This is a genomic window from Curtobacterium sp. ER1/6, assembly GCF_001742745.1.
In the GTDB taxonomy this organism is placed as follows: domain Bacteria; phylum Actinomycetota; class Actinomycetes; order Actinomycetales; family Microbacteriaceae; genus Curtobacterium; species Curtobacterium citri.
Map to the genome: position 1 here is coordinate 114,532 of NZ_MJAK01000005.1, position 55,598 is coordinate 170,129.

Here is a 55,598-nt window from a genome sequence, read left to right on the forward strand (position 1 = left end):
CCGGCCGAGCGTCCGCGGGCTCGACGCTGGGAGCGGTCGGTCGGTGGTGCTGCCCTACGGGCCGGACTTCGACGCGGCGATGCTCGAGACGTTCGTGGCGGCCGTCCGCAGGGGAGAGCAGCCCCAGCCCGACGCGGCCGTGGGGCTGCGCACGCTCGCGGTCGTGCTGGCGGCGCAGGAGTCGGCGGCGAGCGGCGAGACGGTGCGGGCGCGGTCCGTCTGACGCGACCCCGTGACGGTCGGGAGGCGCGGTGCCAGCCGGCACCGCGCCTCCCGTCCGTCTCGAACGCGGTCTCAGGACCCGCCGGCCGCCGCCCAGAGCCGGCGTGCGTTCACGAGCCCGCGCTCGACGGCGTCGACGTCGTCCTCGAGCCCCTCGAACTCGATCGACACCGGCCCGTCGAAGCCGCTCGCGACGATCCGTTCCACGATCCGACCCAGCGGCAGGTCCCCGTGCCCGACGACCGTGCCGAGCACCGCGCGACCGGCGAGGGTCGACAACCAGCCGTCCGCGGCGGGCGGCGTCTCGCGCACCAGGAAGTCCTTGAGGTGCACGACGGCCGCGACCGGCAGCGTCCGCTGCACCGCCCGGAGCGGGTCGTCGTCGAGGCACACGAAGTTCCCGACGTCGAGCAGGGTGCGGAAGTTCGGTCGGTCGACCTCGTGCACGAGCCGCAGGATCCGCTCGCTGTCGTTGAACGCGAACCCGTGGTTCTCGACCATGGTCGTGATGCTGAGCGTCTCGGCGTGCTCGGCGACCGCACGGCACACCGGCACGACCCGTGCGAGCACCCGCTCGAACTCGGCGTGGTCCGCGTCCCGCCACGCCCACGGCACCACGTCGTGGCGGAACCGGGTGATCCCGAGCCGGTGCGCGACGTCGAGGTGCTCGTGCACGCGCGTCACCTCGGCGTCGACCGTGGCGGGGTCGGAGAAGTCCGCGCCGATCACGTGGTTCGCGAGCCCGATGCCGCGCGACGCGGCGTGCTCGCGGATGCGGTCGACCAGGTCGGGCTGCCGGGGCAGGTCGTCGCCGAAGCCACCGGCTGCGATCTCCAGGTGCTCGCCGCCGGCGTCGGCGACGCGGTCGACCACGTCGAGGATCGTCAGCGCACCGCGCTGGAGGGATCGGGCGTAGCTGTAGGAGGACACTCCGAGGCGCATGGCGCGACCCTAGCCGCTCCGGTCTCGCCGCCACCAGGGGTGTGGACGGCCCCCGCGCCGCTCGTGCGGGTGGGCGACCACGGCAGCCGACGGAAGAGCGGCATGAGCGGCTGGACCATCGCCCCGATCACGAACGCGGCGACCACCGTGCCGACGCCGACGTCGCCGCCGAGGAGCCAGCCGACCACGACGACGGTGACCTCGATCACGGTCCGCGCGAGCCAGAGCGGCCAGCCGAACCGTTCGTGCACGCCGACCATCAGGCCGTCGCGCGCACCGGTGCCGAGGCCCGCGCCGATGTAGCACGCCGTCGCGACCGCGAGCAGCACCAGTCCCGCCGCGAAGAGCAGGACCCGGGCCACCAGCCCGTCCGGCTCGGGGACGAGCCAGAGCACGAGGTCGGCGGCGGGGCCGATCGCCAGGACGTTGCAGAGCGTGCCGATGCCGGGCCGCTGGCGGAGCGGGATCCAGAGCAGCAGGATCACGACGCTCGACACCACGGTGATGACGCCGAACGACCAGGGCAGCACGTTCTCCAGGCCCTGCGTCAGGACCGTCCACGACCCGACGCCGACCACGGCGCGGACCTGCAGCGCGGTCGACGCACCGTAGAGGAACAGGCCGACGAGCAGTTGGACGGAACGCAGGACGAGGGCGGGGGTGCGGTGCATGCCGATGATGCTCGTCCTCGATTGGCCTGTTGGTCGAGAGCCAATCGCACTACGGTGGACCCGTGTCCCCGGTCTCGCTGAGCGCCCGCGCCGCCGCCCTCCTGCTCACCGACTGGCGTGCCGCCAGCGGTGCCCCGGCGTACGAGGCGCTGTCCGACGCGCTCCGCGTGCTCGTGATCGACGGGCGGGTGCCGCTCGGCGTCCGGCTCCCGGCCGAACGCGGGCTCGCCGACGCCCTCGGGGTGTCGCGGACCACGGTCGCGAACGCGTACGCCCGACTCCGGTCCGACGGCTTCCTCGTGTCGCTCCGGGGCTCCGGCAGCGTCGTGCACCTGCCGCGGGACCTCGTCGGGCGTCCGGATCCCGAGCGGCCCGGCGGCGTGGTCGGGGACGACCTGCTCGACCTCCGCAAGGCCGCGATGCACGCCGCGCCCGAGGTCGCCGAGGCCGTGGAGCGCGCGGTCCGGTACGTGCCCGCGGCGCTCGCCGGGATCGGCTACGACACCGTCGGCGATCCCGGGCTCCGCGCCGCGATCGCCGACCGGTACACCGAGCGCGGGTTGCCGACCGACCCGTCGCAGGTCGTCGTGACGATCGGCGCCCAGCACGCCATCGCGCTCCTCGCCCGTGTGCTCGTCCGCCGCGGCGACACGGTGCTCGTCGAGTCCCCGACCTACCCGCACGCGCACGAGGCGTTCCGCGAGGCCGGCGGTCGACTCGTCGGCGTCCCCGTCGACGCGCGCACCGGCTGGGACGCCACGGCGCTCGAGACGACGCTCCGCCGGACCGCGCCCGCGGTCGCCTACCTGATGCCCGAACTGCACAACCCGACCGGGGCGACCATGTCCGCCGCGACCCGGGAGCGCCTGCTCGCCGTCGCGGCCTCGACCGGGACCGTCGTGGTGGCCGACGAGACGATGGGCGAGCTCCGCATCGACGGCACGCCCGCACCGCCGCTGGCCACGGCGGACCCGGCGGTGGTCATGATCGGCTCGGCGGCCAAGGTGTTCTGGGGCGGGCTGCGGATCGGGTGGATCCGCGCGGACCCGGACCTGCTGCAGCGGCTGCTCCTCGCCCGCCCGACGGGCGACCTCGGCACGCCCGTGCTCGACCAGCTGGTCGCGCGCGAGCTCGTCCCGCGCACCGCGGCCGTCCTGGAGGCGCGGCGCACCGCCCTGCGCACCGGTCGCGACGACGTCGTGGCCGCGCTGCGCGCGCGGCTGCCCGAGTGGGACGTCCCCTCGCCGGACGGCGGCCTGACGACGTGGGTCGGGCTCGGCCGGCCGGTGTCGAGCGCGCTCGTGCTCGCGGCGCGTGCCGAGGGCGTCGTGCTCGCCTCGGGTGGGGTGTTCGGCCCCGACGGTGGGTTCGAGCGCTTCCTGCGGGTGCCGTACACGATGGGGGCGGCCGACCGGGAGCGCATGGTCGACGTGCTCGCGCGGGCGTGGGCCCGCGTCGGGGGCGAGGGCACGGGCGTCCGCGGGTCGCTCGCCGCGGTCGTCTGAGCGGCGGCGGGCAGCCGGTTCTGTTCGCAGGTGGAACTGCGAGGATCGGCTCGTGCACTTCCTCTCGGTCTTCAGCCTCCGCAACCGTGCCCTCATCGCGCTCGTCACGATCGTCGTCGCGGTGTTCGGCGGCATCGCGCTGACGAACCTCAAGCAGGAGCTCATCCCGAGCGTCCAGTTCCCCCAGGTGGCGATCGTGAGCGCCTACCCGGGCGCGACGCCGGAGGTCGTGTCGAACGACGTCTCGACGAAGATCGAGCAGGCGATCCAGGTGGTGCCGGACCTCGAGTCGACGAGCGCGACCTCGTCCACCGGGCAGAGCGTCGTCTCGGCGTCGTTCGACTACGGCTCGAACCTGGCGAGCGCCGAGGACAAGATCCAGACCGCGGTGAACGCGCTCTCGCTGCCGGACACCGTGCAGACGCAGATCGTCACCGGGTCCTTCGACGACCTGCCGGTCCTGCAGCTCGCGGTGACCGGCTCCGGCAACCAGGAGCAGCTGGTCGACCGGTTGAACGCGACCGCGGTGCCGGACCTCGAGAAGCTCGACGGCGTCCGGCAGGCCGACGTGTTCGGCAACCCGGGCCGCCGCGTCGTGATCACGCCGAACGAGGACGAACTGGCGTCGCGGGGGCTGACGACGCAGTCGATCTCGGACGCGCTCGACGACAACGGCACGCTCATCCCGGGCGGCACCATCACGCAGGACGGCCGGACGCTCTCGGTGCAGACGGGTGAGCGCATCGCGTCCCTGGACGACATCCGCGGGCTGCCGCTGACCGCGTCGAGCGGGTCGGGGTCGTCGGGCTCCGGGTCGGGCTCCGGCTCGTCCGGTCCGGCCTCGGGTGCCGGCGGTGCCGCGACCCAGGGCGGCGCCGCGGCCGGCGCACCGGGCAGCACGGGGACCGGCACCGGAGCCGCCGGTTCCGGTGACGGCACGGCCGGCGGAACCGCCGCGGGCCAGTCCGGCGCGGGTCAGACCGGTACCGGGACCACCGCGACCGGCGGGACGGGCGCGACCACGGCCTCCACGCCGACCTCGCTCGGCGACGTCGCGACCGTGCAGATCGAGGAGTCGCCGCGCACGTCGATCAGCCGTGTCGACGGCAAGACCGCGCTGACCATCGCCATCACGAAGACGCAGGAGGCGAACACCGTCGACGTCTCCGAGACGGTGAAGGCCGCCCTGCCCGGCATCGAGGCGAAGGTCGCGGGCTCCCCGCAGTTCACCGTCGTCTTCGACCAGGCCCCCTACATCCAGCAGTCCATCGACTCGCTGGCCGAGGAGGGGCTGCTCGGCCTCGGCTTCGCGGTCGTCGTCATCCTCGTGTTCCTGCTGTCCTGGCGCTCCACGCTGGTCACGGCGATCTCGATCCCGACGTCGGTGCTGCTCGCCGCGATCGGCATGCAGGCGGCCGGCTACACGCTCAACATCATCACGCTCGCCGCGCTGACGATCGCGATCGGCCGCGTGGTCGACGACTCGATCGTGGTCATCGAGAACATCAAGCGGCACCTGCAACCCGGGGTCGACCGCGGACGGGCGGTGCTCGACGCCGTGCGCGAGGTCGCGGGCGCCGTGACCGCGTCCACCCTCACCACCGTGGCGGTGTTCCTGCCCGTGGCCTTCGTCGCCGAGCTCGTCGGCGAGCTCTTCCGGCCGTTCGCGCTCACGGTCACGATGGCGCTGATCGCCTCGCTGCTCGTGTCGCTGACGATCGTGCCGGTCCTGGCGTACTGGTTCCTCCGTGCGCCGCGGACGCACCGGCACGCCGACGCCGGTCCCGCCCGGGAGCCGCAGCCCGCCGCCTCCGCCCCGGCCGCCGCCACCGGTGCCCTGGCCTCGGCCGACGGCCTGCACGACGCGGGCACCTCCGACCGGCTGCGCCGCGGGTACCTGCCCGTGCTCCGCTGGGCGATCGGTCGTCCGGCGCTCGTGCTCGTCCTCGCCCTGCTCGTGCTCGGTGGCACCGCCGCGGCCGTCCCGTTCGTCAAGACGAGCTACCTCGGCGACTCCGGGCAGAACACCTTCACCGTGACGCAGGACCTCGAGCCGGGCACGAGCCTGGACGAGCAGTCGGACGCCGCCCGCAAGGTCGAGGGCGTCCTGCGCGACGTCTCCGGCGTCGAGACCGTCCAGACCACGATCGGGTCGAGCGGCCAGTCCATCCAGGCGGCGTTCGGCGGTGGCGCCTCGGCGTCGGTGCAGTACAACGTCACGACCGACGCGGCTGCCGACCAGACGACGATCCAGTCGGCGGCCCGTGACCGCATCGGGCGGATCGACGGCGTCGGCGAGGTCAGCCTGTCGTCGGGCGGCGGCGGGTTCGGCGGGTCGAGCGACATCGAGGTCGACGTCACCGCGCCGACCCAGGCCGAGCTCGAGACCGCGGCCGGCAAGGTCCTCACGCAGATGCGCGGCGTCGCGGGCACGACCGGGGCGACGAGCAACCTCTCCGCCGCCGAGCCGTACCTGGCCGTGAAGGTCGACCGGAGCAAGGCGGCCGAGCGCGGGCTCACCGAGACGCAGGTCGGCGGGATCGTCGCCGCGTCGGTGTCCCCGCGCGACACCGGCAGCGTCGAGATCGACGACGCCACCCTCGACGTCTACATCGCCGCCCCGGAGCCGCCCACGACGATCGACGCCCTGAAGGCGCTGTCGATCCCGACCGCGAGCGGTGACGTCCCGCTGTCCGACGTCGCCACGATCGAGCAGTCCGACGGACCGACGACGATCACGACGTCCGACGCGGTCCGCACCGCGACCATCACGGTGACGCCGGATTCGACGAACCTCGGCGAGGCCGTGCAGAACGTCACGGCGGCGGTGGACCGGCTCGACCTGCCTCGCGGCGCGTCGGCGACGATCGGCGGTGTGGCGTCGAGCCAGTCGTCGGCGTTCAGCCAGCTGCTGCTCGCGGTGCTCGTGGCCGTGCTCATCGTCTACGTGATCATGGTCGCGACGTTCCGCAGCCTGCGGCAGCCGCTCATGCTGCTCGTCTCGATCCCGTTCGCGGCGACCGGTGCGGTCCTGCTGCAGATCGTCACGGGCATCCCGCTTGGTGTCGCCTCGATCATCGGCCTGCTCATGCTCGTCGGCATCGTCGTGACGAACGCCATCGTGCTCATCGACCTGGTGAACCAGTACCGGCGCCGGGGACTCCGGGTGCGCGAGGCACTGGTCGAGGGCGCGACCCGGCGACTCCGGCCGATCCTCATGACGGCACTGGCGACGATCTTCGCGCTGCTGCCGATGGCGGTCGGGCTCACCGGGAAGTCCGGGTTCATCTCGCAGCCGCTCGCGCTGGTCGTGATCGGTGGGCTGGTGTCCTCGACGCTGTTGACCCTCGTGGTGCTGCCGGCGCTCTACTCGGTGGTCGAGGGGCTCTTCGAGCGACGGGCCGACCGACGGGCGGCGCGGGCCGCGGAGCGTGACGGGGCCGAGCACGACGGGGCCGCCGAGCGCGACGGGGCCGACACCGGGACGGCGGAGGCGTAGCGGGACGCAGGACGGGCCACGTCGGCCGGGCGGCCGGCGGCCGTCCGCTCAGTCGCGGGAGCCGGACTCCTCCGCGTCGACCTCGCGGAACCACGAGACGACGACGCAGGTCAGCGTGACGAGGAACACGATCGCAGCCCCCTGCGCGGCGACGGCCATGCGGCCGGTCGCTGCCGAGTAGCCCCCGAAGGCGACCGCGGCCGTGAACGACAGTCCGAGCAGGAGCTCCGCGTAGGTCCGGACGGAGCTGCGGTGGGGCCACTCGGTCGGGACGCTCAGGGGACGGTCGATGGTGTCGGTCACACAGGAAGTCTGTTCGGAGCGATCAGCTGCCGCACACCCGAATCCGGGTGCCACCCGCACGGGGCACGGCGCTCGCGACTAGCCGAGCCGTGCCCGCAGGAAGGCAACGACCCGCTCGCTCATCGCCCGGTCGAGCTGCGCGATCGAGTGCGCCGTGCCCTCGACCGCCACGAACGTCACGGGCACGTCGTGGGCACGCAGCGTCGCCACGAACTCCTGCGACTCCCACAGCGGGATGAACTCGTCGGTCGAGTGCCCGACGAAGAACGGGGGCGTGTCCGTGGTGACGTGGGACCCGGGCGAGGCCTGCTGTGCCGCCGGACAGTCGGCGTACGCCCGGCAGCCCAGGTAGAGCAGCTGCTTCCGCTGGAACGAGGCCGACACCCCGTCCGGCTCGGTCGACCGTGCCGTCAGGTCCGTCGGACCGCTCAGGTCCACCACCGCGCGCACCCGGTCACCGGCGGCCCAGGCGGCGGACTCGTGGTCCTGGACGGCGAGCAGCGCGGCGAGGTTGCCGCCGGCGCTGCCGCCGAACAGTCCGACGCGGTCGGGGTCGATGTCGTAGGTCTCCAGGGTCGCCGGGCGGAACACCCAGTCGAGCGCCCGGCGGACGTCGTCGTACCCGGCGGGCCACGGGTCGGTCGGGGCCAGGCGGTAGTCGACGTTGACGGTCACGAAGCCCTCGGACGCCAGGTACTGGCAGACCGCTCGGTAGGCCGCGGTCGCCTTGTCGCCGTGCGACCAACTGCCGCCGTGGATCATCATCACGGCCGGGCGGCCCGACGAGGGGCGGGGGTCCGCCCGGGCGGGGTCCGCCGCCGCCGTGCTGGGCGAGCGCGAGGGCGAGGGCGTCGGCGTCGGTGTCGCCGTGGTGTCGGGCGCGCTGTCCGGCGGCAGGCAGACGTCGAGTCGCTGCAGGTCCGCCGAGCCGTACGGCACGTCGGCCACGACGTCGATCCCCGGGTAGCGCAGCGAGAGCGGGTAGATCACCGGCTCGGCCGTCACGGTCTCGTCCCGGTCCGCCGCGGGAGCGCCGCTGCACGACACGAGCGCACCGAGCACCGCCCCCGCGGTGAGGAGTGCGAGCAGTGTCCGGCGGCCTGTCCTCATCGGCGTCCACGCTAACCCGCGGTCCCGTGCGCCGCGTCCGCCGCTGGGCCTTCCGGTGCCAGGACGGGCCCGCGGTGCCAGGATGGAGGAGACCCGCAGGAGGACCCGTGAGCCGTCGCAAGGCCTGGAACACCGACCCCGAACCCCTGCTCCGCGTCGAGGAGGGCTTCCGCCTCGACCGCGTCGACCCCGACGGCACCCCGGGTTTCCCCGGGCGCAAGATCGACGGGCTCGAGTCGCTCGCCACCGGCGCCGACCGCCTGGCGGCCCTGCAGGAGCGACTGCACGCCGCGAGCACGGCGGGGGACGAGCGCCGCGTGCTCCTCGTGCTGCAGGCGATGGACACCGCGGGCAAGGGCGGCATCGTCTCGCACGTCGTCGGCGCGGTCGACCCGAACGGTGTGCACTACGCCGGCTTCGGTGCCCCCACCGCCGAGGAGCGCGAGCACGACTTCCTCTGGCGCGTCGAGCGCGAGCTCCCGCGGGCCGGGCAGCTCGGGGTGTTCGACCGGTCCCACTACGAGGACGTCCTCATCCAGAAGGTGCGGTCGATGGCCCCGCCCGAGGAGATCGAACGCCGCTACGGCGCCATCGTCGAGTTCGAGGACCGGCTCGTCGCCGCGGGCACGACGGTCGTCAAGGTGATGCTGCACATCTCGAAGGACGAGCAGCGCGAGCGGCTGGGTGACCGCCTCGACCGCCCGGACAAGCACTGGAAGTTCAACCCGGGCGACATCGACGAGCGGCTCCTCTGGGACGAGTACCAGGAGGCCTACCAGACGGTCTTCGACCGGACCTCGACGGCGCGTGCACCCTGGTACGTCGTCCCGGCGAACCGCAAGTGGTACGCCCGGCTCGCCGTCCAGCAGCTCCTCCTCCGTGCCCTGGAGGACATGCAGCTCAGCTGGCCCGCGGCAGACTTCGACGTGGCCGAGCAGCGGCAGCGGCTCGCGGAGTCCTGATCCGGGGCACCGACCGGGAGGCCCGCCCCACCCCGTCCCCGCGGCTCACGTCCGCCCCGGGGCTGGCGGGCGCGCGCCGGGTCGCGTAGAATCACTCGGTCGGCCTTCGACGCCGTGACACTGTGATCACGGCCTTTGCTCGGGTGTGTGTTGTTCGAGGGCTGGATTCACGTCGAACCGCGACGGGAAGAACCTCCTCTCCGCCTCATGAGCCTGCGCCGACGTCGCTGCCGGGCACGCGGATGTCTGCACCCCGGAAAGAAGCCATGGCCCCGTACGACAAGGGCGCGCGTCAGCGTGCCGACGACCGAGTCCGCCACGCGAACGGCACCCCCGCCGCTCGCTCCAGCAAGCACCGCGGCTACCGCGCCGCCGACCCGTCGCAGCCGCGGCAGAAGCAGCGCTGGGACGCCGATGCGCGCCGAGGCCGCGAGGCGCAGGGCGAGCGTCCGGCCCGCCCGAACTGGGAGCCGCGCGACGGCGGTCAGCGCCGCGACGACCGCGGTGGTCGCGGGTTCGACCGCAACGAACGCGCCCCGCGCCGGTTCGAGCGTGACGACCGTGCCCCGCGTCGTGACGACGACCGTGGTGGTCGTCGGTTCGACCGTGACGATCGCGCACCGCGTCGTGACGACGACCGTGGTGCTCGTCGGTTCGACCGTGACGATCGCGCTCCGCGTCGTGACGACGACCGTGGTGGCCGTCGCTTCGACCGTGACGAGCGTGCTCCGCGCCGGTTCGACCGTGACGACCGCGCGCCGCGTCGTGACGACGACCGTGGTGGCCGTCGGTTCGACCGTGACGAGCGTGCCCCGCGTCGGTTCGACCGCGACGACCGTGCCCCGCGTCGCGATGACGACCGTGGTGCCCGTCGGTTCGATCGTGACGACCGCGCCCCGCGTCGGTTCGATCGTGACGACCGTGCGCCCCGTCGTGAGGACGACCGTGGTGCCCGTCGCTTCGATCGTGACGACCGCGCGCCCCGTCGTGACGACGATCGTGGTGCCCGTCGGTTCGACCGCGACGATCGCGCCCCGCGTCGCTCCTTCGACCGTGACGACCGCCCCCAGCGCCGCTCGTTCGACGAGGACCGCGCTCCCCGCCGCGACCGCGACGACTCCCGCGGCTCGTACGTCCCCGCCGACGACGTCAAGCTCGAGAAGCTCCAGGCCGAGGCGACCGTCGCGGCCGACGTCGAGGGCGTGAGCTTCACCGACCTCGGGATCGGCGGCAACATCTCGCGCACCCTCGCCGAGATGGGCGCCACGAGCCCGTTCCCGATCCAGGCCGCGACGATCCCCGACGTGCTCGCCGGCAAGGACGTGCTCGGCCGCGGCCGCACCGGCTCCGGCAAGACCATCGCCTTCGGTGCGCCCCTCGTCGAGAAGCTCATGGAGCACGGCGGCGGCACGAAGCGGAAGATGGGCCGCGCCCCGCGTGCGCTCATCCTCGCCCCGACGCGCGAGCTCGCCCTGCAGATCGACCGCACGGTGCAGCCGATCGCCCGCTCGGTCGGCCTCTTCACGACGCAGATCTACGGCGGTGTGCCCTACGGCCGCCAGGAGGGCGCCCTCGAGCGCGGTGTGGACATCATCGTCGGCACGCCCGGTCGCGTGCAGGACCTGATGAACAAGGGGAAGCTCGACCTCAGCGAGGTCGTCGTCTCCGTGCTCGACGAGGCCGACCACATGTGCGACCTCGGGTTCCTCGAGCCCGTGCGGGAGATCCTCTCGGCCACGGCCGAGGTCACCCCGCAGGGCAACCGCGCGCAGAAGCTCCTGTTCAGCGCGACCCTCGACGCGCAGGTCGCCTCGCTGGTGTCCGAGTTCCTGCACGAGCCGAGCGTCCACGAGGTCGCCGGCGAGGACCAGGCATCCTCGACCATCGACCACCGCGTGCTGGTCGTCGAGCAGCGCCAGAAGGACCAGGTCCTCGAGGAGCTCGTGGCCGGTGACGGCAAGACGATCGTCTTCGCGCGCACCCGCGCCTACGCCGAGCGTCTGGCCGACCAGTTCGAGGACGCCGGCATCCGTGCGACCTCGCTCCACGGTGACCTGAACCAGTCGCGGCGCACCCGCAACCTGCAGCTGCTCACGAGCGGCCGGGTGAACGTGCTCGTCGCGACCGACGTCGCCGCGCGCGGCATCCACGTCGACGACGTGTCGCTCGTCGTGCAGGCCGACGCCCCGGACGACTACAAGGCCTACATGCACCGCTCGGGCCGCACGGGTCGTGCCGGCAAGGAGGGCACGGTCGTGACGATCGTCCCGCGCGGTCGCATCCGGAAGATCGAGGGCATCCTCGAGAACGCCGAGATCGAGGCGGACCTCGTGCAGGCGGCGCCCGGTGACGGCATCGTGGCGGAGCTCGCCGCGCGCTAGTCGCGACCAGCGGTCCCGGAACGCCCCCGTCTCGTCGTGCGCGAGACGGGGGCGTTCCGTCGAGACGCCGTGGTGCACACGAGACGCCGCGAGATCCCGCGGCGTCTCGGGAACCGCGCGGCGTCTCGCGACCAGACGACGGACGGGAGGCGCGGTGCCAGCTGGCACCGCGCCTCCCGTCCGTCTGGTGGGACCGGCGTCAGCGGTTGAAGAAGAGCAGGCCCCGCACGTAGCCGGCCTGGCCGGCGTGCTGCGTGCAGTCGTCGAGGATGCTGACCAGCCGGGCCCCGCGCGTCACGGGCGGGTCCCACGCGTCGTCGACCACGGGGTCGAGGTCGTCCGGACCGAGCGTCGCCAGGTAGGCCGCGGTGCGTTCGTGCACGGCGCGGAGGTAGCCGTTCAGCAGGTCCGCCGACGCGCGCACGCGACCGACGTCCTCGCGGGACATCCCGTAGCCGAGCGCCTCGGCCGGGAAGGGCAGGCCGAAGCGTTCCACCCAGCCGTCCGCGGTCCAGACCTGCTCGGTGCCCGCGAGGTCCGCGACCTGTGCGTCCTGCCCACGGGCGGTGTGCCAGGCCAGCCATGCGAGCGTGTTGGCGCCCGCGGCCGGGCGGGCGGCGAGCTGGTCCGTGGAGAGGCCGTCGAGCGCACGCGCGACGGTCTCGGGCACGCGGGCGAACGCTTCGGTGAGGAGTTCCGCTGGGGTCATGCGGCCGACGCTACGCGGGGCGTGCCGACCTCGCTTCCGGTGGTCGGGAGTGGCCCGGGGCTCAGCGCGCGGTGACTGCCCGGTGGTGTCCGTCGAGGGACGCGCCGATGGCCTCGAACGCCGACGCCACGGCCGTCCGGTCCGCGGGGGCGATCGCCGCTCCGAAGACCGCGGCCCAGGTGTCGCCGACCCCACGGGCGACCGCGAGACCGGCCGGTGTGCTCCGAACGAGGATGCTGCGGCGGTCGCCGGGGTTCGGACGGCGCTCGACCAGACCGCGCCGCTCGAGCCGGTCGAGCAGCGAGGTCATCGCGCCCGTGCTCAGCTCGAGCTGGTCGCCCGCCTGCTTCGGTGTCGTCGCGTGCCCGTCGGTGGCACCCAGGTGCACGAGGAACCGCGTGTCGGTGACGTTCAGCCCGCGGGTCGCGCTCTCGTGGGCCAGCAGCCGGGCGTGCCGGACCTGCAGGAGCCGGAAGGCCTCCACCATGCGACCGAGCGCCGGGTCGCCGGGCCAGCCGCCCGCGGGCGGGACGACGGCCGCGGGGTCGACGTCGACGTCGGGGGAGACGGGGGCAGAGGACGTCGACGGCAGGCTGCGGGGCGGGAGGACGGGGGAGGCGTCGGGCACGGGTGGCTCTTCTCGGGTGGGTGATCGCTGCGGCGATCGACGGGACGCGGGCGGGGCCGGGTCACCGGTCCATCGAACAAGTATCTCAATGATTGAGATACCCCCCAACAATGGGGGCACACCGCTCCTTGTCGTTCGTGCAGTCGCCGAGTAGCTTGATCGCCGTACTACGAGGCTCTGAAGCGCGACCAACCACCGCGGGTCCGGAGCCGCCACCGATCAGGAACCCCTCTGGAGGACGACCATGTCCCGTGTCACCCCTCGTGCTGCCCGCCTGGCGGCCTGGATCGCCGTTCCCGCCGCCCTCGTGGCGTCGGGCGTCGTCGTCTCGACGGCTTCGTACTCGGCCTTCTCGGCCACCACGTCCACGCCGACCAGCAACTGGACCGCCGGCACCGTCGCCCTGTCGAACGACGCCACGGCCAACACCGCGCTGTTCGCGGCGACGAACCTCAAGCCGGGGTCGACCGACAGCAGGTGCATCACGGTGACGTCGAGCGGGTCGCTGCCGTCGACCGTGAAGCTGTACGCCACGAGCCCGCAGACCTCGAGCGCGCTCGCCACGAACACCACGATCAAGATCGAGCAGGGGACCGGCGGCGGCTTCGCCTCGTGCGCGGGCTTCACGCCGGCGGCGACCGGCGGCACGCTCTTCAACGACAGTCTGCCGAACCTCGGCACGCAGGCGACCGGCTTCGGCAACGGTCTCGGCGCGTGGACCACCACCGGCGGCACGAACGAGACGCGCGTCTACCGGGTCACCTACTCGGTGGCCGCGGCGACGCCGAACGCCGCGCAGGGCACGACCGCGTCGGTCGGCCTCACGTGGGAGGCCCAGAACAACTAGCGGCGGGCTCGGTACGGTCATGGTCAGCATCGCCGTTCGCGGAGCCGCAGCGCCGCACGACGGGCTGCACGACGCCGTCGACTGGGGTCGGGTGGTCGTCGCGACGGCGGCCCGTGCGGTCCTCGCGGCCCTCGTCGGCCTCGCCGTCTGGTCGGCCGCGCCGGCGCTGCTCGGCTGGCACCCGACCACGGTGATGACCGGCTCGATGGCACCGCGGCTCCTGCCGGGCGACGTCGTCGTCTCGCGCCCGGTCGCCCCGGCCGAGGTCCGGCCCGGGCAGGTGCTGCTCGCCGACGACCCGGACCACCCGGGGCGCCTGCGCATGCACCGGTTCGTCGAGCCCGGCCGCGACGGGACCGTCGTCACGAAGGGCGACGCCAACCCGCAGGCCGACTCGACGCCGATCGAGCGCTCGGCCGTGCACGGGGTTGCCGCCCTCCGCGTCCCGTTCGTCGCGAGTCCGGTCCTCTGGGTCCGCGAGGGGCGGTGGGTCGAGACCGGCGTCCTCACCCTCGTGGTCGTCGCGCTGCTCGCGCTCGCGACCGTCGACGGGGCGCTCCGGCGGCCGGCCGCGCACCGCGCTGCACGTCGTGCCGGGCACGCCGGCCCCGTCGCCGACGCTGCGGTGACCGGCCGGGAGGCACGTGGGGCCCCCGACGTCGGCTCGCCGTCCGTCGCGGGTCCCGACCCGAGCCGTCGGTCGCTCCGTCCCGTCGCGCGCCGGGGCAGCGGGGTCCGTCGTGACCGGTCCCGTCGTGCCGGGGCGGATCGCGGCCGGGCCCACCGTGCCGGGGCGGTCGTGCTCGTCGTGCTCGCCGCGGGCGGGTCCGTCGTGCTGCCCGCCGGCCGGGCGGACGCGGGGCCCTTCGGCCGGGCGACGGCGACCGACCTCCGGCTCACCGCGGCCGTCGTGGCGCCCGCGACGTCGCCGACGTGCACCGACGCGAGCGGCTCCGTCGTCATCGCGTGGCAGTACGCCGGGGACGACCCTCGGTCGTTCACCCTGTCGGACGACACCGGCGCCGTGCTCGCGACGACCGACGGCAGGGCCCGGTCGGCCACCGTCCGGCTGAGCAGCCTGCTCGCCCTCGGGACCACCCGGGCGGTCCGGGTGCAGGCCACCGACGCGAGCTCGTGGACCGCCGCGCCGAGCGCGCCCGTGTCCGTCCGGTACTCGTCCCTCGCGGGGATCGGCCTCGGGGACGGGACCAGCTGCGTCCGCTGACCCCGGTCCTGCACCGCGTCCGGCCGACCGCAGGTCCTCCACAGCCCGGCGGTGCCGGTCCGGGGATGTCCCCGGACGCCGCTACCGTGACGGCATGCGGATCCTGCACACCGGCGACTGGCACCTCGGCCGCACGCTGCTCGGGGCGGACCTGCTCGCGCACCAGGCGACCTTCACCGACTTCCTCGTCGATACCGTCCGCGCCAGGGGTGTCGACCTCGTGGTCATCGCGGGTGACGTCTACGACCGGGCGATCCCACCGGTGGACGCCGTCCGGATGCTCTCCCGCACGCTCGAACGCCTGGCCGCGACGGCGACGGTCGTCCTCACGCCCGGCAACCACGACTCCGCCGCCCGGCTCGGCTTCGGGTCCGGTGTGATGCACGATCGGGTGCGGATCCTCGCTGAGCCGACGGGCATCGGCACCCCGGTGCTGCTCACCGACGACGACGGAGCGGTCGCGGTCTACGGCATCCCGTACCTGCACCCCGACCTCACCCGGCACGCCCTCGCCGCGGTGCCGGACGAGCCGCTCGCCCGGTCGCACCAGGCGGTCCTCGGCGCGGCGACGGAGCGCGTCCGCGCCGACCTCGCAACGCGTCCCGGCACCCGGAGCATCGTCGTCGCCCACGCCTTCGTCGGCGGTGCGGAACCGAGCGACAGCGAGCAGGACATCCGGGTCGGCGGGGTCGACATGGTCGCCGCGTCCGTCTTCGACGGCATCGACCTCGTCGCGCTCGGCCACCTGCACGGTCCGCAGCGCGTCGGGCCCGACGACCGGATCCGGTACGCGGGGTCGCCGCTGGCGTTCTCGTTCGGTGAACGACACCAGCGCAAGAGCGTCACGGTGGTCGACCTGGCGGCGGACGGCTCGGTCACGGTCGAGCTCGTGCCGACGCCGGTCCCACGACGGCTCGTCGACGTGCGCGCCACCATCGCGGAGATCGAGTCCGGAGCGCACCGCGCCGACGCGGACGCCTGGGTCCGGGTCGCGGTGACGGATGCCGTGCACCCCGAGCGCATGTACGCGCGGGTGAAGGACCACCTCCCGCACGCCCTCGCGATCACCCACGACCCCGCCGACCGTCCCGAGCGCCCGGCAGCGCGGCCGGTGACGGCGACGTCCGACCCCGTCGAGGTCGCGGCCGACTTCGTCGCCTTCGCCACCGGGACCGCGCCGGACGACGACGACCGGGCGGTCCTGACCGAGGCGTACGAGGCGGCGGCCCTCGCGATGCACGACGACCGGGGGCGCTGATGTACCTGCACCGACTCGAGCTCCGGGCGATCGGACCGTACCCGGAGCTCGTCACCATCGACTTCGCGGCGCTCGCCGCGTCCGGGGTGTTCCTGCTCGAGGGGCCGACGGGCTCCGGCAAGTCGACGATCATCGACGCCGTGGTGTTCGCCCTGTACGGCGGGCTCGCGGGCGAGGGCTCGACCCACGACCGACTGCACAGCCAGCACGCCGACCCGGGTGTCGAGCCCTTCGTCGAGCTCGTCTTCGAGACCGGTGCGGGGGTGTACCGGGTGCGCCGGACGCCGCAGTACGACCGCCCGAAGCAGCGCGGAGCGGGGACGGTCCGGCAGCAGGCGTCCGCCCAGCTCTTCCGCCTCGCACACCCGGCGGACGCGATCGGCGAGCCCGTGTCCTCGCGCATCCCCGAGATCGGACTCGAGGTCACCCGGGTGGTGGGGCTCGACCGCGCGCAGTTCCTGCAGACCGTCGTCCTGCCGCAGGGCGAGTTCGCCCGCTTCCTCCGGTCGCCCGGTGAGGACCGCCGGAAGCTCCTGCAGTCCCTGTTCGGCACGCAGGTCTACGACCGCACGGCCGACGAGCTCGCGGCACGACGGCGGGCGGTGCAGGCCGAGGTCGAGGCTGCCGACGCCCGGGTCCGTGACGCCCTCGCCCGCTTCGCACAGGCGGCGGGGACGGCTGCCGACGAGCAGTCGGCCGCCGACGACCACGCGGTGGCCGACGACCACGCGGTGGCCGACGAGCACGCGGTGTCCGCGACGCTGCACGCGCTGCAGGCCGCGGCGTCGGAGGCCGTGACCCGGCGCGCCAACGCGGTCGCCGCACTCGACCGGGCGCGCGCGCACGAGCAGGACGTCGCCGCGCGGCTCGCCGCCCGCGACCGACGCGCCGCGCTCCTCGCCCGGCGCCGGGAGCTCGACGAGCGGGCTCCCCGGGTCGCTGCCGCACGCGAGCGTCTGGACCTCGCGGAGCGGGCGGCGCGGGTCACCGCCTCCGCCGACGGGCTCGACGCCGCCCGCGCCCGGGCCGCTGACACCGCCGGAGCCGCGTCCGACCTGCGACGCCGCTCGGGCATCCCGGACACGGCGGACGTGGTCGCCCGTCGCGCCGACGTCGCCACGTGCCTCGGAGCGGTGCGGCACCTCGTGCCGGTCGAGGACACGATCGCCGGGCGCCGACGTGCGCTGGCGGACGCCGCCGCACGGGCCGGACGCCTCGCTGAGCGCATCCGCGAGCTCGACGTCGCGCTCGAGGCCCGCCCCGCCGGACGGACCGCCCTGGTCGAGGACGCGCGGGCCGCAGCGACGGCGGCGTCCGACGCCGAGGCCGCGCGGGCCGAGACGGAACAGGTGCGGCAGCTCCGGGCCGACCTCGACGCCCGGGACGCCTCCGTCGCCGCCGTCGCCGCTGCCGAACCGGTCGTCGCCGACCGGCGTCGGCGTGCGGAAGAGCTCCTCGAGGCGGAGCGGTCCCTGCGCGCCCGTCGCATCGCCGGCCTGGCGGGCGAGCTCGGCGCCGCACTCGTGCCCGGCGACCCGTGCCCGGTGTGCGGCGCGATGGAGCACCCGGCGGTCGCCGTACCGCAGTCCGACCACCCCGACGCCGACAGCGTGGAGGCCGCCGCCGCTGCGACCCGCGCCGCCGAGGCCGCCCTGGCCGAGGCCGCGACGGACCTGGCGGTCGAGCGAGCCGCGCTCGAGCGGCTCCGCGCAGCCGTCGGGGACGCCGACGCCACGACCCTGGCCGAACGGGCAGCGGCGGCAGCGGCGCGGCTCCGCACCGCCCGCGACGCCGCCGTCCGCGTCGCGGAGCTCGAGGGCCGACGCACCGCCTTCGACGACGAGACCCGGGCGCTCGAGCGCGAGCACCACGCCGTGCAGGCCGACCGCGCGGTCCTGGTGGCCACGAGCGCGGCGGACGAGGATCGGCTGGGGCAGGACGCCGCGGCGGTCGCGGATGCGGTCGACCGAGCCGGGGAGCTGCTGGCCGACCCGTGGGCGACCAGCGACCAGGAGCCGGACGCCGGTGCCGATGCCGTCCCGTCGCTGCGCGCGGCGGTGGATGCGCTCGAGGCACTCGTCGCCCGTGCGGACGCCGTGTCCGCCGCGGACGAGCGCGCCGCTGCCGCCGCACGTGCGGTGCTCGAGCGCGAGGTCGAGGTGGCCCGGACGCTCGCCGACCACGACTTCGACTCCCTGGAGACGGCCCGGACCGCGGTGCTGTCGACCGAGCAGGCGTCGGCACTCCGGAGCGAGGTCACCGCCGCCGAGCGGGAGCACGCCGTGGTCGAGGCGGGCCTCGCCGAACCCGGGGTCGTCGCCGCCGCGGAGGACACCGACGAGGACCTCGACGCAGAGGCTGCCCGGGCCGCACACCGCGCCGCCGTCGAGCAGGCCGACGAGGCCACCCGTGCGGCGGTGAGCGCGACCGACCGCGCCGACGCGAGCGCGCGCTGCGCCACCGACCTCGACCGAGCCGTCCGGTCCCGCGACGCCCTCTCGGCGCGCAGCCGTGCGGTCGTCCGTCTGGCCGACGTCGCGAACGGCGCCGCCGGGGTCAACCCGACCGGCATCACGCTCGGCACCTACGTGCTGATGCGCCGCTTCGAGGACGTCGTCGCCGCGGCCAACGACCGCCTCCGTGGCATGCTCGCGGGACGGTTCACCCTCGAGACCTCGGACGAGCGCGAAGCCGGGTCCCGAGCCCGTCGGACCGGGCTCGCCCTCGCCGTCCACGACCACAGCACCGACACCCGTCGTGCACCCGGGAGCCTGTCGGGCGGCGAGACCTTCACGGTCTCCCTCTGCCTCGCGCTCGGGCTCGCCGACGTCGTGCAGGCCGAGGCGGGCGGGGTGTCGCTCGGCACGCTGTTCGTCGACGAGGGCTTCGGGACGCTCGACCCGGAGACGCTCGACGACGTCATCGGGCAGCTCGCACGGCTCACGGCGGGTGGCCGTCAGGTCGGCATCGTCAGCCATGTCGAGGAGCTCAAGCAGCGCATTCCGGAGCGGATCGCGGTCCGGCGCACGCCGGACGGCGGGTCTCGCGTCACGACGACGGTCTGAGCCGGGTCACCGGTACGACGGCGCTCCGGCAGGAGCCGCTACGGCTACGGCGACGGTGTGGCGTCCACCGTGCCGTCGGGCGGCGGCAGGATGTCCGCGGCGATCCACGGGAACACCCAGGTGAAGAGCGCGTAGACGATCACGGCGAGCAGCACGAGCAGCTCGAGGACCTTCAGGGCGGCGGGGCCGGGCAGGATCCGCCAGACGAACGGGAAGATCACTTCGGCGTCTCCGAGAGTTCCTTGGGGGTGCCCTCCGAGACGGGCATCCAGTAGTCGAGCTTGGCGTGCGTGACGTACCGCTCCTTGGCCGACCACATCGGGTGGCACGCGGTGAGGGTGAGCCAGCGGTCCTCGGCGGTCGGCGTGACCCCGGGCTGGTTCGGCACCGGCGCGATCGTCTCGATCTTGTCCGGCGTCACGATCTGGGAGTCGGTGACCTTGTAGACGTACCAGACGTCGAAGTCCTTCGCCTTGTCCGTCACCCGGACGACGATCGGGTCGCCCGGCTTCAGGTCGGCGATCTGGTTGAGCGGCTTGCCGTAGGTCACGCGGTGCCCGGCGACGGCGAAGTTGCCCTCGGCGCCCGGCATGGCGGTGTCCTGGTAGTGGCCGAGGCCGATCGTGTTGAGCACGCGCTCGCGGTCCGTGCCCTCGCCGATCGGGCGGAGGTAGTCCGCGCCGAAGCGGGGGATCTGCATGGTCCCGAACACGTCCGTCAGGTCCGGCGGCTCGGCGAGTACCGGTGCCTCGCCGCGGTGCTCGGAGCCCTCGAGCTTCGGTGCCTGCTGCTGCCCGAGGTCGTCGACGAGCTTGGTCTGCTCGTTCACGGCGACGACGTCGGTCCACCACGCGGTCCACGCGACGTAGAGCCCGGTGCCGGCGCCCGCGATGATGAGGAGCTCGGCCAGCAGTGAGACGAGCGCTCCGCCGACGGACTGGCGACGTCGAGTGCGCCGTGGCGGCCGCTGGTCCTCGGCGTCGCGCTCCGAGCTGCGCGACGGGGCGGTGTCGTGTGCGGTCACGGTGCTCCTGATCCAGGTGGTGGTCGAACAGGTATAGCAGACCACGACGACGAGCCGGTGGGGGTGTGGACGGACCGGGCGGTGCACGGTGCGGGGCTACCGTGGCGGGATGACCACGATCTTCCGTCCGTTCCGGTCCGACGACACCGAGGCGGTCGTCGCGCTCTGGGAGGCCTGCGGACTCGTCCGTCCGTGGAACGACCCCCGGCGGGACATCGCGCGCAAGGTCGCCGAGCAGCCCGAGCTCTTCCTCGTCGCGGTCGAGGACGGCGCCGTCGAGGCCGGCGCCGTCGAGACCGGCGAGGACCGCGCGGCGCCGGAGCTCGTGGGCGTCGGCATGGCCGGCTACGACGGGCACCGCGGCTGGGTGAACTACCTCGCGGTCCGACCCGCCCAGCAGGGGACCGGACTCGGGCGCGCCTTCATGGCCGAGTTCGAACGACTCCTGACCGACCGCGGCTGCCCGAAGATCAACGTGCAGGTCCGCGAGGGCAACGAGCAGGTGCTCGGCTTCTACGCCTCGCTCGGGTACGCCCCCGACCGTGCGGTGTCCCTCGGCAAGCGGCTCATCGCGGACGACTGAGCGAGCTCGACGACCGAGCGAGCTCGACGACCGAGCGACCTACGCGAGCGCGAGACCGACCGAGGCCGCGAACGCCAGCGCGATGCCCGTCCACTGCACGCCGGTGAGCCGCTCGCGCAGGGCCACCCCGGCGAGCACGACCGTGCCGACGGGGTAGAGCGCGTTGAGGACGCTGACGACCGGCAGCGTCGCGTCGTCCGTCCCGACGTGCAGCGCGGCCTGGATGCAGGCGTTCGCGAGCGCGTCGAGCAGCCCGCAGGCGACGACGGCGACGACCGCCCGGCGCGACCAGCGCGACGAGCGCGACGAGCGCGACGAGCGCGACGAGCGCGACGAGCGCGACGAGCGCGACGAGCGCGACGAGCGCGACGAGCGCGGGGTGACCGCGGCAGACCGCCCGGGGTGGGCCGTCGTGCCGGGATCCGCCGGGCCTCCCGTCCGACGCAGCGCGACCACGACCACCGCCGCACCCAGCACGACCGTCTGCACCACCCGCGCGACCAGCAGCGACGCGACCCCGGCGTCGGCCGGTACCGCGTCGTAGGCGAGCACGATCCCGCCGAACCCGCACCCCGCCACCGCCGCCGTGACGACACCGGTCACGGTGACCCGCGCGCCCGAGGCATCCCGCACGGCCGCGACGAGCACCACCGCGACCACCGCGACCACCAGCGCGACCGACGCCGGCACGGACAGCACCGTCCCGCGCACCAGGGCGACCACGACGGGCGTGACGGCCGCGAACACCGCGGTCAGCGGCGACAGGACGCTCATCGGGCCGACGGCGAGGGCGCGGTAGAGCAGGAGCACCGCCACCGACCCCGAGACCCCGGCCGCCACCCCAGCGAGGACCGCCTGCCCGGAGAAGCCGGCCCCCACCACCGGCATCCCGGCCAGCAGGGGGAGCAGGCCGAGCGCGGCGGCCGCTGCGGCGACGCGCACCGCACGGACGCGACGCGCGGCGAGGCCGCCGAGGAAGTCGGCGGCCCCGTAGACGACCGCGCCGGTCAGGCCGAGCAGGACGGTGAGCACGGCTCCCATCCTGCCCGGGCCGGTAGCCTCCGGAGCGTGAGTGTTCCGTACCACCGCCTGCCCCGTGTCGATGCCCGTTGGCGCTGGTGGCGCCCGTTGGTCGCCCTCGCGTTCCTCGTCGGGTGGTACGTCGCGAGCCAGGTCGTCATCGCCGTCGCGTACTTCGTGCCGATCGGGGCGTCGCAGGGTGCGGACGGGCTGATGGGCCTGCAGGACGACCTGTCCAGCGGTGCCCTCGACCCGACGGACCCGCTCGTCCTGTCCCTGTCGCTCGTGTCGTTGGTCGTGCTCCTGCCGGGCATCCTGCTCGCGGTGAAGATCGCGCGTGTGGGTCCGGCCGGCATCCTGTCGTCGACGCGCTTCCGGGTGCGCTGGCGCTGGACGCTCTGGTGCCTCCTCCCCACGCTCGTCATCGCGATCCCGATGTTCCTGGTGCAGACGTGGGGCATGTTCTCGTTCGACGGTGGCTTCGGGTGGGACCACGACGCGATCGGGCAGTCGACGGTGTCGCTCGGCACCCTCACCCTGACCATCGCGCTGGTGCTGCTGCTCGTGCCGTTCCAGGGCGCGGCGGAGGAGTACATCTTCCGCGGCTTCCTGATGCAGACCATCGGCTCCTGGATCCCGCTCCGGGTCGTCGGCACGGTCGTCGCCGTGGCCGTCTCGACCATCGTCTTCGCCCTGCTGCACATCCCGAACGGCTACAACGTGTGGGGCATCCTCGACGTCGGCTCGTTCGGGCTGGTCGCGGCGATCATCGTGCTCCGGACCGGCGGCATGGAGGCCACCGTCCTGCAGCACGCCTTCAACAACATCATGATCTTCGTGCTCCAGGCACCGGGGTGGTCGAAGGTCGACCTCGACTCGTCGAACGGCACGATGATCGGGTGGCTCATCACGCTCGGCACGTCGCTCGCGTTCTGGGGGATGGTCGAGGTGCTCGCGTCGTGGCGGGGGCTGGACCGTCGATTCGCCGGCAGCGAGGCACCACGCTTCCGCGGGACCGTGCCGGTCTGGGCGGGTGGCCGTCGGTGGACCCGGCCGGGAGGCACGGGCTGGGACGTCGCGCCGGCGCGCGACTAGGAGACGGCCGGCTCCGTCCCTGTGGACAGCTCCTCGGGTGTCGCCGCCCGCACGTAGGCTGTCGTGTCATGAGCACCACGCAGGCGGCGGCGCCGATCGCATCGCGGGCGGCAGCGCTGGACGTGCTGCACCGGGTGTGGGGCTACGACGACTTCCGTGGTGAACAGGCCGCGATCATCGACCAGGTGGTCAGCGGCGGCGACGCCCTGGTGCTCATGCCGACCGGCGGCGGCAAGTCGCTCTGCTACCAGGTGCCCGCGCTCGTGCGCGACGGCATCGGGGTGGTCGTCTCGCCCCTCATCGCCCTCATGCAGGACCAGGTCGACGCCCTCGCCGCGAACGGCGTCAAGGCCGCGTTCCTCAACTCGACGCAGGGGCCGGACGAACGTGCCCGGGTCGAGCGGGCGGTCGTCTCGGGCGAGGTCGACATGCTCTACCTCGCGCCCGAGCGCCTGCGGCTCGAGTCCACCCGGTCCCTGCTCGACCGTGCGCGCCTGGCCCTGTTCGCCATCGACGAGGCGCACTGCGTCGCACAGTGGGGGCACGACTTCCGCCCGGACTACCTCGAGCTCAGCGTGCTGCACGAGCGGTGGCCGACGGTGCCGCGCATCGCCCTGACCGCCACGGCGACGCCGCAGACCCACCGGGAGATCTCCGGACGGCTCGGGCTCGACGACGCCGCGCACTTCGTGGCCGACTTCGACCGTCCGAACATCCAGTACCGCATCGAGCCGAAGACCGGCGCCCTGCAGCAGCTCCTCACCTTCATCAAGACCGAGCACCGCGGCGACGCCGGCATCGTCTACTGCCTGTCCCGCAACTCCGTCGAACGCACGGCCGCCGCCCTCGCCGACCAGGGCATCCCCGCACTGCCGTACCACGCCGGACTCGACGCGAAGGTGCGCGAGCGCAACCAGTCACGGTTCCTGCGCGAGGACGGCATCGTCATGGTCGCGACGATCGCCTTCGGCATGGGGATCGACAAGCCGGACGTCCGGTTCGTCGCACACCTCGACCTGCCGAAGTCGGTCGAGGGGTACTACCAGGAGACCGGCCGTGCCGGACGCGACGGGTTGCCCTCGACCGCGTGGCTCGCCTACGGCCTGAACGACGTCGTGCAGCAGCGCCGGATGATCGACCAGTCCGAGGGCGACGCCGCCCACCGGCGCCAGCTCAGTGCCCACCTCGACGCCATGCTGTCGCTCTGCGAGACGATCGAGTGCCGCCGGGTCCGGCTGCTCGCCTACTTCGGGCAGGAGTCGACGCCGTGCGGCAACTGCGACACGTGCATCGCGCCGCCCGAGCCGTGGGACGGCACCGTCCCCGCGCAGAAGTTCCTCTCCACCGTCGTCCGACTCGAGCGCGAGCGCGGCCAGCGGTACGGCGTCGCGCACCTCGTCGACATCCTGGTCGGCAAGCAGTCGCCGCGGGTGCAGGAGCTCCGGCACGACTCCCTCGCGACCTTCGGCATCGGCAGCGACCTCGGCGAGGGGGAGTGGCGCGCGGTCGCCCGGCAGCTCCTCGCGCAGGGGTACGCGGCGGTCTCCGGTGACGGGTTCGGCACGGTGGTGCTCAGCCCGACGAGCGCCGAGGTCCTGGGCGGTCGGACGCGGGTGCTCATGCGTCGCGATCCCGTGAAGGCCTCCCGGGCATCACGGGCCCGACGGCAGCCGGTGACGGACATGCCGCAGGAGGCACTCGGGCTCTTCGAGGCGCTGCGAGCCTGGCGTGCGGCACAGGCCCGCGAGCAGGGCGTCCCCGCCTACGTCGTGTTCAACGACGCGACGCTGCGCGGGATCGCCGCGGTGAAGCCCGCGGACGAGGACGCCCTCAGCGAGATCTCCGGCGTCGGCGGCGCGAAGCTCGAGCGCTACGGTCGAGCGGTGCTCGACGTCGTCGCCGCGCACGACTGAGCCGCAGGACCACCGGCATCCAACGTCGATCGCGGGTGCATGCCGTTCGCGGCATGAGGCGTAGCGGGTGCTCACTACACTCGGAACCCCTGTCCACGAGGAGGCCCGGGTGCCCGGTTCGACGACGATCACCACCACGCTCAGCCGCACGGTGGTGACCCCGCTCGCGCGACTGCTCTGGCGTCCCCGGGTGATCGGCCGGAAGAACGTCCCGAAGCGCGGCGCCGTCATCCTCGCGAGCAACCACCGGTCATTCATCGACTCTCCGGCGATCACCCTCCTGGCCCCGCGGAAGGTGTCCTTCCTCGCGAAGCAGGAGTACTTCACGGGCACGGGCTTCCGCGGGGCGGTGTCGCGTGCGTTCTTCGGCGGCATCGGTGCGATCGGCGTCGAGCGCGGAGCCGGAGCGGCCGCCCAGCACGCGCTCGACCTCGGACTCGAGCGACTGGAGCTGGGCGAAGCCTTCGCGATCTACCCCGAGGGGACGCGGTCCCTCGACGGCCGGCTCTACAAGGGTCGCACGGGCGTGGCCTGGCTCGCCCTGACGAGCGGGGCGCCCGTGGTGCCCGTCGCCCTCACCGGGACGGAGGACGTCCAGCCCATCGGGTCACGGCTGCCGAGGCTCGCCCGGGTGACGGTCGAGTTCGGCCAGCCGATGGATCTGTCGGGCTTCGGTGAGGCGTCGTCCGGTCGGGCTCGTCGGCACGCCACGGACGCCGTCATGGCAGCGATCCAGGAGCTCAGCGGACAGGAACCCGCCGGCACCTACAACAACCCGCCCACGACGATCGTCGAGCGGGTGAAGCAGGCGCTGCGCCGGGACGACCCGACGCAGGCGGTCGAGCCCGACTGATCGGCCTCCTATTGCACATGCTGCATACCAGTGGTTGAATCGAAGGCGCGTCGGCCGCGTGTGCATCTCAGCCGACGGTCCCGGATCCGCCGCCGATCGGAAGGCAGCAGCTTGTCGACCACTCCGCTCTTCGACGCCGTCGCTCGACGAGCCGACCTCGGGGACGACGCCGGAGCACCGGCGCCCGGCTCCCGGGACGGCACCGGCACCCCGGCGGCCGTCGCGGGCCACCCGGTCGCCGTCGACCAGCTCGCCCTGGTCGAGGCCGTCGCGGGTGCCCTGACCCGTGCGGTGGTCGACGCCGTCGCGGTCGAGGTCGAGCGCATCGCGCGCGAGGGGGTCGTCCGCGCCTGACCGGACCGCCGCCGTGACCACTGCACGTGCGCTCGCGCTCGACGTGCCCTCCACCGGCAGGCGTAGCGTCGACCGCGCGGCGGCAGGGTGCCGACCGCAGGACGGAGACGCTGGTGCGCGTGACGGTGCTGGGCACGGGGACGATGGGTGCAGGGGTCGCGAAGTCCCTGCTGCGCGAGGGCCACGAGGTCACGGTGTGGAACCGGAGTGCCGACAAGGCCCGACCGCTCGCGGACGACGGCGCCACCGTGGCGACGGATGCGGCCGCAGCGGTCCAGCACGCCGAGGTCGTGCTCCTCACGCTGTTCGACACGGACGCCGTCGTGGACGTCCTCGAGGCCGCCGCGGGTGACGCCCCGACCGACGCCGTGTGGGTGCAGTCCTCGACGGTCGGCACCGACGGCACCGAGACGATCGTGCAGCTCGCCGAGAAGTACGGCATGACCCTCGTCGAGGCCATGATGCTCGGCACGAAGGCCCCGGCGGAGCAGGGGAAGCTCACGATGCTCGCCGCGGGTCCGTCCGACCAGCTGGACACGATCGACCCGGTCCTCGACGCCATCGGAGCCAAGACCGTGCGGGCGGGGGAGCGCGTCGGCGACGGCACCGCACTGAAGCTCGCCGCGAACGCCTGGATCGCCTCGATCACCGCCGCGACGGCGCAGTCGCTGGCGATCGCCCGGGCGCTCGGGCTCGACCCGGCGCTGTTCCTCGACGCGATCGACGGCACCGCGAGCGACTCGCCCTACGCGCACACGAAGGGCGAGGCCATGCTCTCGGGCGAGTTCGCACCGCAGTTCGCCCTCGACGGCCTCCGGAAGGACATCGGCCTGATCGGCGAGGCCGCGCGGGCCGCGGGTGTCTCGACGGTGCTCGTCGACGCGCTCGACCGCGTCTACGCGCAGGCCAGCGCCGAGGGGCACGGCGGCGACGACATCGCGGCGGTCGGCACCGCCTTCTGACGACCCGGCGGTCCTGCCGATCCGGTCAGGACCGCCGGAACCACCGTCGGACCGCGCCGCTGAGTCGGCCGACGGCCTCGTCGTTCATCGTGTTCGCCAGGTCGAACGCCTCGCGAGCCGGATCGGACCCGTTGCGGATGCGCCGCAGGGCCGCGTCCGCCCGCGCACGAGCATCGAGTTCGGCGAGGGGCATGTCGTCCTCGGGATCGTGCTGCGGTGCCCCGGCCGGGCCGCCAGGAGCGCTGCGCATGAGAGCAGGCTACGCGGAACGCTCGGCGTCGTCCTCGTGGTCGACGACCCGCGCCATCTGCTCGAGGAACGTGACGATCACCGACATCTCGGACTTCGGCAGGTGCTCGGCGACCTCGATCGCGCGGGTGTCGAGCTGGTCGATGACCTGCAGCACCTGACGCATCGAACCGCCCGACGCCGTCAGGATCACGCCACGCCGGTCGTGGGGATCGGGGTGGCGCTCGACGTGGCCGCTGCGGACGAGCCGGTCGACCAGCGCCGAGGTCGATGCGGGCGTGATCTCGAGCCGGTCCGCCAGCTCCTTCGCGTTCACCGACCGCCCGTCCGACTCGGCGTCGAGGAGCACGCGGAGGGCGAGCAGGGCGTTCTCGCCGATGCCCAGTGCCTCGCGAGCACGTCGTTGCGCGGCGCTCTCGGCGCTCCGGTACCTGCGGAGCGCGTTGAGCACGTCCACCGCGTCGACCCTGGAATCCGTGCCGTACCAGAAGCCCGTGGTGGTGTTCGTCACCTCGGTCGTCATGGTGACAATGCTAGACGCTCTAGTTAGTTTGTCTAGCGAGCGCGCCTCGTGGACGACGCCGCAACACCCGTGACGCGGTCCGGAAACACTCCCGCAACGCCCGCTCGGTACCGTCGCCGCATGCAGGAGCCGACGTGCTGAGCCGACTCGCGGGGAGCGTGTTCCACGTCGGGAGCGCGGTGGAGCGGGCGGACGTCGTCGCCCGGATGCTCGACGTGTACGTCGCCCGCCCGGACCCGGCGTCGGGCCACGAGGACGCCGCCGTGTCCGCAGCGCTGCGGTCGGTGCTCGGCGCGGTCCCCTCGGCGCGCCGGCAGGACCGGACGGCCTCGATCGACTCGTTGGCGCTCGACCGGCACGAACCGGCCTCGATCGCCCACGCGGTCGGTGTCGCGCGGGACCACGCACGGCGTGCTCGCGAGGTCGTCTCCACCGAGCTCTGGGACTGCCTCGACGTCACCCGGTCGCGGATGCCGCGCAAGGTCGCGGTCGACCGGGCGCACGAGTTCCTCGGGTGGGTCCGGGAGCGCAGTGCCCTCGCGGTCGGGGTGGTCGAGGGGGACGCCAGCCGCGACGAGGTGTGGGAGTTCTTCACCCTGGGCCGGTCCCTCCTCCGCTGCGGTCTGACCGCCCGGCTGCTCGGGTCGTCGCTCGTCGACGCGTCCTCGTCGTCCTCGTGGCAGACCGCGCTCCGGGCCTGCGGTGCGGGCGAGGCGTTCCGCCGCGGCCGCGACCACGGGACCGAGGCCGAGGACGCCGCGCACTTCCTGCTGCACGACCAGCACAGTCCGCGCTCGCTCGCGTTCCTGGCGACACGTGCCGACGACTGCCTGACCGACGTCGCGCCCGACTGCGTCGCGGACGAGGTGGACGCCTTCCGCGCCGCACGCTCGTCGCTCGGACGGGTCGACGTGGCGGCCCCTGCCGACCTCCGCGCGGTCGCCGACCGGCTCGCCGGTGCCGTCGGCGCCGTCGTCGCGGCACTCGACGCGCGGGTCTTCGCGGTCGTGGCACCCACGCACTGATCCCGCCGCCGACCCGGTCCGAGCGGGCCGGGTCCGCGGATCGACGTGCGCACCGCCGCGGAGCCGCGCACGGTGCGGACGGGAGGCGCGTGGCGGCGCCGCACCGCGCCTCCCGTCCGGCGGATGCCAGCCCGCCGACGCCTCGTCCAGTCGTGCGTCAGACCGCGCTCGAGCGGTCGGCCACCGCCTCGTCGCGCTCCAGGTCACGCCGCAGTGCCGTGGTCGCGCCGGGCGACCCGACGGCGGGCACCGCGTGCGTCACGGCGAGGTGCAGGCGCGCGTCGGCGTCGTACCGGAGCCGCAGGTGCTCCCAGCGCACGAGCCAGACGAGGGCGATCGTGAGGGCGACGAACCCCGAGGTGGCGCCGACGCCGATCGCCCACCGCGGACCCCAGGCGTCCGCGACCGCACCGACGATCGGCGCGCCGATGGGGGTCCCGCCGGCGAAGATCGCCATGTAGAGCGCCATCACCCGGCCGCGCATCGCGGGCTTCGTCGTGGTCTGGACGAGCGCGTTCGCGGTGGTCATGAACGTCAGCGACGCCAGGCCGACGAACACGAGCACGATCGCGAAGGTCCAGTAGGTCGGGGCCAGCGCCGCGGCGGTGCACGCCAGGCCGAACCCGGCGGACGCGACCACGAGCGTGCGCATCCGGGGGCGGTCGCGCCGAGCGGAAAGCAGTGCACCGGCGACCGAGCCGATCGCCATCACCGAGTTGAGCAGGCCGAACTCGCTGGCGCCCTTGCCGAACTCGACGCGTGCCATCGTCGAGGTGAAGATCGGGAAGTTCACGCCGAACGTGCCGACCACGAAGATCATGCACAGCACCACGACGATGTCCGGCCGGGTGCGGACGTAGCGGAAGCCCGCGACGATCTGCCCCTTGCCGCGCTTCGCCCGGACGCGCTCGGCGAGCTGCGCGGGGTCGACGAACCGCAGCGCGAGCAGGACGGCCAGGAACGACCCCGCGTTGATGACGAACACCCACCCGGTGCCGATCACGGCGATGAGCACGCCGGCGACCGCGGGGCCGACCAGCCGTGCGGCGTTGAACGACGCGGAGTTGAGCGCGACCGCGTTCGCCACGTGTTCGCCCTGCACGACGTCGGACACGAAGGCCTGGCGGATCGGGGTGTCGAACGCGGCGACGATGCCGAGCGCGAGGGCGAAACCGTACAGCGACCAGAGCGTCGCCGTGTCGGTGAGCACCATGATCCCGAGGCCGAGCCCGAGCGCGCCCATCAGCCCCTGCGTGAGCATGAGCATCTTCCGCCGGTCGAAGCGGTCCGCAGCCAGGCCGGTGAGGGGGAGCAGGAGCAGCTGCGGCCCGAACTGCAGCGCCATGGTGATGCCGACCGCGATCGCGTCGTTGTCGGAGAGCTTGGTGAGGACGAGCCAGTCCTGGGCGGTGCGCTGCATCCACGTGCCGACGTTGGACACGAGGGCACCGGCGAACCAGATGCGGTAGTTGCGGGCGGACAGGGATCGGAACATGGCGCTCACTGCTGGGCCAGCCTCCTCATGATCTCGGTGGCGTCGGCCAGGGTGCGGCGCTCCTGGTCGGACAGTGCGGTGAGCCGCGGGGAGAGCCAGTCGTCGCGGCGGCGCCGGGTCTCCTCGACGAAGGCGGAGCCGGCGGGTGTGGCGGCGAGCAGGACCTTGCGGCGGTCGTCGCCGTGGTCGTCCTTCGACACGAGACCGCGGTCGACGAGCACCGCGACCGACTTCGTCATGCTCGGCGGTGTGACGCCGTCCTGGCGGCTCAGTTCGGCGAGCGTCATGGCCCCGTCGCGGTGCAGTCGGGCGAGGGCGGAGAACTGCCCGTCGGGCATGCTCGCGTCGGCCTTCTGCGCGCGGAGCGTCCGCGAGAGCCGGTTGACGGCGATGCGGAGGTCGGTGGCGAGGGAGGTGTCGGGCACGATCGTCAGCCTAACTCATTAGTTCGGTGAACGAACTGGGTGCGCGCGGGTGTACGCTCGTAGAGCAACAGGTGTTGCTTTCAGCACGTTCGACGAGGTCGTCGAGGAAGAAGGAGAACATGTCCGAGTTCGAGGGCAGGGTCGCGATCGTCACCGGTGGCGGCAGCGGCATCGGCGAGGCCGTCGCGAAGGAGCTCGCGGCCGCAGGTGCGTCGGTCGTCGTCACCGACATCAAGCTCGACGCCGCCCAGCGTGTGGTGTCCGAGATCGAGGGTGCCGGCGGCACGGCCTCGGCGTTCGAGGCCAACTCCGCGGTCGCCGCGGACAACGAGCGCATGGTGCAGCACGCCGTCGACACGTACGGCGCCCTGCACCTCGCCGTGAACAACGCCGGCATCGGTGCCGCGCCGAAGCCGATCGGCGAGTACGACGTCGAGGCGTGGGACCGCGTGCGTGCGGTCGACCTCGACGGCGTCTTCTACGGGCTCCGCTACGAGATCCCGGCGATCCTGGCGGCGGGTGGCGGTGCGATCGTGAACATGGCGTCCGTCCTCGGGTCGGTCGGCATCGCTCAGAACGCCGCCTACGTCGCGTCGAAGCACGCGCTCGTCGGCCTGACCAAGGTCGCGGCGCTCGAGTACACCGCCCAGGGCGTCCGCACGAACGCGGTCGGCCCGGGCTTCATCGACACCCCGCTGGTCCGTTCGTCGCTGTCCGCCGATGAGCTCGCGGCACTCGAGGGCGAGCACGCCGCCAAGCGCCTCGGCACCGATGCCGAGGTCGCGGCGCTCGTGCTGTTCCTGCTCAGCGACAAGGCGTCGTTCATCAGCGGCAGCTACCACCTGGTCGACGGCGGGTACAGCGCGCACTGACCGCGGTCGGGCGTGCCGGGTCGCTCCGGGCGTACCGGGTCCCGTCGCGCGTGCCGGGTGGGAACGGGCGTGCCTGGTCGCGTCGCGCGTGCCGGGTAGGAGCGGGCGTACCTGGTGGGAACGGGCGTACCTGGTCAGCACGATCGACCGGGTACGCCCGTTTCCGCTTTCCATCGCAGGCGTTATGGGAAGGAACGGGCGGACGGGAGGCGCGGCGCAGCTCGAGCGCGCAGCCTCGCCAGCATGGACGCTCCGAGCCTCGCATTGCGCAGGGCCCTCCGGGTGGGAACGGGCGTACCGGGTGGGAACGGGCGTACCTGGTCGGCGCGATCGACCAGGTACGCCCGTTCCCGCTCTCCATCGCGGGCGTGATGGGAAGGAACGGGCGGACGGGAGGCGCGACCAGCGTCCCCGACGTCGGGAACGGGGGTCGCGCCTCCCGTCCGGGCGTGTGCTCGCGTCGAGCGCTCAGGCTGCGTCGGGACCGAGGATCGCGTCGTGGGGGAGCAGGGCGTGCACGCCCCACGTGCGGTTCGCCACCTGCGTCACCCGCATGCTGACCGCCACGCTGGCCATCGCCAGGGCCTCGGCGCGGGAGATGCCGTACGACCCCGCGATCCAGTCGACCATCCGGTCGAGGGCCGTCGTCGTGGCGGCGTTCAGGTCCGCGTCGAACCCGAACGTGATCCTCCCGGCGGGAGTGTCGGCGTGGATGCCCGCGACCGGGACGTCGTCGAGGAGCGAGAGCGTCATCGTGGTCGTCATGCCGCACTCGACCGCGGTGCCCGAGACCTCGCCGTCGCCCTGCGCCGCGTGGCCGTCACCGACGGACAGCAGGGCGTCCGGCACGGTCACCGGCAGGTACAGCGTCGCGCCGGCGACGAGCTCGCGGCAGTCGATGTTGCCGCCGCCCACCGGCCGGGGCGGGATCGTCGAGTGCTCGCCGGTCGGCTCCGGCGGGAGCCCGACGACCCCGAGGAACGGTGCCGTCCGGACGCCGAGCCCGAGCTGGTTGCGGGCGACGCCGGCGGCCGCGTCGACGTCCCAGAGCAGCGGGCCGCGGGACGTCGGGTCCGCGAGCCCGAGCGCGCGGTTCAGCTCGGTGTCGACACCGCCGGAGCCGGTGTAGCCCCAGTCGTCCGGCACCAGGGCGTCGAAGCGGACGGCGAGGACCTGTCCCGGCCGGGCGCCCGTCACGGCGATCGGGCCGACCAGGCAGTGTCCACGCCGCGGGTCGACGAGGGTGGGGGCGTCGGCGCCCGGGGACGCCTGCCGTTCGGTGTAGCCGGCGGCGCTCAGGGTCCGGACCGTCACCGTGTCACCGTCGTCGACGCGGAGCACGGGCTCGCGTTCGGCGGTGAGCACGTCGATGGCGGTGTCGAGCGAGGCGTCGATGCGGTGGGAGGTCACCCGTCGATCCTCGCAGGACACCGCCCGCGACGGGCAGGCGGTCAGTGGAACTGCGGGATCGTCAGCCAGATGCCGTACAGGACCGCTGCGACGCAGAACGCGAAGCACACCACGGCGCCGACGATCGCGGCCGGCGGCGTGTGCCCGGACCGCGGGGTCTCGTCGCGGTACTCGGTGCGTTCGCCCCCGGCGTCGACCGGTTGCCCCGTCCCGAGCAGCCGCAGCCCGAGCGTGTAGACGAGCACCACGCCGACGGCGGCGACGAAGCCGACGCCCGCGACGATGCCGATGCTGCTGAGGTCGATGTCCACGGTGCCTCCTAGGCGGAGACCGGCTCGGCGGCCGGCTGCTCGTCGTTGACGGTGTCCTTCGTGATCGGCTTCCGCCGCGCGAGGAGGAAGAAGCCGAGGCCGCCGCCCAGGGCGAGCACGGCCACGACCACCAGACCGATGGTGCTCGTCGAGGCGACGAGGGTGGCGAGCGCGCCGACCACGGCGGCGGCCGGCAGCGTGATCACCCAGGCGACGACGATGCGTCCGACGACCGACCAGTGCACGTCGGCGAGCTTCTTGCCGAGGCCCGAGCCGATCACCGAGCCGCTCGTGACGTGGGTCGTCGACAGGGCGAAGCCGAGGTGCGACGACACGAGGATCGTCGCCGCCGAGCTGGTCTCCGCGGCGAAGCCCTGCGGCGACTGCACGTCCGAGATCTTCTTGCCGACGGTGCGCATGATCCGCCACCCGCCGGTGTACGTGCCGAGGCCGATCGCGAGGCCGCAGGCCAGGATCACCCAGAGCGCCGGACCCGTGCCCGAGGGCTGGTAGTCCGCCGCGATGAGCGTCAGGGTGATGACGCCCATGGTCTTCTGCGCGTCGTTGGTGCCGTGCGCGAGCGAGACCAGCGACGCCGAGATCGTCTGCCCGTGCCGGAAGCCGGTCGCGGCGCCGTGTGTCGTGGCGTTCTTCGTCAGCGAGTACGCCAGGTACGTCGCCACGAGGGCGATCACCCCGGCGATCACGGGTGAGAGCAGCGCGGGGAGGACGACCTTCGACACCACCGTCGCCCAGTCGACCGAGTTCAGCCCGGCGCCGATGATCGACGCGCCGATCAGGCCGCCGAACAGCGCGTGCGTGGACGACGACGGCAGGCCGAAGTACCAGGTGGCGAGGTTCCAGAGCACCGCGCCGACGAGTCCCGCGAAGATCATGGTCGGACTGATCTGGATGCCGTCCTGGCCCTCGCGGATGATGCCCTGCGAGACCGTCTTCGCGACCTCGGTGGACAGGAACGCGCCGACCACGTTGAGGACGGCGGAGATGAGCACGGCGGTCCGGGGCTTCAGGGCTCCGGTGGCGACCGAGGTGGCCATGGCGTTCGCGGTGTCGTGGAAGCCGTTCGTGAAGTCGAACACGAGGGCAACGACGATCACCAGCACGACGGTGACGAGGACGTCCATGGCGGCGACGCTAGGCCCGCCCCGGACCCGCTGCGTGAACGCCGGATGAACACGTCCGCGGGGTCGTCCGTCTGTCAGGATGCAGGGGTGCCGACCTTCTCCGCAGCCCGAGGGGACTCCTCGTTCACCGACGCGCACGGCGTCGAGATCGTCTACTCGACCTGGCGCGCGGCCAGACCGAGGGCCGTCGTGCAGATCGCGCACGGGGTCGGCGAGCACGGCGCGCGGTACGAGCCCCTCGCGCAGGACCTGGTCCGCGCCGGCTACACCGTGTACGCGAACGACCACCGCGGCCACGGCCGGACCGGACTCGGGCAGTGGGACGGCGACCACACGAAGCTCGGGCGGCTCGGCCCCGGGGGTCTGCGTGCGGCGATCGCCGCCGTCGAGCAGATGACCGCGGTCGCCCGCGAGCAGGACCCCGGCATCCCGCTCGTGCTGCTCGGGCACTCGTGGGGCTCCCTCATGGCGCAGCACATCGTGAACACCTCGTCCGAGGCGTACGACGGGGTCGTCCTGTCCGCCACGGCCTACCGGCTGCCCGGCTGGATGAACAGCGGCGACCTGAACGCCCGGCACGCGGGGTCGGGGCCGACGAAGCACGAGTGGATCAGTCGCGACCGGGCGGTCGTCGACGCGATCGCCGCCGACCCGCTGGTCGTCGAGGCGGACGTCATCAAGCTGTTCGGTGTGCGTGACGCGCTCCGGTTGCTCGGTGTCCCGAGGCGGGCGATCCCGCACGACCTGCCCGTGCTCCTGCAGGTCGGGTCCGACGACACCCTCGGCGGGCCGCGGTCGATCGAGCGGCTCGCGGCGGCGTACCGCCGGCGCGGTGGGCTGTCGGACGTGCAGGTGCACGCCTACGAGGGGGCGCGGCACGAGGTCTACAACGAGACGAACCGCGACGAGGTCATCGCCGACCTGGTCGCGTGGCTCGACCGGCACGTGGGTCGCTGACGCGGGTCGTCTCTCCGGATCGGATCGGGTCGGTCGCGTCGAACCACCGATCCGACATCGAACCAGGAGCGGCGGGCGGTTCGACGTCGGTTCCGTGGTTCGGTCAACACGTCGCCGACCTGCGTCACCACAGGACGGACGGGAGGCGCGGGGCGGCGCCGCCACGCGCCTCCCGTCCGCCACGGCGTAGGCTCGTGCCGTGCACGGTGAGTACAAGGTCCCCGGAGGCAAGCTGGTCGTCGTCGACCTCGAGGTCGTCGACGGGAGCATCCGCGAGTTCCGTCTGGCGGGAGACTTCTTCCTCGAACCGGACGACGCGCTGCCGCTCATCGACCAGGCCGTGGACGGCCTGCCCGCGACCACGGACGCAGCCGGCATCGCCGCCGCCGTCCGGGCTGCACTGCCCGAGGGCGCCGTGCTGCTCGGCTTCACGCCCGAGTCCGTCGGCGTCGCCGTCCGTCGTGCACTCTCGCGGGCGTCGACGTGGCAGGAGTACGACTGGGAGATCGTCCACGAGGGACCGGTCAGCCCGAACGAGCACCTCGCGCTCGACCAGGTCCTGACCGAGGAGGTCGGCGCCGGACGCCGTGGCCCGACGCTGCGCATCTGGGAGTGGGACCAGCCGGCCGTCGTCATCGGGTCGTTCCAGTCGCTCAAGAACGAGGTCGACCCGGAGGGTGCCGCGAAGTACGGCGTCGAGGTCGTGCGCCGCATCTCCGGTGGCGGCGCGATGTTCATGGATGCCGGAGCGATCATCACGTACTCGCTGTACGTGCCGACCGACCTCGTGCAGGGCATGACCTTCGCGGACTCGTACGCCTACCTCGACGAGTGGGTGATCGAGGCGCTGAAGTCGCTCGGCATCGAGGCGTACTACCAGCCGCTCAACGACATCGCCTCGGCGTCCGGGAAGATCGGCGGCGCGGCGCAGAAGCGGCTCGGGACCGGCGCGCTGCTGCACCACGTGACGATGAGCTACGACATGGACGGCCAGAAGATGGTCGAGGTCCTGCGCATCGGACGCGAGAAGATGAGCGACAAGGGCACGACCTCGGCGGCGAAGCGCGTCGACCCGCTGCGCTCGCAGACCGGGCTCGCGCGGGCGGAGATCATCGAGCGGCTGATCGGCACGTTCACGTCGATGTACGGGGCGCGCGAGGGGCACGTGACCGAGGCCGAGCGGGCCCGGGCGCGGGAGCTCGTGGCGACGAAGTTCGCGACGCAGGAGTGGCTCGAGCGGGTGCCCTGATCGGGGAGGGGCGTCCGCTCTCGGGTGCCCCTGGGCTCGGCGCGTGCGATGCGCCCCTCGTCTCCTGTCCGTCGTCGTCGCCGCGGTGGTCGTCGTGACCACCGCCACCGCCTGTTCGGAGGGCTCTCCGGACGACGCATCGACGTCGGAGGCCGCACTCTCGCGGTGGTCCTCGCTCATGGGGACCGCACTGCTCGACGAGGAGCACGGCCAGGGCGGAGCCGGCGGCGAAGGAGCGGGAGGCGCTGGTCTCGGAACGGTGCCGGCAGGCGCGTGGGACCTGCTCGTCGCCTGCAACGGCGCCGACGGGTGGTCCTTCCGGGTCGACTCAGGACCGGACGGCGACGACACCCTCGCCCGGAGCGACGTGCCGTGCGGAGCGACCGAACGGCTGTCCGTGACGGTGCCGGAGAGCGGCGGGTTGACCGTGCTGGCGCACCCGCTCAGGACCGCGCCGGAGGCGGTGCGTCGCGGAGACGTGCCCGTCTTCTGGTACGTCGCGGTCGTGCCGGAGGGGTTCGAGCCGGAGTCGCGGTCCTACGAGCTCGGCTGATCGTCGGGGTCGTCCGGCGCTCGCAGGGTGAGGTCGATCCCGCCCGTGCTCCGGAGTGTCCCCGGGCGGATCGGACGATCGTCAGCACCCACGGCGACGTACGAGCCGGAGTACGTGACCTCGTCGTCGTACTCGTCTTCGTCGTCCGGCTCGTCGTCGACCTCGTCGGGGTTCCGCGTGCCGAGCAGCTTCCGCGTCAGCGACGACCGCTCGGTGAGCAGCGAGTCGAGCGCGGCACGGAGGTCCTCGTCGGCGGGCTCCGCCCCGCGGAGGGCCGCGCCGAGGACGCTCCGCCGCATGAGCTCCTTCGCGAAGGACCCGGTCGTCCCCTCGGCCCGTTCGGCGGCCTCGGTCACGGCAGTGTCGGAGAACGGCAGCGCGCCCGCGTAACGACGGAACAGCCGCTCGCGCTCGGGCAGGGCGGGCAACGGCACCTCGACCGCGAGGTCCACTCGGCCCGGTCGGTCAGCCAGCGCCCGCTCGAGGACGGCCACCCGGTTCGAGGTCATCACGAACGCGACGTCCGCGTCGCCGTCGAGGCCGTCGAGTGCGTCGAGGACCTCGAAGAGCAGCGGCTGCGGCGAGCTGTGGCGCTCCATGGCGACCAGGTCGATGTCCTCCATCACGACGATCGACGGCTGGAACGTCCGCGCGATCTCGGCCGCCGACCCGATCGCCGCGATGCTCGAGCCGGTGAGCAGGACGGCGGTGACACCGGGCGTCCGGGTCAACAGGTGTCGGATCGTGAGGGTCTTCCCGGTGCCGGGCGGACCGTACAGGAGCACACCCCGTTTGAGGTGCTGGCCGGCGGCGAGCAGGGCCTCGCGCTGTTCGCCGATCCCCACCACGTGGTCGACGACCTCGTCGAGGAGCCCCGACGGCAGCACCACGTCGTCGGTCCCGACCTCGGGCCGCCGCACGAAGGTCGCGCCGGCCTCGGCGCCGTACTCGGACTGCGTGAAGGAGAGCACCTGCCCGCGGAGCACGCTGCGCTCGATCATGAGCGCACGCAGCCGCAGCAGGAACGCGGTCGCCGCGTCCTGGTCCGGGCTCAGGATCTCGACGGAGGCGCGTCCGCGGCCGTAGTCGGGCTTGGCGGAGCGCTGCACGACCGCGACGGGCACGCCCTCGTACGCCAGGAACCGCAGGCCGAACGAGACGACCTGGCGGGTCGTGTCCGCGCCGGTAGCCCGCGTCGCGTAGCTCACCGGTCCGGGCGCCCAGCGTGCGTGGGGGTGCGCGATGAACTCGCTCACGCTGCTGTGGAACCGGCTGTCGTCACCGGCGACGCCGATCAGCGCGTCCGGGGCCCCACCCGTCAGCGCCTCGAGGGCGATGTCGGCGTCGACCAGGCGGTGGTCGGCGAACTCCTCGGTGACGACCGGCAGGGTCTGCGGATCCGCACCGAGGTGGTCGTGGATCCGTTCGCCGAGCGGCGTGAGGACGGCCTGCTGTTCGGTCGCGGCGAGTTCGTTCGCCCGCTCCATGTAGCGGGCGAACGCCCGCATGAGGTCCCGGTCTGCGTCGTCGAGCACGTCGCCATCCTGGCATGCAGCAGTGACGGCGGCCCGGGAGGGGGGACCCGGACCGCCGCGGCGACCAGTCTCGGTGGCGATCCCATGAACCAGCCGTGCAGACCACGCGCAGACGTGCAGATCGCGAGGATCATCCGCGCGGCGGAGGTGGTCGCCGGGTGACTGACGTAGCGTCGGCACCGTGAACTGGTTGATCCTCCTGGGGGCGGTGGCCGCAGCGGCCCTCGTGATGTGGATCGCCGATCGCGTGGGGTGGATCGACCTGTCGAACAAGGCCACACGCAGCGGCGGATCCGGTGGTGTCGTGTCGATGATGGACGAGGTGTTCGCACCGACCCGTCACGAGGCGCAGGCCGAGTACGAGCGGCAGGCACGCCTGCCGCACCAGGCCCCGACACCCGCCGACGACGACCACGACCTGCTGAGCGGGAACGTGCTGATCCGGGTGCCGTCGGTCCGGGGCGCCGGTCGGCACGAGGCCCGACCGGGCACGCTCGACCGCACGTACTGATCGCGCGCGGACGCGGACGGCAGGCGCGGGTGCCGCCGTCGCGTCAGCGCGTCGTGAGTTCCTGGTAGTCGGGGTGGCGCTCGATCCACGCGTGCACGTAGCTGCAGAGCGGGACGACGCGGAGCGAGCCTTCGCGGACGTCGTCGAGTGCGTGCTGGACGAGGATCGACGCGTGGCCACCGCCGCGGTGCGCGGGGTCGACCTCGGTGTGGGTGAAGCGGATCTCGTCGCCGTCGACCTCGTACGCCGCGAAGCCGATGACCTCGCCGTCCTCGACCAGGGAGTACTGCTGTGCGTCGGTGTCGTTGCGGACCTCGGGTGATGCCATGACGACGACCGTACGCCGTGCCCCCGGAGAGCGTCGTGGACGGCACCGGTCCCCGAACGCGGGGCGGTGACACGCCTCCGATCCGCACTACTCTCGCCCCGTGCACGATGCAACACCGCCCCTGCTCTTCCGGACGCCGCCGGGCTGGCCCACGCCGTCGCCCGAGTGGGTCGACCTGTTCCAGGGGGCCGAACCCGAGGCCGGCTGGCGGCCGATCGACGACATCCCGCCCGCTCCGTCCCGCTGGCGGTTCTGGGCGCCGACGCGAGCGCTGCACCGCCGCGTGCCCCGCGCCGCCCGGGTGGTGCCGGTCGTCGGCGCCGCGATCGCGCTCGCGTCGTTCGTCGCCGTGGTCGTCCTCTGGGCCGTCGGCGGACCGGCGGTCCTGGCACTGGCCCCGGTGGTCGCCGGCACCGCGCTCTGGGTGATCGGGGCGTCCCGGTACGCCGATCGGCTCGCCGAGGCCCTGCACGCGGTGCGTGCCGAGGCGTCGGTCCGCCGGGCCACCGAGCTCCCCGCCCGTGCCGCCGCGGTCTTCCCGGGCGCCGATCCGGCGGACGCATCGGCCGGGTGGGACGCCCGCGGCTGGGCCGTGCCCGGCGCGCGACCCTTCGTCGCGGGGCCGCCGTCGCGGTCCGGCACCCGGCCGCAGCGGGCGCTCGTCGCCGTCACGGCCGGGGTCGCCGGGCTCGTCCTCGCGACCGGGGCCTCCGTCTCGCTCCTGCCGCTCGTGCCGGCGGTCGAGGAGGGCGCAGCCCGCGCGCTCACGGGCGTCGAACCGGGGTCTCCGTGGTCGGTCGAGGGCGACGACGAGGACGCCGCACAGCCCGAGTGGACGTCCGACGACGGCAGCATCGAGGCGTGGTGGCTCGCGGGCGACGACGAGTGGGAGGGTACCTGTGACCTGACGCCCGGTGACGCCGGTTGCGACGCGTACGAGATCGACAGCGAACGGACCTGCACGGCGGTCGTGACGGTCGGGTTCTTCGCGTCCCTGGACGACGCTCGACCGAGCCGCGTCGAGGAGCGAACGGTGTCGATCACGGAGGGCGTGCCGCTCGTCCTGGTCGAGAACCACGACGAGGACTCGTCGAGCATCGGCGACGTGTCCTGCGCGTCCGACGACGATCCGCACGCAGACCGCATCGCGGCGACGCAGGGGGCCGACGCGGACACGGATGCCGAACGGCTCGCGGGTTGCGCGACCACGGACTGCGTCGCCTTCGTCGTCCGTTCGTCCACCGACTGCGCCGACGCGGCCGTGCAGTTCCGCGTCGGGGCCGAGGTCGGCTCGATCGGCGCGCCGCACGACGTGGTCGTCATGACCCCGCTGCTCGCCGGGCAGCCGGCGGACGTCTTCGTCGGCGGCACGACGTACGCGTCCGACGTCACCCCGGGTGGCGTCACCTGCCGAGCGGGCACCGAGGACGGGTCCGCCGCACACGCCTGACGCCGTGCACGCCCGATGCCGCACACGCCTGACGCCGCTCGGTCCTGCGGCCGGCCGGGTGCAGGGGAGGATGGTCCGGTGCGCAGCATCGACGACCGGAGCCCCGACCTCGTCGTGCTCGGCGACAACCTCGACGTCCTGCCGACCCTGCCGGACGCGTCGTTCACGGTCGTCTACCTGGACCCGCCGTTCAACACCGGTCGGAAGCAGCGTCGGCACGCGGTGACGGCCGAGCGGCGGACGGCCGGCGACGCCGGGACGATCACGGGCTTCCGCGGCCGGACGTACGAGCGCATCCGGGGTGACCTCATGCGTTTCGACGACCGGTTCGAGGACTACTGGGCGTTCCTCGAGCCCCGGTTGCTCGAGGCCTGGCGGCTCCTCGCCGAGGACGGCACGCTGTACCTGCACCTCGACTACCGCGAGGCGCACTACGCGAAGGTCCTGCTCGACGCGCTGTTCGGTCGCGACGCCTTCCTGAACGAGATCATCTGGGCGTACGACTTCGGGGCGAAGTCGCGCTCACGCTGGCCCACGAAGCACGACACGATCCTGGTCTACGTGAAGGACCCGGAGCGCTACTGGTTCGACTCCGAGACCGTCGACCGCGAGCCGTACATGGCGCCGGGACTCGTGACGCCGGAGAAGCGGGAGCGCGGGAAGCTGCCGACGGACGTGTGGTGGCACACGATCGTCTCGCCGACGGGGAGCGAGAAGACCGGCTACCCGACGCAGAAGCCCGAGGGGGTGCTCCGGCGGATGGTGCAGGCGTCCTCGCGCGAGGGCGACTGGGTGCTCGACTTCTTCGCGGGGAGCGGCACGCTCGGAGCGGTCGCGCGGGACCTCGGTCGGCGCTTCGTGCTCGTGGACGACAACCCGGTGGCGGTCGACGTCATGCGCCGGCGGCTGCCACACGCGGTGATCGACGAGGTGGCGCGTCCCACGACGTGACGGAGGCGACACCGCCGACGTCGTGGGACGTCGGCGGTGTCGCCTCGGAGGGGTTCCGATCTGATCGGACCGCCCGGCTACTCCGCGGAGTGGCGCCCGTGCGGGTGGTCGCCGTCGGCCGGACGGGAGGCGCGGTCCGCGTCCGCCCCGTCGGTGCGGTCCGCCGTGCCGGTCGCCGCTGCGGTCGCCGCGCTGGCGCTGGCGGTGGCGCTGGCGGTTGCGTCCGCGGCGCGGTGCTCCGGTGCGGCGTGCGCCGGGTGGGTGCGGATCGTGCCCGTGGTGGTGGCCGGTTCGTCCACCGGCGCGGCCGCCGAGTGGGCGCCGTGCGTCGTCGCCCCCGGCAGCGGTGCCCGGGTGCCGTCGTCCCGCACCGCCGTGGCCGTGGCGGTCGTGCCCTGGACCGTCCCGCCGTCGGACCGGACCAACGTGGCGGAGGCGGTGGTGCCTCCCGTCCGGTCCTGCGGCGGCTGGGCCGCGACGTCCGGCGAGGTCGGGACCGTCCGCATCGACCCGGTGTCGGGCGAGACGAGCGAGCCGGTGTTCGCGGCGGCGCGCTGCGCGTCGGACGTGAGCTGGTCGGCGTCCTTCGCGGCGTTCGCCTGCTCCTGCAGGGCCGAGACCTTGCGGAGCGGCGGAACCCGGAAGAACCAGGTGAGCACGAACGCGAGCAGGATGACGCCGAGTCCGACCCAGTACACGACCACGGCCGAGCTGCTGAAGCCGACGAGGAACGGGCGGGTCAGTCGCGGGTCGGCGCCGTTCAGGAACGACGTGTCGGTCGTGGCGGAGCCGGCCGAGGAGCTCGCGGCCGTGTCGCCCTTCTTCAGCTGGTCGACGAGCTTCGGCGCGACCTCGTCCACCACGGCCCGACGCTGGTCGGCGTTCGCGTAGTCGATCTGCAGCGTGCCGTCGACGACCTCGGCGTTCGCCTTGGACGCGGCGGTCTGGAGCGCCTGCTGCTCGGCGGTGGACTTGTTCGCCGCGACCTGCTGGGCGATGACCGAGTCGGCTGCCGAGGCCGGGATCGTGCCGGCGGCGACCTGCTGCTGCACCTGGGCGGTGACCTGCTCGGTGACGGCCTGGTCGGCAGCCTGCTTCGCGGCAGCGGCGCCCTTGTCGAGACCCTGCTGCACGTTCTGCTGCACCGGGTCCACGATCTTCGACCAGATCTGGTCCATGACGCCCTTGTTCTCGGACGCGCCGGCGACCGAGGGGGTGAGCGCCGCGTTGAGCGCGGGCTTGAGGTTCGACTCGTTCTGCATCGCGCCGGTGATGTTCGTCGGCATGAGCGTGAACAGCACCGAGAGGAGCACCGCGGTGCCCATCGTGCCGCCGATCTGGCGGAAGAAGGTCGCGGCGCTCGTGGCGACGCCGATGTCCCGCGGGGAGACCGAGTTCTGCGCGGCGAGGGTCAGCGTCTGCATGAGCTGCCCGAGGCCCAGGCCGATGCCGAACATGCCGATCATCAGGAACCACAGCGGGCTGTCGGCGGTCAGGAAGGTCAGGACCGTGAAGCCGATCGCGGTGAACGCGGTGCCGGTGATCGGGAAGACCTGGTACCGCCCGGTCCGCGAGATGATCTGGCCGGACGCGATCGACGCGATCATGAGGCCGAGCACCATCGGGAGCATGCTGAAGCCGGACTCGGTCGGGGTGACGCCCTTCACGATCTGCAGGTACAGCGGGAGCGTGAGCATGGCGCCGAACATGCCGAAGCCGACGAGCACGGAGAGCACCGCGGCCATCGAGAAGACGCGGGAGCCGAACAGCTTGAGCGGCAGGATCGCGTCGTCGCCCATCGCCCGTTCGACGATCACGAAGCCGATCAGGCCGAGCGCGCCGATGACGTAGCAGGCGATGGCGCCGGGGGAGTCCCAACCCCAGTCGCGGCCCTGCTCGGCGATGAGGAGCAGCGGGACCAGCGTGACGATGACGAGCGTGGCACCCCACCAGTCGATGCGGGGCTTGCCGCGGTCGCCGAACTTCGGCAGGTGCAGGAACGTCGTCACCATGACCAGCGCGATCACGCCGACCGGCACGTTGATGAGGAACACCCAGCGCCAGCCGTCGACGAACAGGATCTGGGACGCGCCGGCGAACAGACCGCCGACCAGCGGGCCGATGACCGAGGAGATGCCGAACACCGCCAGGAAGTAGCCCTGGTACTTCGCGCGCTCGCGGGGGGCGAGCATGTCGCCCATGATCGCCAGCGGCAGCGACATGAGGCCACCGGCGCCGAGGCCCTGCAGGGCGCGGAAGCCGGCGAGCATGAGCATCGAGGACGAGAACGACGCGGCGAGCGAGCCGATGATGAAGATACCGATCGCCGTGAGGAACAGCGGGCGCCGGCCGAAGATGTCGGAGAGCTTGCCGTAGATGGGGGTCGTCACCGTCGAGGCGATGAGGTAGCCGGTGGTCACCCACGCCTGCTGGTCGAGGCCGTGCAGGTCGTCGCCGATCGTGCGGATCGCCGTGCCGACGATCGTCTGGTCGAGCGCGCCGAGGAACATGCCGGCCATCAGTCCGTAGATGACGAGCAGGATCTGTCGGTGGTTCATCACCGCGTTCGAGGACGTGGTGGGGGCCGCTGGTGCGGTCGCCGTCTGGGTCATTCGGTCTCCCGTGCGTACTGGTGCTCGCGCAGGCGTTCCGTCCCGGGCGCGGGGGAACGTTCGTTGCGCGCACTGCAAAAATACAACCAGCGCAAACGGTTTGTTCCCCGGAACCGCGTTCCTGTGGACATCGGCAGGGTCCGGGGCGGATGTGCAGGAGGCGCCGTCGGACGGATCCGACGACGCCTCCCAGGGACGACCGACTACGCCCCGAGTGCGGCGTCCACGATCTCCTTGGCCTCGCGCTGGACCTGCTCCAGGTGCTCCTGCCCGACGAAGCTCTCCGCGTAGATCTTGTAGACGTCCTCGGTGCCGGACGGGCGGGCGGCGAACCACGCCTTGTCCGTGACGACCTTCACGCCGCCGACGGCCGCATCGTTGCCGGGTGCCTTCGACAGTTTCGCCGTGATCGGGTCGCCCGCGAGGGTGTCCGCGGTGATGGCGTCACCGTCGAGCTTCGACAGGCGCGCCTTCTGGTCCTTGCTCGCCGCCGCGTCCACGCGCTGGTAGACCGGGTCGCCGAAGCGCTCGGTGAGCTCGGCGTACAGCTGCGACGGGGTCTTGCCCGTGACCGCGACGATCTCGGACGCCAGCAGCGCCAGGATGATGCCGTCCTTGTCCGTGGTCCACGCCGTGCCGTCCTTGCGGAGGAACGAGGCGCCGGCGGACTCCTCGCCGCCGAAGGCCACGGAGCCGTCGATCAGGCCCGGGACGAACCACTTGAAGCCGACCGGGACCTCCCAGAGCCGACGACCGAGCGACTCGGCCACGCGGTCGATGATGCTCGACGAGACCAGCGTCTTGCCGATCGCGGCGTCGTCGCGCCACTCCGGCCGGTGTGCGTACAGGTACTCGATCGCGACGGCCAGGTAGTGGTTCGGGTTCATCAGTCCGCCGTCGGGGGTGACGATGCCGTGGCGGTCCGAGTCGGCGTCGTTGCCGGTCAGGACGTCGAAGTCGTCCTTGCGGGCGAGCACCGACGCCATCGCCGAGGGGCTCGACGGGTCCATCCGGATCTTGCCGTCCCAGTCCAGCGTCATGAACGCCCAGGTCGGGTCGACGTCGGGGTTCACCACGGTCAGGTCGAGTCCGTAGTGGTCGCGGATGCGCTCCCAGTACGGCAGCGAGGCGCCGCCGAGCGGGTCGGCGCCGATCTTCACCCCGGCGCGCTTGATCGCATCGATGTCGATGATGTCCTCGAGGTCCGACACGTACGAGCCGAGGTAGTCGTACCCCTCGGCGGACGTCTCGTCCTGGCGGCGGACGTCGGCGTTGCCACCGGCGATGATCGCGTTCGCGCGGTCGGCGATCCACGACGTGGCGTCGCTGTCGGCCGGGCCGCCGTGCGGGGGGTTGTACTTGAAGCCGCCGTCACGCGGGGGGTTGTGGCTCGGCGTGATGACGATGCCGTCGGCGGTGTCGCCGTGCTCCTCGCGGTTGTACTTGATGATCGCGTGGCTGAGCGCCGGGGTCGGCACGTAGCCGTCCTCGGCGTCGGCGAGCACGCGGACGCCGTTCGCGGCGAGGACCTGCAGTGCGGTCTGCTCGGCGGGGGCGGAGAGCGCGTGGGTGTCGCGGCCGATGAACAGCGGGCCGTCGGTGCCCTGCTCGGTGCGGTACTCGATGATCGCCTGCGTGATCGCGGCGATGTGCGTGTCGTTGAACGCGGTGTCCAGCGAGGAACCCCGGTGGCCGGAGGTGCCGAAGACCACCTTCTGCTCGGGGATCGACACGTCGGGGACGCGCTCGTGGTAGGCCGCCAGGAGGGCGTCGAGGTCGACGAGGTCGTCTGCGGTCGCGGGGGTGCCGGCGCGGTCGTTCATGGGCCCATCCTGGCACTCGGCCCCTTGTGTGTGTCGCGGCATCGCGGGGCGGCACCGGACGGCGCTACGGTCGGAGGATGGGGGAGACGGTCCGCGCGGATGCCGAGCTGTCGGCCGTGGGTTGCGCCCGGGACCGACGGATCGGCACGCCGGTCGACGGTTCGCGAGCTCGGGTCGTCCTCCGTGCTCCGGACGAGCCGCCGTACTACGAGGTGTGCACGAGCTACACCCTCGGCCGGTAGGAACGGAGACAGGCCATGGAGTACGAGACATTCGCAGCACATTTCCCGCTCGTTCGGAATCTGCTCGAAGGCGTCTTCCACCAAGGTTGGCGCTTCGACTACGACAGCCTCGAAGAACTGTACGAGGACGTCCTCGACGGAAGGGATCAAGCGGCGCGAGCGCAGCTGGCTGACCAGTTGGAGCGGTTCGCAGACGATCAGGACGAAGCGGCGGTCGACCAGATCTTCGTCGAAAGCTACACGGGTGTGGTTCCGCAACGCGATGCCGGAGTGTCCGCACGCGCGTGGTTGCTCGACTTGGCGCGCCGACTCCGAAGAAGCATCTGATGCGTCCTGTGCTCCACGAAGACTGCTCCGTGCGGGTCGTGTTGAATTTCCTGCCGGACCGATATCCTCCGGACTCGATGGTCACGTACCCGCGAGAGGACCTGGATGGGTGAGCACGAGTACTACCGGAGCGTGGCGGCTCGCGCTCCGGGCTTGAGATCGCTCTTGGCGGCTGAGTTCAACTACGACTGGGACCTCGACTGGCCGGATGTCGAGTCCGTGCTCGTCAGCGACCTCGATGAGGTATCGCGGGCCGAGAACCTCCAGTACCGCGACGAACTGAACTACCTGTTGCAGGAGCTACCGACCGACAGTGACGTCGACGGTTTCTTCAAGTTCGTGGGTACGGGCCTCTCGCCGCGGGTCGACCTCGGACAGTCAGCGCGGTCGTGGATGCTCGAACTCCGGGACCGGGCAGCACGGAATGTTCGGTCGAAAGCAGAGTGATGAGGAAGCCCGGGAAGTCCGGATGCATCGCCATCGAGGTGGGAGGGGAAGCACGACGGAACACTCGGCGCGGACCGGGGTGTCCTCCTTCCCGAGTGTCGAGCGCCCGTCGACCGCTGCGGATCTACGCAGTCCCGGGCGGGTTCACCGGGCGGGGGAAACCCTTCCGGGAACCGCAGGACCAGGAACGGCTGAACCCTTGATCGAGATGGAGAAGTTCGCTGCGGGAGTGCCGTCCTTCGCGAACTTGATGGGCGGGGCGTTCAACCAGGATTGGCGCGATGAGTGGGACACCGCAGCGGAGGTCGTCACTTCAGTTCTCGGAGAGCGCACCGACCAGCTACGGAACTTGCTGAAGGACCTTCGCCGGATCGTCCGGGTCCGTTCGGATGACGACATCGATTCGCTGCTGTTCTCGCTCGGTTCTGGGTTCTCGCCCGAGACGGACTGGGGCATGAGCCCGAAGGGTTGGGTGCAGGATCTCGAGGTGCGGCTGGAACGAGAGCTGGTTGCGCGAGGCGACGCCTGAGAGTGCCGATCGGTGCTCGGCATGTCGTTTCGTGAGTGGTTGATCGACCTCGCGCGGCGCCCCGTGAGAGTCCTTGATGCAGCACCCGAACGAGAGCACGGGATGCGTCGCGAGAACAGCCCGCGCGGTGCGGACCAGCGCCTCCTGCTTCCCCGGCGTCGACCGCGCGGCCGAGTCGGTCTCCCACACTCTCGACTGCAACCACGAGGCCCTCCGGGAATGGGTCGCGGCGGGGGCATCCAGACTCTTGCGGCGCTTCTCCGTACCGGGAGGTTGCATCGCCGATGGCTCCGGGACGTTCGCGACGGGACGACGAGCGCGAACACCGGTGAACCTGTCACCTGGCGGGGGAGGATGTCATCGGCCGAGGATGGTCGCCGAAGAACGACCCTCCTACAGTCGCGAGGGACCCGAGTTCCGAGGCTGTCGACCGCCGGCAGACAGCCTTTCCGCAGACCGAGACGAAGTGGATCACATGGAATCGTCGCCCCCGTACCCCGCCTTCGATTCGCTCATGGGGGGCGCCTTCAACCAAGACTGGAGGGACGAGTGGACTTCAGTCGACGAGGTCCTGTCGGAAGCCCCCGCCGATCATCCGGCAACTCGGAGCGCACTGCTGTCCGAACTCCTTCGGATTCGGGAAACCTGTTCGGAGGCTGACGTGGTGGACCTGTTGGAATCGATGGGGAGCGGGTTTCGGCCGGAGATCGATGCGCATCTGAATGCTCTCGGTTGGGTCGATCGTCTCGTTGACCGCATCAACGCACTCGACGCCACCCATGAGTGAACCGTCTGGCAACGGTCGAGACGCCGAGTCCTGATCGACTCGACGCTACGGTGAGTACGGCTGGATGAGATGGTGAAGTAGTGGACAGTCTCACCGTGGCTCGCAGCGCTCCGCGGATGGTCAACGTCATCGGAGGCCTCTTCTACCAGGGTTGGTACGAGGACCGTTCGGCGGACGAGACGTTGGAACTCGCCTTTGCGTACCGCCCGCTGACCGAGCGAGAAGCGATCGTGCGCGAGATCGATGGACTCCTTGCGGCTCTTCCGACGACGGAGGACGTCGGAGGCTTCTTCCTCTCCTTCAATGTCGACATCGACTTCCGACGCGATCTCGGTGGCGATGTCCGCGCCTGGCTCGAAGTTGCCCGCGGAGTCGTGCGGGGGTTCGCCTCGTGATCGGAAGTGACGGCAGGACCGCCCTGCTACGAGCAAGTACACGAGCTGCACCTTGGCGGCACCGAAGACGAAGGAATGACCTTGGGCCATCAAGCTGAGTTGCGCGAGTACCCGCTCGTCCGCAACCTCCTCGGCGCGATCTTCAACCAGGACTGGCGGGAAGACCACGACTGCGTCGAGGAGGTCTACGAGGATCTCCTTGACGGCGAGCCGCGGCACGCGCGTCTGGCGCGCGCCGAGCAGATCGAGGCGTTCGTCGCGAATCGTTCGGAGGACGAGGTCGACGACGTCTTCCGTGCGAGTGGGACGGGTCTCCGCCCGCGCTCGGACCTCGGTGTGAGCAGCCGAGAGTGGCTGCTCGCTGTGGTGCAGAGACTGCGGGCACAGCCATGAGTATCGTTGTCCGATCACACCGTCGTCAGGAACGGCTCGCGGCCTTACTCGATCCTGACGAGTTACCCGCGAGGGACGATCAATGGAAGACGAAGACTTCTACCGTGAGGTGATTCGTCGCGCTCCGAGAACGACCTCGTTGCTCGGCGTGGAATTCAACCTCGATTGGCAGTTCGATTGGCCGGATGCGGAATCGGTCCTCGTGCAGGACCTCGATGATGCTCCGCTGCGCGACAACGAGGTGCTGCAAACAGAGCTCGACTACCTCTTGAACGTGCTGGGGACCGACTCGTCGGTTGACGACTTCTTCACGTACATCGATTCGGGCCTCGATCCCCTCGCCGAGACTGGCCAAACCTCCCGTACCTGGCTCATCGGACTTCGAGACCGTGCTGCCCGCAATGTCCGAAATGGCGATCCGGTCGAGCGTGGGCAGACCGGTGAGGTCCTCTGATGGCACGTCGACCTCGGCGAAGCGGTCACCCATCGGCTCCTCATGTGGGAGTTCCCGTACAACGACGAGCCGTCGGGATGGCTCTGGGGTTGCGCACCGTCCACGCAGGCTCGGTTCCTGCGCGCACTCGAGTGGGCACAGCGTCATCCTGACGAGTGGTCGCCGCTGCTCATCCAGCATCCGGTGACGGAGCATGACCCACGGGGGCCACGACTCGACCGGTGAGCGCAGACCGGTGAGCACAGAGCGAGCGGCCGCCCGCACCGGGGACGTGGGGGGACGTTCCGGGGTGGGCGACCGCTCGCGGTCTGGGGGAGTGGCGGCTCAGGCGGTCCGGAACGACCCGGTCGCCGTACGCAGCGACCCGGTCACGGTGCGCGTCGAGGCCGTCGACGTGCTCGGACGCCGGAACTGCGTGTCCACGAAGCGCCCGAGGGCGCGGCCGCTACCGGTACCGGTGTAGCTGCCGACGGGGCGCCAGGCGGCCTCGACCGCGTAGGCACCGAGCTCGTCACGCTGTTCGAGACCGGAGACGTAGGCGCCGCCGAGGGGGTTCTGTCGGTTCTGCACGGGTGCTCCTCGTCGTCGTGCCGCGGGTCACCGGTCGTCGGACCGACGACCAGGACGCCGTCGGCTGATGACGACCACGCTACCCCGTTGTCTTGAACGATGCAAGACAACGGATCCGCATCACGCGACGAGCTCGCAGAACGTCCGACCCTCGGCCGTCCAGCTCTGGCGGGCCCGCAGCCCCGCCGTCGCCGCGTGCTCGAGCAGCGCGTCGACACCGACCTCGGCCCACGGGAAGCCCTCGCTGCGGTTGCCGTCGCCGTCCGCCACGTGCGCGGTGAACGCCCGGTCGGCCGAGCGGTCGACGTGGGTCTCGACGACGACGCGACCGCCGTCGCGGACGATCTCCGCGCAGCGGGCGAGCAGTGCGACGGGGTCGCCGCCGATGCCGATGTTGCCGTCGATCACCAGTGCGGTGTCCCACCGGCCCTCGTCGGGGATCGGGTCGAAGACCGACCCCTGCACGGCGGTGCCGCCGGAGCGTCGTGCGATGGCGACGGCCTCGTCCGACACGTCGACGCCGAGCGCCGGGATGCCGAGGGCCTGCGCCGCGACGAGCATCCGCCCCGGGCCGCAGCCGATGTCGATGACGGGGCCGTCCGCGCCGTCGAGCAGTGAGCGGTCGACCCGGTCGGCCGCGGCGCTCCAGCGACCGACGTCCATCGTGACCTCGACGTCGGGGCGCTCGGGGTCGGTCAGGCGCAGGCGGCCGTCGGTGCGCAGGGCGCGGGCGTAGGGCTCGCCGCCACCTGCGCCGAACGTGATGGTGTCGTGCATCGTCATCGGGCGCCTCCGGTCGTCGTGGTCAGGGTGGTGGGGGCCTCGGCGCGGAAGGCCGCGGCGAAGCGGGAGTCCGGGGCGAGGGCGGCCACCTGCTCGGCGTCCGCGACGGTGTCGACGTCGAGGAGGCCGGGCAGCGTGCCGACCGACAGGCCGGCGTCGGTCAGGCGGGCGAGCTGCACGGCGCCGGTGTCGTCCTGCGACATCGGGACGCCGCGGAGCAGGGCGCCGTCGGGCTCGCGCAGGTAGAGCGACCAGAAGCCGCCGTCGTCGGCCGGGCCGAACCAGGCGTCGTGGTCCGGGTCGTCGAACACCGGGGCGAGGTGCTCGGGCGTCGCCTGCGGGGTGTCCATGCCGACCAGCAGTGTCGGGCCGGTCATCGCGTCGAACATCGCACCGAGGCGCTCGTCGAGACCGCCGGCCACCTGGTGCAGCACGTCGAAGTCGTCGGTGCCCTCGGGCAGGACGACGCCGTCGTAGAGCAGGACGCGCCGCGACGCGGGGAGGGCCCGCACCGTCGCGATCGTGTCGGCGAGTGCGGCCGACGCGACGCGCGCGGCACCCTCCGGCGTCAGGGCCGGCGTGAGCCGGGTCTTGACCTTGCCGGGCAGGCACTCCTTGGCCACGACGACCACCGTGACGTCCGTCATGAACGTGCTCCTTCCGAGGACCCGGCCACGTCGCGGGCGGGACCGGGCGCGACCACGCGGAGCCGTGCCTCCCGTCCGTACTCGCGCAGCAGACGGGACATGTCGCGGACGGCGTTGACCGTGCCGCGGAGCGTGCCGGTGACCTTGCTGTCGCCGACGCGCTGGGCGTACCCGATGTCGGACTCGTCGACCCGCCAGCCGGCGGCGTGCGCGGCCAGCACCATCTCGAGCGGGTAGCCGCTGCGACGGTCCTGCAGGTCGAGCGCGACGAGGTCGGCGCGGCGCATGACGCGCATCGGGCCGAGGTCGCGGAGCCGGTAGCCGGTGGCGCGGCGCATGAGCACGGCGAGCACGCGGTTCGCGAAGCGCGCGTGCGGCGCCCAGGCACCACGCGTGGTCGGGACGCGCCGACCGAGCGCGAGGTCGGTGCGGCCGTCGGCGACGCGCGCCACGAGGGCCGGCAGCTCGGCGGGGTCCATCGAGGCGTCGGCGTCGCAGAACGCGACGTACTCGGCGGTGGCGGCGGCGACGCCGGCGGCGCACGCCGAGCCGAACCCCTTGACGGGTTCGGTGACGACGGTCGCGCCGTGCGCGCGCGCCACGTCGGCGGAGCCGTCGGTCGAGCCGTTGTCGACCACGATGGCGCGGTACCCCTCGGGCAGGCGCCCGATGACGCGGGGGAGCGCGTCCGCCTCGTCGAGGCAGGGCAGGATCACGTCGACGGTCATGGTGTCCATTCGGTGCGGTCCGTCGGATCGACGGGTGCCCGCGTCGGTCCCGCTCGCCTCGGCGGCGGCGGGGTCGTGGTCGTCGGAGGGCGGGCGGTCCATGTACTCGACGTAACACGAAGACACAGCCCGGGGTACAGGTTAGCCGTCCCCCGCCGGTCACTCCGTGCGCCCAGTGGATGCCGTGTCCCGCTTCCGGGGGACAGCCGGGAGGCCCGGATCGCCTCCGCACGACGGCGCACCCGGTCGGGTGGCCGGTCCTGGCGGGATCGTGGCGGCTCGCGCAGGCTGTGCCGAGTCTCAGCACCCAGCCGGCCGCGCGGACGCGGCCGGGAGTGCCCCGGCCGCGTCCGCGGGGTCAGCGCTGGACGGCGGCGCGCAGCGGGGCGGTCGCGAACGCGCGCATGCCCTGCTCGAAGTCCACCTGTGCCTGCCACCCGAGCTCGGCGCGGATGCGGTCCGACGACGCCGTCACGTGGCGGACGTCGCCGAGCCGGTACTCGCCGGTGACGACGGGCTGCGGCCCGTCCGGTCCGGCGATCGCCGACGCCATGTCGCCGATGGTGTGCACGACACCCGACCCGACGTTGTAGGCGCGGAAGGTCTCGGCGGGCAGTTCCGCGGTCGCGGCGATCGAGGCGACGTTCGCTCCGGCGACGTCGTCGACGTGCACGAAGTCGCGCCGCTGCCGGCCGTCCTCGAAGACCCGGGGTGCCTCGCCGCGGGCCAGCGCCGAGCGGAACAGCGAGGCGACCCCGGCGTACGGGGTGTTCGACGGCATGCCCGGTCCGTACACGTTGTGGTAGCGCAGGGCGATCGCGGTGCCGCCGGTCGCGCGGGCCCACGACGACGCCAGGTGCTCCTGCGCGACCTTCGTCTGCGCGTACACGTTGCGGGGGTCGAGCGCGGCCGACTCGTCGATGAGGCCCGGGACGAGCGCCCGCCCGTCGGGGCCGATCGGGTCGAAGCGCCCCGCGTCGAGGTCCTCGCGGCGACGGGCCGGCGGTCGCACCGGCTCGCCGTCGGCGGTCTCGTACGCGCCCTCGCCGTAGACCACCATCGAGCTCGCGACCACGAGGCGGCCGATGCCGTGCCGGTCCATGCCCGCCAGGACGTGGGCGGTACCGGCGTCGTTCGACGAGACGTAGTCGGGGGCGTCCTGGAAGTCGACCCCGAGACCGACCTTCGCCGCCTGGTGGCAGACGACGTCGACGCCGTCGAGCGCGGCCTCGAGGGCGACGCGGTCGCGGACGTCGCCGTGCACGAAGGACAGGCCCTGCTGCTCGTGGGCGCGGAGGACCTCGCCGGGGTCGCCGTGCACGTCGTCGCGCAGCGAGTCGAGGATGCGGACCTCGTGCCCCTCGGCGAGGGCGCGGCGGACGATCGTGGAGCCGATGAAGCCGGCGCCGCCGGTGACGAGCAGGCGGCTCATGCGCCGACCGCCTTGCGGAGCACGCTCTCGCTGGCGTCCGAGGGCACGAGCTCGCGGGGCGTCCAGTCGTCGGGCAGTGCGGCGACGACGTCACCGATGGCGCGCACGATGACCTCGTTGGCGCGGGCAAGGCGCTCCATGACGGCGGCATGGGTGACCGGGGCCTCGGCGGGTGCGGTGTCGTCTGCGCTGGGTGCCAGGCCGGCGTCGGCGTCGGTGACGTACGACAGGTTGACGGTGCCGATGCCGAGCTCCGCGGCGAGCGGGACCTCGGGCGTCATCGTCATGTTGATCGTGTGGCCGCCGGCCTCGCGCATCCACACCGACTCGGCGCGGGTCGAGAAGCGCGGGCCCTGGATCACGACGCACGTACCGGTCGGACGGAACGGCACGTCGAGCGCGGCGATGGCGTCGATCGCGGCGCGGCGGAGCACCGGGTCGAAGGGGTCCGCGAAGGACAGGTGCTGCACCTGGTCCTCGAAGAAGGTGTCGGCGCGACCCCACGTGCGGTCGATCAGCTGGTCGGTCACGACGAACGTGCCCGGCGCGTAGTCCGGGTGCAGGCCGCCCACGGCGCTCGACGAGACGATCGCACGGACGCCGAGCGAGCGGAGCGCCCAGACGTTCGCACGGTGGTTGATCAGGTGCGGCGCGACCGAGTGCTCGCGGCCGTGCCGGGTGAGGAACGCCACGCGCTTGCCCGACATCGTGCCGACCGTGATCGGGCTGGAGGTCGGACCGAACGGGGTCGCGACGTCGATCTCGTCGGCCGTGCCCTCCTCGAAGAGGCGGTAGAGGCCGGAGCCCCCGATCACCCCGATGCGAGCGGTCGTTCCGTCCACGGGCGGTTCGGTCGTGGTCACGTGGTCCTCCACAGGTCCTTCAGGATGTCCTCGGCGCGTGGTGCGCCCTGGATACGCTACTGACGCCCCTCCGGAAGTGACCGGGAGCGGGCATTCCCACGGGTTCGGAGGCACGGGTGCGCACGATCGGTCAGCATCGCGACGAGGTCGCCGCGCTCCTCGCACCCGCGCTCGCGCAGCGTGGTGCGGAGACGGTCGCGATCGACACCCTGGCGGACGGCGTCGGCGCCGGTCGGGGCCACCGTGTCCTCGCCGCCGCGGTGACGGCGCCCGTGCCGTTGCCCGTGTTCGACAACAGTCAGATGGACGGGTTCGCCGTACGCGCCGCCGAGTCCGGTCGGTCCGTCCGGGTGGTGGACCCGATCCCCGCCGGTGCCGTCCCCGTGCCGCTGGCCCCGGGGACCGCGGCGCCGATCATGACCGGTGCGCGCATCCCCGACGGTGCC

Annotated in this window: 57 protein-coding genes (2 of these 57 only partly in view); 31 read left to right on the plus strand and 26 right to left on the minus strand. The window is 72.7% G+C overall.

Annotated elements, in window-relative coordinates; all coding sequences use genetic code 11:
• On the plus strand, positions 1–223 hold the end of the coding sequence (locus Cus16_RS09665; RefSeq protein ID WP_069712453.1) for a Gfo/Idh/MocA family protein. 809 nt of this gene lie to the left of the window's left edge; only the last 223 of its 1,032 coding nucleotides appear in the window; the start codon falls outside the window, past its left edge; its stop codon occupies positions 221–223.
• A 71-nt stretch (positions 224–294) separates the two neighbouring features.
• On the opposite strand, the gene Cus16_RS09670 is transcribed toward Cus16_RS09665, so the two are convergent.
• Positions 295–1,164, minus strand: coding sequence for a sugar phosphate isomerase/epimerase family protein (locus tag Cus16_RS09670; protein ID WP_069712454.1), 870 nt, complete (start codon positions 1,162–1,164; stop codon positions 295–297).
• The gene (locus tag Cus16_RS09675; protein WP_223246577.1) at positions 1,107–1,835 is read right to left on the minus strand and encodes a YczE/YyaS/YitT family protein; all 729 of its coding nucleotides are present in this window, start codon (positions 1,833–1,835) and stop codon (positions 1,107–1,109) included. The genes Cus16_RS09670 and Cus16_RS09675 overlap by 58 nt, the downstream gene beginning before the upstream one ends.
• 62 nt (positions 1,836–1,897) lie before the next feature.
• Here Cus16_RS09675 and Cus16_RS09680 point away from each other — a divergent pair, with 62 nt between their 5' ends.
• Both Cus16_RS09680 and Cus16_RS09685 read left to right on the plus strand, forming a co-directional pair.
• A complete protein-coding gene (locus Cus16_RS09680) occupies positions 1,898–3,340 on the plus strand; it encodes a PLP-dependent aminotransferase family protein (RefSeq protein ID WP_069712455.1) in 1,443 nt (480 codons plus the stop codon).
• A gap of 52 nt (positions 3,341–3,392) precedes the next feature.
• Positions 3,393–6,839, plus strand: coding sequence for an efflux RND transporter permease subunit (locus tag Cus16_RS09685; protein ID WP_083263863.1), 3,447 nt, complete (start codon positions 3,393–3,395; stop codon positions 6,837–6,839).
• 48 nt (positions 6,840–6,887) lie between these two features.
• On the opposite strand, the gene Cus16_RS09690 is transcribed toward Cus16_RS09685, so the two are convergent.
• Positions 6,888–7,142, minus strand: a complete 255-nt coding sequence (locus Cus16_RS09690; protein WP_069712456.1) for a hypothetical protein — start codon at positions 7,140–7,142, stop codon at positions 6,888–6,890.
• Between the two features lie 78 nt (positions 7,143–7,220).
• Positions 7,221–8,252 carry an alpha/beta hydrolase gene (locus Cus16_RS09695; RefSeq protein WP_141718914.1) on the minus strand — a complete coding sequence of 344 codons (1,032 nt, stop codon included), beginning with the start codon at positions 8,250–8,252 and terminating at the stop codon, positions 7,221–7,223.
• A 107-nt stretch (positions 8,253–8,359) separates the two neighbouring features.
• Here Cus16_RS09695 and Cus16_RS09700 point away from each other — a divergent pair, with 107 nt between their 5' ends.
• Together Cus16_RS09700 and Cus16_RS09705 are read left to right on the plus strand one after the other, a co-directional pair.
• Positions 8,360–9,214 carry a PPK2 family polyphosphate kinase gene (locus Cus16_RS09700; protein WP_069712458.1) on the plus strand — a complete coding sequence of 285 codons (855 nt, stop codon included), beginning with the start codon at positions 8,360–8,362 and terminating at the stop codon, positions 9,212–9,214.
• A 266-nt stretch (positions 9,215–9,480) separates the two neighbouring features.
• Positions 9,481–11,595 carry a DEAD/DEAH box helicase gene (locus Cus16_RS09705; RefSeq protein WP_069712459.1) on the plus strand — a complete coding sequence of 705 codons (2,115 nt, stop codon included), beginning with the start codon at positions 9,481–9,483 and terminating at the stop codon, positions 11,593–11,595.
• A gap of 199 nt (positions 11,596–11,794) precedes the next feature.
• On the opposite strand, the gene Cus16_RS09710 is transcribed toward Cus16_RS09705, so the two are convergent.
• Positions 11,795–12,304: a mycothiol transferase gene (locus Cus16_RS09710; RefSeq protein ID WP_069712460.1), complete on the minus strand. Its 510-nt coding sequence runs from the start codon at positions 12,302–12,304 to the stop codon at positions 11,795–11,797.
• Between the two features lie 61 nt (positions 12,305–12,365).
• Complete coding sequence (locus Cus16_RS09715) at positions 12,366–12,932, minus strand: MarR family winged helix-turn-helix transcriptional regulator (protein ID WP_069712461.1); 567 nt, start codon at positions 12,930–12,932, stop codon at positions 12,366–12,368.
• A gap of 244 nt (positions 12,933–13,176) precedes the next feature.
• Between Cus16_RS09715 and Cus16_RS09720 the strand changes: the two genes are divergently transcribed.
• The 4 genes from Cus16_RS09720 (at position 13,177) to Cus16_RS09735 (ending at position 19,327) form a co-directional block, all read left to right on the plus strand.
• Entirely contained in the window at positions 13,177–13,779 is a 603-nt protein-coding gene (locus tag Cus16_RS09720; RefSeq protein ID WP_069712462.1) for a hypothetical protein, read from the plus strand.
• Positions 13,780–13,798: 19 nt separating this feature from the next.
• Positions 13,799–15,004: a hypothetical protein gene (locus Cus16_RS09725; RefSeq protein ID WP_069712463.1), complete on the plus strand. Its 1,206-nt coding sequence runs from the start codon at positions 13,799–13,801 to the stop codon at positions 15,002–15,004.
• 94 nt (positions 15,005–15,098) lie between these two features.
• Entirely contained in the window at positions 15,099–16,262 is a 1,164-nt protein-coding gene (locus Cus16_RS09730; RefSeq protein WP_069712464.1) for an exonuclease SbcCD subunit D, read from the plus strand.
• Positions 16,262–19,327 (plus strand): AAA family ATPase, encoded by a 3,066-nt coding sequence (locus Cus16_RS09735; protein ID WP_069712465.1) that lies wholly within the window; start codon positions 16,262–16,264, stop codon positions 19,325–19,327. Before Cus16_RS09730 ends, Cus16_RS09735 begins: the two co-directional genes overlap by 1 nt.
• Before the next feature lie 44 nt (positions 19,328–19,371).
• Here Cus16_RS09735 and Cus16_RS16665 read toward each other — a convergent pair whose 3' ends face one another.
• Both Cus16_RS16665 and Cus16_RS09740 read right to left on the minus strand, forming a co-directional pair.
• The gene (locus tag Cus16_RS16665) at positions 19,372–19,548 is read right to left on the minus strand and encodes a hypothetical protein (RefSeq protein ID WP_182047193.1); all 177 of its coding nucleotides are present in this window, start codon (positions 19,546–19,548) and stop codon (positions 19,372–19,374) included.
• Complete coding sequence (locus tag Cus16_RS09740; protein ID WP_069712466.1) at positions 19,545–20,351, minus strand: class E sortase; 807 nt, start codon at positions 20,349–20,351, stop codon at positions 19,545–19,547. Before Cus16_RS09740 ends, Cus16_RS16665 begins: the two co-directional genes overlap by 4 nt.
• Before the next feature lie 109 nt (positions 20,352–20,460).
• Here Cus16_RS09740 and Cus16_RS09745 point away from each other — a divergent pair, with 109 nt between their 5' ends.
• Entirely contained in the window at positions 20,461–20,934 is a 474-nt protein-coding gene (locus Cus16_RS09745; protein WP_069712467.1) for a GNAT family acetyltransferase, read from the plus strand.
• 39 nt (positions 20,935–20,973) lie between these two features.
• On the opposite strand, the gene Cus16_RS09750 is transcribed toward Cus16_RS09745, so the two are convergent.
• Positions 20,974–21,966, minus strand: coding sequence for an EamA family transporter (locus tag Cus16_RS09750; protein WP_141718915.1), 993 nt, complete (start codon positions 21,964–21,966; stop codon positions 20,974–20,976).
• Between the two features lie 36 nt (positions 21,967–22,002).
• On the opposite strand from Cus16_RS09750, the gene Cus16_RS09755 reads away from it, so the two are divergent.
• From Cus16_RS09755 to Cus16_RS09775, 5 genes are all read left to right on the plus strand, one after another.
• Complete coding sequence (locus Cus16_RS09755; protein WP_141718916.1) at positions 22,003–23,049, plus strand: CPBP family intramembrane glutamic endopeptidase; 1,047 nt, start codon at positions 22,003–22,005, stop codon at positions 23,047–23,049.
• A gap of 68 nt (positions 23,050–23,117) precedes the next feature.
• On the plus strand, positions 23,118–24,962 hold the full coding sequence (gene recQ, locus Cus16_RS09760; protein ID WP_069712470.1) for a DNA helicase RecQ: 1,845 nt from the start codon (positions 23,118–23,120) through the stop codon (positions 24,960–24,962).
• Between the two features lie 109 nt (positions 24,963–25,071).
• Entirely contained in the window at positions 25,072–25,815 is a 744-nt protein-coding gene (locus Cus16_RS09765; RefSeq protein ID WP_069712471.1) for a lysophospholipid acyltransferase family protein, read from the plus strand.
• Positions 25,816–25,926: 111 nt separating this feature from the next.
• On the plus strand, positions 25,927–26,169 hold the full coding sequence (locus Cus16_RS09770) for a hypothetical protein (protein ID WP_069712472.1): 243 nt from the start codon (positions 25,927–25,929) through the stop codon (positions 26,167–26,169).
• A gap of 119 nt (positions 26,170–26,288) precedes the next feature.
• Positions 26,289–27,131 carry an NAD(P)-dependent oxidoreductase gene (locus Cus16_RS09775; protein ID WP_262982037.1) on the plus strand — a complete coding sequence of 281 codons (843 nt, stop codon included), beginning with the start codon at positions 26,289–26,291 and terminating at the stop codon, positions 27,129–27,131.
• 25 nt (positions 27,132–27,156) lie between these two features.
• Here Cus16_RS09775 and Cus16_RS16320 read toward each other — a convergent pair whose 3' ends face one another.
• Both Cus16_RS16320 and Cus16_RS09780 read right to left on the minus strand, forming a co-directional pair.
• Positions 27,157–27,381, minus strand: coding sequence for a hypothetical protein (locus tag Cus16_RS16320; protein WP_141718917.1), 225 nt, complete (start codon positions 27,379–27,381; stop codon positions 27,157–27,159).
• A 9-nt stretch (positions 27,382–27,390) separates the two neighbouring features.
• Entirely contained in the window at positions 27,391–27,903 is a 513-nt protein-coding gene (locus tag Cus16_RS09780) for a MarR family winged helix-turn-helix transcriptional regulator (RefSeq protein WP_069712473.1), read from the minus strand.
• 134 nt (positions 27,904–28,037) lie between these two features.
• On the opposite strand from Cus16_RS09780, the gene Cus16_RS09785 reads away from it, so the two are divergent.
• Positions 28,038–28,928 carry an alpha-E domain-containing protein gene (locus Cus16_RS09785; protein ID WP_069712474.1) on the plus strand — a complete coding sequence of 297 codons (891 nt, stop codon included), beginning with the start codon at positions 28,038–28,040 and terminating at the stop codon, positions 28,926–28,928.
• A gap of 157 nt (positions 28,929–29,085) precedes the next feature.
• Here Cus16_RS09785 and Cus16_RS09790 read toward each other — a convergent pair whose 3' ends face one another.
• Positions 29,086–30,423, minus strand: coding sequence for an MFS transporter (locus tag Cus16_RS09790; RefSeq protein ID WP_223246578.1), 1,338 nt, complete (start codon positions 30,421–30,423; stop codon positions 29,086–29,088).
• 5 nt (positions 30,424–30,428) lie between these two features.
• The gene (locus tag Cus16_RS09795) at positions 30,429–30,848 is read right to left on the minus strand and encodes a MarR family winged helix-turn-helix transcriptional regulator (RefSeq protein ID WP_069712476.1); all 420 of its coding nucleotides are present in this window, start codon (positions 30,846–30,848) and stop codon (positions 30,429–30,431) included.
• A gap of 119 nt (positions 30,849–30,967) precedes the next feature.
• Here Cus16_RS09795 and Cus16_RS09800 point away from each other — a divergent pair, with 119 nt between their 5' ends.
• Positions 30,968–31,720, plus strand: a complete 753-nt coding sequence (locus Cus16_RS09800) for an SDR family NAD(P)-dependent oxidoreductase (protein ID WP_069712477.1) — start codon at positions 30,968–30,970, stop codon at positions 31,718–31,720.
• A gap of 468 nt (positions 31,721–32,188) precedes the next feature.
• On the opposite strand, the gene Cus16_RS09805 is transcribed toward Cus16_RS09800, so the two are convergent.
• Genes Cus16_RS09805 through Cus16_RS09815 form a run of 3 tightly spaced genes read right to left on the minus strand, consistent with a single transcriptional unit; the run spans position 32,189 to position 34,586 of the window.
• Positions 32,189–33,130, minus strand: coding sequence for an acetamidase/formamidase family protein (locus Cus16_RS09805; RefSeq protein ID WP_069712478.1), 942 nt, complete (start codon positions 33,128–33,130; stop codon positions 32,189–32,191).
• A gap of 41 nt (positions 33,131–33,171) precedes the next feature.
• Positions 33,172–33,441 (minus strand): hypothetical protein, encoded by a 270-nt coding sequence (locus Cus16_RS09810; RefSeq protein ID WP_069712479.1) that lies wholly within the window; start codon positions 33,439–33,441, stop codon positions 33,172–33,174.
• A gap of 8 nt (positions 33,442–33,449) precedes the next feature.
• Positions 33,450–34,586, minus strand: a complete 1,137-nt coding sequence (locus Cus16_RS09815; RefSeq protein WP_069712480.1) for an inorganic phosphate transporter — start codon at positions 34,584–34,586, stop codon at positions 33,450–33,452.
• An 87-nt stretch (positions 34,587–34,673) separates the two neighbouring features.
• Between Cus16_RS09815 and Cus16_RS09820 the strand changes: the two genes are divergently transcribed.
• The 3 genes from Cus16_RS09820 (at position 34,674) to Cus16_RS09830 (ending at position 37,345) form a co-directional block, all read left to right on the plus strand.
• A complete protein-coding gene (locus Cus16_RS09820; RefSeq protein WP_069712481.1) occupies positions 34,674–35,543 on the plus strand; it encodes an alpha/beta fold hydrolase in 870 nt (289 codons plus the stop codon).
• Between the two features lie 199 nt (positions 35,544–35,742).
• Complete coding sequence (locus Cus16_RS09825; protein WP_069712482.1) at positions 35,743–36,792, plus strand: biotin/lipoate A/B protein ligase family protein; 1,050 nt, start codon at positions 35,743–35,745, stop codon at positions 36,790–36,792.
• Between the two features lie 43 nt (positions 36,793–36,835).
• Positions 36,836–37,345 (plus strand): hypothetical protein, encoded by a 510-nt coding sequence (locus tag Cus16_RS09830; RefSeq protein WP_141718918.1) that lies wholly within the window; start codon positions 36,836–36,838, stop codon positions 37,343–37,345.
• Here Cus16_RS09830 and Cus16_RS09835 read toward each other — a convergent pair.
• Positions 37,330–38,880, minus strand: coding sequence for an AAA family ATPase (locus Cus16_RS09835; RefSeq protein WP_069712484.1), 1,551 nt, complete (start codon positions 38,878–38,880; stop codon positions 37,330–37,332). The two genes, Cus16_RS09830 and Cus16_RS09835, sit on opposite strands and share 16 nt — an antisense overlap.
• 181 nt (positions 38,881–39,061) lie before the next feature.
• Between Cus16_RS09835 and Cus16_RS09840 the strand changes: the two genes are divergently transcribed.
• On the plus strand, positions 39,062–39,391 hold the full coding sequence (locus Cus16_RS09840) for a hypothetical protein (RefSeq protein ID WP_141718919.1): 330 nt from the start codon (positions 39,062–39,064) through the stop codon (positions 39,389–39,391).
• 43 nt (positions 39,392–39,434) lie between these two features.
• On the opposite strand, the gene Cus16_RS09845 is transcribed toward Cus16_RS09840, so the two are convergent.
• Positions 39,435–39,719: a GNAT family N-acetyltransferase gene (locus Cus16_RS09845; protein ID WP_069712486.1), complete on the minus strand. Its 285-nt coding sequence runs from the start codon at positions 39,717–39,719 to the stop codon at positions 39,435–39,437.
• Between the two features lie 100 nt (positions 39,720–39,819).
• On the opposite strand from Cus16_RS09845, the gene Cus16_RS09850 reads away from it, so the two are divergent.
• Together Cus16_RS09850 and Cus16_RS09855 are read left to right on the plus strand one after the other, a co-directional pair.
• Complete coding sequence (locus Cus16_RS09850) at positions 39,820–41,169, plus strand: hypothetical protein (protein ID WP_069712487.1); 1,350 nt, start codon at positions 39,820–39,822, stop codon at positions 41,167–41,169.
• 78 nt (positions 41,170–41,247) lie between these two features.
• Positions 41,248–42,120 (plus strand): DNA-methyltransferase, encoded by an 873-nt coding sequence (locus Cus16_RS09855; protein ID WP_069712488.1) that lies wholly within the window; start codon positions 41,248–41,250, stop codon positions 42,118–42,120.
• 77 nt (positions 42,121–42,197) lie between these two features.
• On the opposite strand, the gene Cus16_RS09860 is transcribed toward Cus16_RS09855, so the two are convergent.
• Positions 42,198–44,732 (minus strand): MDR family MFS transporter, encoded by a 2,535-nt coding sequence (locus tag Cus16_RS09860; protein ID WP_069712489.1) that lies wholly within the window; start codon positions 44,730–44,732, stop codon positions 42,198–42,200.
• A 203-nt stretch (positions 44,733–44,935) separates the two neighbouring features.
• Complete coding sequence (gene pgm, locus Cus16_RS09865) at positions 44,936–46,555, minus strand: phosphoglucomutase (alpha-D-glucose-1,6-bisphosphate-dependent) (RefSeq protein ID WP_069712490.1); 1,620 nt, start codon at positions 46,553–46,555, stop codon at positions 44,936–44,938.
• 257 nt (positions 46,556–46,812) lie between these two features.
• On the opposite strand from pgm, the gene Cus16_RS09870 reads away from it, so the two are divergent.
• From Cus16_RS09870 to Cus16_RS09900, 7 genes are all read left to right on the plus strand, one after another.
• The gene (locus Cus16_RS09870) at positions 46,813–47,124 is read left to right on the plus strand and encodes a contact-dependent growth inhibition system immunity protein (protein WP_069712491.1); all 312 of its coding nucleotides are present in this window, start codon (positions 46,813–46,815) and stop codon (positions 47,122–47,124) included.
• Between the two features lie 105 nt (positions 47,125–47,229).
• Positions 47,230–47,571, plus strand: a complete 342-nt coding sequence (locus tag Cus16_RS09875) for a contact-dependent growth inhibition system immunity protein (protein WP_069712492.1) — start codon at positions 47,230–47,232, stop codon at positions 47,569–47,571.
• Positions 47,572–47,779: 208 nt separating this feature from the next.
• Entirely contained in the window at positions 47,780–48,100 is a 321-nt protein-coding gene (locus Cus16_RS09880; RefSeq protein ID WP_223246585.1) for a contact-dependent growth inhibition system immunity protein, read from the plus strand.
• Between the two features lie 475 nt (positions 48,101–48,575).
• Positions 48,576–48,887, plus strand: a complete 312-nt coding sequence (locus Cus16_RS09885; protein ID WP_223246579.1) for a contact-dependent growth inhibition system immunity protein — start codon at positions 48,576–48,578, stop codon at positions 48,885–48,887.
• A gap of 80 nt (positions 48,888–48,967) precedes the next feature.
• Complete coding sequence (locus Cus16_RS09890; protein WP_069712495.1) at positions 48,968–49,282, plus strand: hypothetical protein; 315 nt, start codon at positions 48,968–48,970, stop codon at positions 49,280–49,282.
• 6 nt (positions 49,283–49,288) lie between these two features.
• Complete coding sequence (locus Cus16_RS16670; RefSeq protein WP_189319571.1) at positions 49,289–49,675, plus strand: contact-dependent growth inhibition system immunity protein; 387 nt, start codon at positions 49,289–49,291, stop codon at positions 49,673–49,675.
• A gap of 82 nt (positions 49,676–49,757) precedes the next feature.
• A complete protein-coding gene (locus Cus16_RS09900) occupies positions 49,758–50,129 on the plus strand; it encodes a hypothetical protein (RefSeq protein ID WP_069712497.1) in 372 nt (123 codons plus the stop codon).
• A gap of 324 nt (positions 50,130–50,453) precedes the next feature.
• Here Cus16_RS09900 and Cus16_RS09905 read toward each other — a convergent pair whose 3' ends face one another.
• The 6 genes from Cus16_RS09905 to Cus16_RS09930 all read right to left on the minus strand — a co-directional run bounded on the left by Cus16_RS09905 (position 50,454) and on the right by Cus16_RS09930 (position 55,152).
• Complete coding sequence (locus tag Cus16_RS09905) at positions 50,454–50,699, minus strand: hypothetical protein (RefSeq protein ID WP_069712498.1); 246 nt, start codon at positions 50,697–50,699, stop codon at positions 50,454–50,456.
• Between the two features lie 120 nt (positions 50,700–50,819).
• On the minus strand, positions 50,820–51,482 hold the full coding sequence (locus Cus16_RS09910; protein WP_069712499.1) for a class I SAM-dependent methyltransferase: 663 nt from the start codon (positions 51,480–51,482) through the stop codon (positions 50,820–50,822).
• Positions 51,479–52,129: a DUF2064 domain-containing protein gene (locus Cus16_RS09915; RefSeq protein WP_069712500.1), complete on the minus strand. Its 651-nt coding sequence runs from the start codon at positions 52,127–52,129 to the stop codon at positions 51,479–51,481. Before Cus16_RS09915 ends, Cus16_RS09910 begins: the two co-directional genes overlap by 4 nt.
• A complete protein-coding gene (locus Cus16_RS09920) occupies positions 52,126–52,866 on the minus strand; it encodes a glycosyltransferase family 2 protein (RefSeq protein ID WP_069712585.1) in 741 nt (246 codons plus the stop codon). Before Cus16_RS09920 ends, Cus16_RS09915 begins: the two co-directional genes overlap by 4 nt.
• A gap of 349 nt (positions 52,867–53,215) precedes the next feature.
• Complete coding sequence (locus Cus16_RS09925) at positions 53,216–54,289, minus strand: NAD-dependent epimerase/dehydratase family protein (protein WP_069712501.1); 1,074 nt, start codon at positions 54,287–54,289, stop codon at positions 53,216–53,218.
• A complete protein-coding gene (locus Cus16_RS09930) occupies positions 54,286–55,152 on the minus strand; it encodes an MTAP family purine nucleoside phosphorylase (RefSeq protein WP_223246580.1) in 867 nt (288 codons plus the stop codon). Before Cus16_RS09930 ends, Cus16_RS09925 begins: the two co-directional genes overlap by 4 nt.
• A 116-nt stretch (positions 55,153–55,268) precedes the next feature.
• Between Cus16_RS09930 and Cus16_RS09935 the strand changes: the two genes are divergently transcribed.
• A protein-coding gene (locus Cus16_RS09935) for a molybdopterin molybdotransferase MoeA (RefSeq protein ID WP_223246581.1) crosses the window boundary here: on the plus strand, positions 55,269–55,598 show its start. 921 nt of this gene lie beyond the right edge of the window; 330 of the gene's 1,251 nt are visible here — the first part of the coding sequence; its start codon is at positions 55,269–55,271; its stop codon lies off the right edge, out of view.

What these genes read in the sequence shown, in the direction of transcription:
- Cus16_RS09670 (WP_069712454.1), bottom strand. Translation starts at nt 1,164, where the DNA reads ATGCGCCTCGGAGTGTCCTCCTACAGCTACGCCCGATCCCTCCAGCGC.
- Cus16_RS09675 (WP_223246577.1), bottom strand. Translation starts at nt 1,835, where the DNA reads ATGCACCGCACCCCCGCCCTCGTCCTGCGTTCCGTCCAACTGCTCGTC.
- Cus16_RS09695 (WP_141718914.1), bottom strand. Translation starts at nt 8,252, where the DNA reads ATGAGGACAGGCCGCCGGACACTGCTCGCACTCCTCACCGCGGGGGCG.
- Cus16_RS09705 (WP_069712459.1), top strand. Translation starts at nt 9,481, where the DNA reads ATGGCCCCGTACGACAAGGGCGCGCGTCAGCGTGCCGACGACCGAGTC.
- Cus16_RS09710 (WP_069712460.1), bottom strand. Translation starts at nt 12,304, where the DNA reads ATGACCCCAGCGGAACTCCTCACCGAAGCGTTCGCCCGCGTGCCCGAG.
- Cus16_RS09720 (WP_069712462.1), top strand. Translation starts at nt 13,177, where the DNA reads ATGTCCCGTGTCACCCCTCGTGCTGCCCGCCTGGCGGCCTGGATCGCC.
- Cus16_RS09725 (WP_069712463.1), top strand. Translation starts at nt 13,799, where the DNA reads ATGGTCAGCATCGCCGTTCGCGGAGCCGCAGCGCCGCACGACGGGCTG.
- Cus16_RS09730 (WP_069712464.1), top strand. Translation starts at nt 15,099, where the DNA reads ATGCGGATCCTGCACACCGGCGACTGGCACCTCGGCCGCACGCTGCTC.
- Cus16_RS09735 (WP_069712465.1), top strand. Translation starts at nt 16,262, where the DNA reads ATGTACCTGCACCGACTCGAGCTCCGGGCGATCGGACCGTACCCGGAG.
- Cus16_RS09745 (WP_069712467.1), top strand. Translation starts at nt 20,461, where the DNA reads ATGACCACGATCTTCCGTCCGTTCCGGTCCGACGACACCGAGGCGGTC.
- recQ (WP_069712470.1), top strand. Translation starts at nt 23,118, where the DNA reads ATGAGCACCACGCAGGCGGCGGCGCCGATCGCATCGCGGGCGGCAGCG.
- Cus16_RS16320 (WP_141718917.1), bottom strand. Translation starts at nt 27,381, where the DNA reads ATGCGCAGCGCTCCTGGCGGCCCGGCCGGGGCACCGCAGCACGATCCC.
- Cus16_RS09780 (WP_069712473.1), bottom strand. Translation starts at nt 27,903, where the DNA reads ATGACGACCGAGGTGACGAACACCACCACGGGCTTCTGGTACGGCACG.
- Cus16_RS09790 (WP_223246578.1), bottom strand. Translation starts at nt 30,423, where the DNA reads ATGTTCCGATCCCTGTCCGCCCGCAACTACCGCATCTGGTTCGCCGGT.
- Cus16_RS09800 (WP_069712477.1), top strand. Translation starts at nt 30,968, where the DNA reads ATGTCCGAGTTCGAGGGCAGGGTCGCGATCGTCACCGGTGGCGGCAGC.
- Cus16_RS09815 (WP_069712480.1), bottom strand. Translation starts at nt 34,586, where the DNA reads ATGGACGTCCTCGTCACCGTCGTGCTGGTGATCGTCGTTGCCCTCGTG.
- Cus16_RS09845 (WP_069712486.1), bottom strand. Translation starts at nt 39,719, where the DNA reads ATGGCATCACCCGAGGTCCGCAACGACACCGACGCACAGCAGTACTCC.
- Cus16_RS09860 (WP_069712489.1), bottom strand. Translation starts at nt 44,732, where the DNA reads ATGACCCAGACGGCGACCGCACCAGCGGCCCCCACCACGTCCTCGAAC.
- pgm (WP_069712490.1), bottom strand. Translation starts at nt 46,555, where the DNA reads ATGAACGACCGCGCCGGCACCCCCGCGACCGCAGACGACCTCGTCGAC.
- Cus16_RS09870 (WP_069712491.1), top strand. Translation starts at nt 46,813, where the DNA reads ATGGAGTACGAGACATTCGCAGCACATTTCCCGCTCGTTCGGAATCTG.
- Cus16_RS09875 (WP_069712492.1), top strand. Translation starts at nt 47,230, where the DNA reads ATGGGTGAGCACGAGTACTACCGGAGCGTGGCGGCTCGCGCTCCGGGC.
- Cus16_RS09880 (WP_223246585.1), top strand. Translation starts at nt 47,780, where the DNA reads ATGGAGAAGTTCGCTGCGGGAGTGCCGTCCTTCGCGAACTTGATGGGC.
- Cus16_RS09885 (WP_223246579.1), top strand. Translation starts at nt 48,576, where the DNA reads ATGGAATCGTCGCCCCCGTACCCCGCCTTCGATTCGCTCATGGGGGGC.
- Cus16_RS09900 (WP_069712497.1), top strand. Translation starts at nt 49,758, where the DNA reads ATGGAAGACGAAGACTTCTACCGTGAGGTGATTCGTCGCGCTCCGAGA.
- Cus16_RS09910 (WP_069712499.1), bottom strand. Translation starts at nt 51,482, where the DNA reads ATGACGATGCACGACACCATCACGTTCGGCGCAGGTGGCGGCGAGCCC.
- Cus16_RS09915 (WP_069712500.1), bottom strand. Translation starts at nt 52,129, where the DNA reads ATGACGGACGTCACGGTGGTCGTCGTGGCCAAGGAGTGCCTGCCCGGC.
- Cus16_RS09920 (WP_069712585.1), bottom strand. Translation starts at nt 52,866, where the DNA reads ATGGACACCATGACCGTCGACGTGATCCTGCCCTGCCTCGACGAGGCG.
- Cus16_RS09925 (WP_069712501.1), bottom strand. Translation starts at nt 54,289, where the DNA reads ATGAGCCGCCTGCTCGTCACCGGCGGCGCCGGCTTCATCGGCTCCACG.